This is a genomic window from Streptomyces sp. NPDC015130, from assembly GCF_043080005.1.
Classification (GTDB): Bacteria; Actinomycetota; Actinomycetes; order Streptomycetales; family Streptomycetaceae; genus Streptomyces.
This window is the reverse complement of the sequence record NZ_JBIBVC010000024.1, coordinates 50,096-90,921: the sequence shown is the minus strand read 5'-3', so window position 1 is coordinate 90,921 and position 40,826 is coordinate 50,096. Positions and strand designations below refer to the sequence as shown.

General features: G+C 70.2%; 46 protein-coding genes. 44 read left to right on the top strand and 2 right to left on the bottom strand.

The window, feature by feature from the left end; translation table 11 throughout:
* Nucleotides 1-127: 127 nt before the first annotated feature.
* The 13 genes from ACF08F_RS34960 to ACF08F_RS34900 all read left to right on the top strand — a co-directional run bounded on the left by ACF08F_RS34960 (nt 128) and on the right by ACF08F_RS34900 (nt 14,445).
* Nucleotides 128-661 (top strand): hypothetical protein, encoded by a 534-nt coding sequence (locus tag ACF08F_RS34960; RefSeq protein WP_392302575.1) that lies wholly within the window; start codon nt 128-130, stop codon nt 659-661.
* Nucleotides 662-879: 218 nt separating this feature from the next.
* Nucleotides 880-1,056 carry a hypothetical protein gene (locus ACF08F_RS34955; RefSeq protein WP_392302574.1) on the top strand — a complete coding sequence of 59 codons (177 nt, stop codon included), beginning with the start codon at nt 880-882 and terminating at the stop codon, nt 1,054-1,056.
* Nucleotides 1,057-1,071: 15 nt separating this feature from the next.
* Complete coding sequence (locus ACF08F_RS34950; protein WP_392302573.1) at nt 1,072-5,553, top strand: hypothetical protein; 4,482 nt, start codon at nt 1,072-1,074, stop codon at nt 5,551-5,553.
* A complete protein-coding gene (locus ACF08F_RS34945; RefSeq protein ID WP_392302572.1) occupies nt 5,550-6,452 on the top strand; it encodes a phage distal tail protein in 903 nt (300 codons plus the stop codon). Before ACF08F_RS34950 ends, ACF08F_RS34945 begins: the two co-directional genes overlap by 4 nt.
* Before the next feature lie 14 nt (nt 6,453-6,466).
* On the top strand, nt 6,467-7,402 hold the full coding sequence (locus ACF08F_RS34940; protein WP_392302571.1) for a hypothetical protein: 936 nt from the start codon (nt 6,467-6,469) through the stop codon (nt 7,400-7,402).
* Nucleotides 7,399-8,499 carry a hypothetical protein gene (locus tag ACF08F_RS34935; protein WP_392302570.1) on the top strand — a complete coding sequence of 367 codons (1,101 nt, stop codon included), beginning with the start codon at nt 7,399-7,401 and terminating at the stop codon, nt 8,497-8,499. The genes ACF08F_RS34940 and ACF08F_RS34935 overlap by 4 nt, the downstream gene beginning before the upstream one ends.
* Nucleotides 8,496-10,007 carry a hypothetical protein gene (locus tag ACF08F_RS34930; protein WP_392302569.1) on the top strand — a complete coding sequence of 504 codons (1,512 nt, stop codon included), beginning with the start codon at nt 8,496-8,498 and terminating at the stop codon, nt 10,005-10,007. Before ACF08F_RS34935 ends, ACF08F_RS34930 begins: the two co-directional genes overlap by 4 nt.
* A gap of 130 nt (nt 10,008-10,137) precedes the next feature.
* Nucleotides 10,138-11,610 (top strand): peptidoglycan-binding protein, encoded by a 1,473-nt coding sequence (locus tag ACF08F_RS34925; protein WP_392302568.1) that lies wholly within the window; start codon nt 10,138-10,140, stop codon nt 11,608-11,610.
* A gap of 41 nt (nt 11,611-11,651) precedes the next feature.
* Nucleotides 11,652-12,011 (top strand): hypothetical protein, encoded by a 360-nt coding sequence (locus ACF08F_RS34920; protein ID WP_392302567.1) that lies wholly within the window; start codon nt 11,652-11,654, stop codon nt 12,009-12,011.
* A gap of 38 nt (nt 12,012-12,049) precedes the next feature.
* Nucleotides 12,050-12,370: a hypothetical protein gene (locus tag ACF08F_RS34915; protein WP_392302566.1), complete on the top strand. Its 321-nt coding sequence runs from the start codon at nt 12,050-12,052 to the stop codon at nt 12,368-12,370.
* Nucleotides 12,367-13,146, top strand: coding sequence for a collagen-like protein (locus tag ACF08F_RS34910; protein ID WP_392302565.1), 780 nt, complete (start codon nt 12,367-12,369; stop codon nt 13,144-13,146). The genes ACF08F_RS34915 and ACF08F_RS34910 overlap by 4 nt, the downstream gene beginning before the upstream one ends.
* A gap of 9 nt (nt 13,147-13,155) precedes the next feature.
* Entirely contained in the window at nt 13,156-13,875 is a 720-nt protein-coding gene (locus ACF08F_RS34905) for a hypothetical protein (RefSeq protein ID WP_392302564.1), read from the top strand.
* Nucleotides 13,876-14,004: 129 nt separating this feature from the next.
* Nucleotides 14,005-14,445 carry a hypothetical protein gene (locus ACF08F_RS34900; protein WP_392302563.1) on the top strand — a complete coding sequence of 147 codons (441 nt, stop codon included), beginning with the start codon at nt 14,005-14,007 and terminating at the stop codon, nt 14,443-14,445.
* An 871-nt stretch (nt 14,446-15,316) separates the two neighbouring features.
* Here the strand turns inward: ACF08F_RS34900 and ACF08F_RS34895 are convergent.
* Nucleotides 15,317-15,541 (bottom strand): hypothetical protein, encoded by a 225-nt coding sequence (locus ACF08F_RS34895; protein WP_392302562.1) that lies wholly within the window; start codon nt 15,539-15,541, stop codon nt 15,317-15,319.
* A gap of 90 nt (nt 15,542-15,631) precedes the next feature.
* Between ACF08F_RS34895 and ACF08F_RS34890 the strand changes: the two genes are divergently transcribed.
* From ACF08F_RS34890 to ACF08F_RS34875, 4 genes are all read left to right on the top strand, one after another.
* On the top strand, nt 15,632-15,970 hold the full coding sequence (locus ACF08F_RS34890) for a DUF6221 family protein (protein WP_392302561.1): 339 nt from the start codon (nt 15,632-15,634) through the stop codon (nt 15,968-15,970).
* Nucleotides 15,967-17,007, top strand: coding sequence for a tyrosine-type recombinase/integrase (locus ACF08F_RS34885; protein ID WP_392302560.1), 1,041 nt, complete (start codon nt 15,967-15,969; stop codon nt 17,005-17,007). The genes ACF08F_RS34890 and ACF08F_RS34885 overlap by 4 nt, the downstream gene beginning before the upstream one ends.
* 72 nt (nt 17,008-17,079) lie before the next feature.
* Nucleotides 17,080-17,691 carry a GNAT family N-acetyltransferase gene (locus ACF08F_RS34880; protein ID WP_392302559.1) on the top strand — a complete coding sequence of 204 codons (612 nt, stop codon included), beginning with the start codon at nt 17,080-17,082 and terminating at the stop codon, nt 17,689-17,691.
* A 107-nt stretch (nt 17,692-17,798) separates the two neighbouring features.
* On the top strand, nt 17,799-18,827 hold the full coding sequence (locus tag ACF08F_RS34875) for a hypothetical protein (RefSeq protein ID WP_392302558.1): 1,029 nt from the start codon (nt 17,799-17,801) through the stop codon (nt 18,825-18,827).
* Between the two features lie 296 nt (nt 18,828-19,123).
* Here the strand turns inward: ACF08F_RS34875 and ACF08F_RS34870 are convergent, their stop codons facing one another.
* Complete coding sequence (locus tag ACF08F_RS34870) at nt 19,124-19,525, bottom strand: WYL domain-containing protein (RefSeq protein WP_392302557.1); 402 nt, start codon at nt 19,523-19,525, stop codon at nt 19,124-19,126.
* A 232-nt stretch (nt 19,526-19,757) separates the two neighbouring features.
* On the opposite strand from ACF08F_RS34870, the gene ACF08F_RS34865 reads away from it, so the two are divergent.
* The 27 genes from ACF08F_RS34865 (at nt 19,758) to ACF08F_RS34735 (ending at nt 40,813) form a co-directional block, all read left to right on the top strand.
* The gene (locus tag ACF08F_RS34865; RefSeq protein ID WP_392302556.1) at nt 19,758-20,246 is read left to right on the top strand and encodes a hypothetical protein; all 489 of its coding nucleotides are present in this window, start codon (nt 19,758-19,760) and stop codon (nt 20,244-20,246) included.
* Between the two features lie 80 nt (nt 20,247-20,326).
* Nucleotides 20,327-21,229 carry a Rad52/Rad22 family DNA repair protein gene (locus tag ACF08F_RS34860; RefSeq protein ID WP_392302555.1) on the top strand — a complete coding sequence of 301 codons (903 nt, stop codon included), beginning with the start codon at nt 20,327-20,329 and terminating at the stop codon, nt 21,227-21,229.
* Nucleotides 21,229-22,842 (top strand): DNA cytosine methyltransferase, encoded by a 1,614-nt coding sequence (locus ACF08F_RS34855; RefSeq protein WP_392302554.1) that lies wholly within the window; start codon nt 21,229-21,231, stop codon nt 22,840-22,842. The genes ACF08F_RS34860 and ACF08F_RS34855 overlap by 1 nt, the downstream gene beginning before the upstream one ends.
* Nucleotides 22,839-23,444: an HNH endonuclease gene (locus ACF08F_RS34850; RefSeq protein ID WP_392302553.1), complete on the top strand. Its 606-nt coding sequence runs from the start codon at nt 22,839-22,841 to the stop codon at nt 23,442-23,444. Before ACF08F_RS34855 ends, ACF08F_RS34850 begins: the two co-directional genes overlap by 4 nt.
* Before the next feature lie 62 nt (nt 23,445-23,506).
* Complete coding sequence (locus tag ACF08F_RS34845) at nt 23,507-23,779, top strand: hypothetical protein (RefSeq protein ID WP_392302552.1); 273 nt, start codon at nt 23,507-23,509, stop codon at nt 23,777-23,779.
* Nucleotides 23,776-24,630 carry a WhiB family transcriptional regulator gene (locus ACF08F_RS34840; RefSeq protein WP_392302551.1) on the top strand — a complete coding sequence of 285 codons (855 nt, stop codon included), beginning with the start codon at nt 23,776-23,778 and terminating at the stop codon, nt 24,628-24,630. The genes ACF08F_RS34845 and ACF08F_RS34840 overlap by 4 nt, the downstream gene beginning before the upstream one ends.
* Complete coding sequence (locus tag ACF08F_RS34835; RefSeq protein WP_392302550.1) at nt 24,627-25,004, top strand: hypothetical protein; 378 nt, start codon at nt 24,627-24,629, stop codon at nt 25,002-25,004. Before ACF08F_RS34840 ends, ACF08F_RS34835 begins: the two co-directional genes overlap by 4 nt.
* A complete protein-coding gene (locus tag ACF08F_RS34830; RefSeq protein ID WP_392302549.1) occupies nt 25,001-25,435 on the top strand; it encodes a hypothetical protein in 435 nt (144 codons plus the stop codon). The genes ACF08F_RS34835 and ACF08F_RS34830 overlap by 4 nt, the downstream gene beginning before the upstream one ends.
* A gap of 1,104 nt (nt 25,436-26,539) precedes the next feature.
* Nucleotides 26,540-27,829, top strand: coding sequence for an ArsR family transcriptional regulator (locus ACF08F_RS34825; protein WP_392302548.1), 1,290 nt, complete (start codon nt 26,540-26,542; stop codon nt 27,827-27,829).
* Between the two features lie 26 nt (nt 27,830-27,855).
* On the top strand, nt 27,856-28,665 hold the full coding sequence (locus ACF08F_RS34820) for a hypothetical protein (protein ID WP_392302547.1): 810 nt from the start codon (nt 27,856-27,858) through the stop codon (nt 28,663-28,665).
* A 154-nt stretch (nt 28,666-28,819) separates the two neighbouring features.
* Nucleotides 28,820-29,983 carry a ParA family protein gene (locus ACF08F_RS34815; RefSeq protein WP_392302546.1) on the top strand — a complete coding sequence of 388 codons (1,164 nt, stop codon included), beginning with the start codon at nt 28,820-28,822 and terminating at the stop codon, nt 29,981-29,983.
* Nucleotides 29,980-31,095, top strand: coding sequence for a ParB/RepB/Spo0J family partition protein (locus tag ACF08F_RS34810; protein ID WP_392302545.1), 1,116 nt, complete (start codon nt 29,980-29,982; stop codon nt 31,093-31,095). The genes ACF08F_RS34815 and ACF08F_RS34810 overlap by 4 nt, the downstream gene beginning before the upstream one ends.
* Nucleotides 31,096-31,543: 448 nt before the next feature.
* A complete protein-coding gene (locus ACF08F_RS34805; protein ID WP_392302544.1) occupies nt 31,544-31,834 on the top strand; it encodes a hypothetical protein in 291 nt (96 codons plus the stop codon).
* A 216-nt stretch (nt 31,835-32,050) separates the two neighbouring features.
* Nucleotides 32,051-32,596, top strand: coding sequence for a hypothetical protein (locus ACF08F_RS34800; RefSeq protein WP_392302543.1), 546 nt, complete (start codon nt 32,051-32,053; stop codon nt 32,594-32,596).
* 143 nt (nt 32,597-32,739) lie between these two features.
* Nucleotides 32,740-32,967 (top strand): hypothetical protein, encoded by a 228-nt coding sequence (locus tag ACF08F_RS34795; protein WP_392302542.1) that lies wholly within the window; start codon nt 32,740-32,742, stop codon nt 32,965-32,967.
* A 184-nt stretch (nt 32,968-33,151) separates the two neighbouring features.
* Nucleotides 33,152-33,496, top strand: coding sequence for a hypothetical protein (locus ACF08F_RS34790; RefSeq protein ID WP_392302541.1), 345 nt, complete (start codon nt 33,152-33,154; stop codon nt 33,494-33,496).
* Nucleotides 33,497-33,603: 107 nt separating this feature from the next.
* Complete coding sequence (locus tag ACF08F_RS34785; protein ID WP_392302540.1) at nt 33,604-34,041, top strand: hypothetical protein; 438 nt, start codon at nt 33,604-33,606, stop codon at nt 34,039-34,041.
* Nucleotides 34,042-34,102: 61 nt separating this feature from the next.
* A complete protein-coding gene (locus ACF08F_RS34780) occupies nt 34,103-34,366 on the top strand; it encodes a hypothetical protein (protein ID WP_392302539.1) in 264 nt (87 codons plus the stop codon).
* Nucleotides 34,363-34,968 (top strand): hypothetical protein, encoded by a 606-nt coding sequence (locus ACF08F_RS34775; RefSeq protein WP_392302538.1) that lies wholly within the window; start codon nt 34,363-34,365, stop codon nt 34,966-34,968. The genes ACF08F_RS34780 and ACF08F_RS34775 overlap by 4 nt, the downstream gene beginning before the upstream one ends.
* Before the next feature lie 155 nt (nt 34,969-35,123).
* Nucleotides 35,124-36,086 (top strand): DUF5131 family protein, encoded by a 963-nt coding sequence (locus ACF08F_RS34770; protein WP_392302537.1) that lies wholly within the window; start codon nt 35,124-35,126, stop codon nt 36,084-36,086.
* Nucleotides 36,083-36,817 (top strand): hypothetical protein, encoded by a 735-nt coding sequence (locus ACF08F_RS34765; protein WP_392302536.1) that lies wholly within the window; start codon nt 36,083-36,085, stop codon nt 36,815-36,817. Before ACF08F_RS34770 ends, ACF08F_RS34765 begins: the two co-directional genes overlap by 4 nt.
* Nucleotides 36,818-36,834: 17 nt before the next feature.
* Nucleotides 36,835-37,392: a hypothetical protein gene (locus ACF08F_RS34760; protein WP_392302535.1), complete on the top strand. Its 558-nt coding sequence runs from the start codon at nt 36,835-36,837 to the stop codon at nt 37,390-37,392.
* A gap of 27 nt (nt 37,393-37,419) precedes the next feature.
* Nucleotides 37,420-37,899: a WhiB family transcriptional regulator gene (locus ACF08F_RS34755; protein ID WP_392302534.1), complete on the top strand. Its 480-nt coding sequence runs from the start codon at nt 37,420-37,422 to the stop codon at nt 37,897-37,899.
* Nucleotides 37,900-38,063: 164 nt separating this feature from the next.
* The gene (locus tag ACF08F_RS34750) at nt 38,064-39,008 is read left to right on the top strand and encodes a hypothetical protein (protein ID WP_392302533.1); all 945 of its coding nucleotides are present in this window, start codon (nt 38,064-38,066) and stop codon (nt 39,006-39,008) included.
* 39 nt (nt 39,009-39,047) lie between these two features.
* Nucleotides 39,048-39,587 carry a single-stranded DNA-binding protein gene (locus ACF08F_RS34745; RefSeq protein WP_392302532.1) on the top strand — a complete coding sequence of 180 codons (540 nt, stop codon included), beginning with the start codon at nt 39,048-39,050 and terminating at the stop codon, nt 39,585-39,587.
* A gap of 137 nt (nt 39,588-39,724) precedes the next feature.
* Complete coding sequence (locus ACF08F_RS34740; RefSeq protein ID WP_392302531.1) at nt 39,725-40,225, top strand: hypothetical protein; 501 nt, start codon at nt 39,725-39,727, stop codon at nt 40,223-40,225.
* A gap of 216 nt (nt 40,226-40,441) precedes the next feature.
* On the top strand, nt 40,442-40,813 hold the full coding sequence (locus ACF08F_RS34735) for a hypothetical protein (protein ID WP_392302530.1): 372 nt from the start codon (nt 40,442-40,444) through the stop codon (nt 40,811-40,813).
* Nucleotides 40,814-40,826 lie beyond the last annotated feature (13 nt).

Genomic DNA, 40,826 nt, shown 5'->3' with positions numbered 1-40,826 from the left:
TCCCGGCCTCCCCGTAACCCGCGCGCCCGCCCCTCATGCCCCTGGCTGGGCCGCCCCGGAGCGTTCGGGAAGGGGCGCCCCGCGGGCGCCCGGCCAGGCCCCTCCCCCCTTCCCACCGGAGAACCCCATGCCGAAGACCACCGACACCACCACCACCCCGCCGCCGGCCGCCGTCGCCCGCGACCCGCACTGGGCCGCCAAGCTGGAACGGCTCCGCGCCCGAAAGCCGGCCACCCAGACGCTGACGATCTGCGACGACGCCACCGTCCGCCAGAACCTCGCCCAGGCCAAGACCGAGCACGACACCGCCGTGGCGTACGGCAACGAGGACTCCCAGAAGACCACCGCCCAAGCGCTCGAGGCCGCGCAGGCCGCATTCGACGAGGCGGCGATCGTCCTCACCTTCCAGGCCCTGCCCAGCCCCGCCTTCCAGGCACTGAAGGAAGCACACCCGCCGACGGAGAAGCAGGCCGAAGACGACCAGGCCATCAACCTCGACACCATCGGACCCGAGCTCGTCTCCCAGTCCTCTCTCGACGGACTCACCCCCGAGGACGCGGCCCACTTCCTCGAAAGCTGGGGCACCGGGGAAGCCACCCAGCTCTTCATGACCGCCTGGAACGTACAGAACCACGTCAGGTCTGACCTGGGAAAAGGCTGATCCATGACGAGCGTCTGCGCGCCGACCTTGAGCTATGCGACCGGTGGGGGATACCCCACTCGCAGTTCCTCGGCGGCGACGGCCGGTGGACCGCCCGCGACCGGGAGAAGGCCCGCGCCTACCTCGACTACCAGGCCAGCCTCTGCCCCTCCTGCCGCACCCGCTACGACGAGTGGGACCACGGCCACGACGGCGAGGAAGACGCCTACGAGGTCACCGTGCAGCGGTGCGTCGGCTGCCAGGTCATCGCCGACAAGCAGGACGAGCTCCAGCGTTCCGGCACCGACCCGCACGGCCTCAAGGTCGGGCTCCTGCCCGCCTCCGTGAAAGCCGCGCTCGACGCACAAAAGAGCCTGCTGCGGCGCAGGCGCCACGAAGACGACGAAGACGAGTAGAGGGAGGTGGCCCCGGTGGCCCAGTGGAACCTGTCGGTCGACCTCCGCGGCCGCGGCAGCCACCTCGCCCGCGCGCTCCGCGACAACGCCCGCAACGCCCGGGACCTCGCCGACGCCACCCGTACCGCACAGGGGGCGGTACGGGACCTGAACCGCGAGCGCCTCGGCGGGCTGATCGGCGGAACCAACCGGGCCGCCCGCCGCATGCGGGACCTCGCCCGCGAGATCGGTAACGTCGAACGCCGTCTCGACGGCCTCTCCAACGACATCCGTATCGCGATCCGCCTCGACGACCAGTCCGGCGAAGCAGTCCAGGCGCTGCGCGCCGTCGACCTGGCCGCGAACGACACCGCCCGGTCCCTGGCCGTCCTGCGGCGCCGTGCGCTGCGGACCGCGTCGGCGTTCGACCGCCTCGGCGACCGCGCCCGCGCCGCCGCCGGCGACGTCGAACTCCTCGGGCTGAGCGCCCGTACCGCGGAAGGCCACCTCGCGACGCTCGACGCGCGCGCCGCAGCCTTCACCAACACCAGCCGCGACCTCGGATCCGTCCTTGGCACCGTCAACGGCCACCTCGACCAGATTCAGGACCGGATGGCCGGCGCCAGCTCTGCGACCGCGTCCGCCGCCGCGTCGAAGAAGAACCTTCTGATCGTCGCCGGTCTCCTCGCGACCGCGCTCGCCCCGATCGCCTCCACCCTTGTGCCGATCGCCGCCGGCCTCACCGCTGCCGGTGTGGGCCTCGGCGTGTTCGGTGCCGCCATCGCAGGCCAGATCAAGGCCATGAGCGACGCGGCTGAGGCCCAGACGAAGTACGAGGACGCCGTCGCCGAGTACGGCGCCACCTCCACCGAAGCCGCCGAGGCCGACCTCGCCCGGGCCCGGATCCTGAAGAAGATGCCGCCCGCCACCCGGGAGGCCGCGGCCGCCTACGAGAACCTCACCGACGAGTACAAGGCGTGGTCCGACGGCCTCGCCGGCGACACCATGCCCGTGGCCATCAAGACCATGGGCCTGTTCTCCCAGTCTCTGGGCAAGGCCAGCCCCCTCGTCCGCGGCGTCGCCAACGAGACCTCCCACTTCCTTGACGTCCTCGCCGGCGGCATGCAGACCAGCGAGTTCGACAAGTTCATGGAGGACTTCACCACCTTCACCATCAGCACCCTGAGCAAGGCCACCACCGGCATCGTCCACTTCACCCGTGCCCTGAAGAGCGGCGACGGCGGCTCCGACGTCCGCGAGTTCCTCGACTACGCCCGCAAGGTCGCCCCGCAGGTCGCCGACACCCTGCGCGAACTGATCCGCGTCGTCGCGCGGGTCGGGGCCGCCGCAGCCGAGGCAGGCATCGGGATGCTCACCGTCGTCAACGCCCTCGCCCGCCTGGTCAACGCCATCCCCGTCGACACCCTCGCCCTGCTGCTGCAGCTCGCCTTCGCGTTCAAGGCCGTCCAGCTCGCGGGCGCCGGACTGGCCGCCGTCGCAGGCGTCCTCGCCGTGGTCACCGGTGCCATCAGCAGCTTCGTCCGGGCCGCCCGCTTCGGCGGCGTCGCCTCCGCCATCGCAGGCGTCACCCAGCAGCTGACCCGCATGCAGCGCCTCACCATCGGCCTCGGCGTCCTCGCCGGCGCCGCCCTCGCCATCAACGCCCTCGCCAAGGCCTCGCGCGGCGCGCCGCCGGACGTCGACCGCCTCACCACGAGCCTGAAAAACCTCGCCCTCAGCGGCAAGGCCACCGGCGAGCTCCACAAGACGTTCGGCGGCCTCGACAACCTCGTCACCAAGCTGCGCGAGTTCAGGAAGGAATCCAAGAAACTCGAGGAGATGGAAGAGGGCGGCGCCACAGGACTGGGCCGCGTCCCGCTCCTGGACGACTTCGGCGAGTGGCTCGGCGACAAGCTCCGCGACATCCGGGACGGCAAGGAGTCCGTCAACGCGCTCAAGGAAGACTTCGCCGCCCTCGACAAGTCCTTCGCCAACCTCGCGACCTCCGGCCAAGCCGACGTCGCCGCCGCCTCCTTCAACGCGATCACCGACGCGGCGAAGCGGCAGGGCGTCAGCCTTCAGGACGTCAAAGCCGTGATGCCCAGCTACCAGGCAGCGCTCGCCGACCTCAAGGCCGAGCAGCAGCTCGCCGCCGCCGGCATGGGCACCTTCGGCCGCCAGGCCCTGGACACCAAGGCCAAGCTGGACGCACAGAAAGTCAGCGCGGACGCCCTGCGGCAGTCCGTGCAGGCCCTCAACGACACCAACCGCGCAGCGCTCGGCGGCATGATCGGCTTCGAGCAGGCCATCGACGACGCCGCCGAAGCCGCGAAGAAGAACGCCGGCGCGCTCACCATGACCGGCGGCACGCTCGACCTGAACAGCCAGAAGGCCCGCGACGCCTCGACTGCCCTGCAGAACCTGGCCACCAAGACCGACGAGGCCGCGAACGCAGCTCGCACGGCCAACGCCCCCTGGTCCGAGGTCAACGCCATCTACGGCCGCGGCCGCAGCCAGATCATCGAACTCGGGCAGGCCATGGGACTGACCCGGCCCCAGGCCGAGCAGCTCGCCAAGTCACTCCTGACCATCCCGACAGAGGTCGCAACCAAGGTCCAGATGGACCGCGACGACGCGCTCGCCGGCCTCAACGAGGTCATCAAGAAGATCGAGGAGACCCCCGGCGCCAAGGAGGTCAAGGTCTCCGCGCTCACGTCGGAGGCCATGTCCCTCCTCGGCGACCTCGGCTACCGCACCGAGCGGCTCCCCAACGGCGAGATCTCGGTGAGCGCCCTCGTCGGCAACGCCCTGAGCGGCCTCGGGCAGGTCAAGGCGGCCCGCGACGCCCTGGAAGACCGCACCATCACCATCACCACCTACCGGCGCACCATCACCACCAACGAACTCGGCCGCCCCCAGCAGGGCGAGGGCAACGTGTCAAAGTTCGCCCACGGCGGCATCGCCCGCGCGGCGAACGGCCTGTTCGTCCCCGGCTACGCCCCGCGCCGCGACACCGTGCCCGCGATCCTCTCCCCGGGCGAAGGCGTCCTCGTCCCCGAGACCGTCCGCCAGCTCGGCGCGCTCTCCGGCCTGGGCGGCCCCGGCATCATCAAGGCCCTCAACGCCTGGGGCCGCTACGGCACCAGCATGCGGTTCGCCGAAGGCGGCACCGTCCCCGCCGTCCCCGGTGCTGGGGCGCCGCGCGCGTTCGCGTCCGGCGGTTTCGTCTACACCCCTACCGCCCCCAACACCCTGCGGCGCGACGTCGGCGCCGTCCAGGACCGGTACGGCGCCGCACACCAGCCCATCACCCGCGACGACTACAACAAGGCGCTACGGGCGCGCGCGAACGCCGTCGACCGGCTCCGTATCGCGGAGGCCAGGCTCCGCAGCGTCCGCAGCGACCGCCGCTCCTCACGCGCGGAGATCGAGGCCGCCGAGCGGCAGGTCGCCGTCTCCCGCCGCACCCTCACCACCGCCACCGAGGCCGCGACGAAGGCCGAGCAGCGCTACCGGCAGGTGTTCTCCCTCACCGACTGGTCCAAGACCCTCAAGGACGCCGTCAAGGCCAACAACGCCTGGGAAGCGAACCTCAAGAAGATCGCCTCCCGGGGCGGCGCGGACATCGTCGGCATGCTCCGCGACCTCGGAGAAGAAGGCGCCCAGATGGTCGCCGCCCTCGCCGGGGCCACCAAGAAGCAGTTCGACGAGATCGTGGCGAACCTGCGCAAGCTCGGCCCGACCGCCAAGGCCTCCCTCGCCGACTTCACCTCCCAGCTCAACAAGGCGAACAAGACCAACGGCGACTTCCAGAAAAACCTCGCCAAGCTCGCCGCCATGGGCTACGGCGACCTCGCCGGCATGCTCGCCGCCCAGGGCGACGACGCCGCCGTCAAGCTCGCGGCCGACGCCGTCAAGGACAAGGCGAAGGCCGACTCCGCGAACCGGGCGGCCAAGACCAACCAGGCCCAGCTCTCCCAGGACGAACTCGCCACCCTCCTGCAGATCATCGCCGCGGTGAGGACGTCCAAGACCGGCATCCACGACGTCGCCAACGTCACCGGCCTCGGCGAGGACGAGATCATCAACCTCGCCAACAAGGCGAACGCCCAGCTCAAGACCGCCCTCGGCACCCGCGCCACCCGGCTCCTCGCCGACCTGGCCCGCGCAAACAAGGGCCTCTCCTACGCCAACGGCGGCATCCGCGAAGGCATCTACGCAACCCGCGCCGGAGCCGTCACCTTCGCCGAACCCTCCACCGGCGGCGAAGCGTACGTGCCCCTCGGCTCCCACAAGCGGGCCCGCGCGCTGCCGGTCCTCGCCGAAGCCGCCCGCCGCCACGGTCTCGGCCTCGTCGACGCCCGCGCCGGACAGCAGGTCGTCGTCGTCCGCGAGGCAGGCGACACCTACAACGTGCCGATCCAGGCGACATACCCCGGCGCGAGCGCCGCAGAGATCCAGTCGACGTTCGAGCGGCAGGCCCGCCGGGCCCGCCGAGGGGGAGTGGCACACCGATGACCGACCCGACCCTCATCAACGGGCAGCTCGACCTCGCCGGCGTCGTCATCGGCGCCGACACCGACGTCCAGGTCCGCGACATCATCGGCCTCGGCCGGCCGCCCGTCCGCGACAACGACGCCGACCAGCCGTCCCTCGACGGCGCCTGGCCCGGCCCGGACTACTACGCCGCGCGCCCCGTGCAGATCGACGCCGCGATCCGTACCCCCGGCGACCGGGCCGCCGCTCTCGACGTCCTCGCCGCCCTCCAGCAGCCCGCCCACGCCGCGGCCGTACGCCTGACGGCGGGCACCACCCAGTCCCTGCGCATCGCCTGGCAGGGCCGCCCGACCAAGAGGCTTTTCGGCCGCCTGCGCCGCCTCGACCCCGACGTCACCCAGTCCAAGCACGGCTTCATCCCCCTCGACATCGAATTCCTTGCCACCGACCCGCTCTGGTACGCCGACACCGAGACCGTCGAAGAGATCCCCCTCGGTTGGCTCACCGGCGGCGGGTTCGCCGCCCCGGTCATCGCCCCCGTCTACGTCCAGGACGGCACCGTCGCCGCCGACCGGCCCGGCTGGGTCACCAACGCCGGCACCACCGACACATGGCCGATCATCCGGATCACCGGCCCGTGCACGCAGGTCACCGTCACCCACGTCCCCACCGGCCGCACCCTCCAGCTCCCCACCCTCGCCCTCACCGCCGGCCAGTGGGTCGACATCGACACCCGGCCCGGCTACCGCACCGTCACCCGCGAAACCGGCGGCAACGCCCTCTCCGCCCTCGCACCGGCCTCCCGAATCGACCAGTTCTCCCTGCCGCCCGGCCAGTCCGAGATGCGCTGGACCGCCTTCGACTCCACCAACACCGCCCGCCTGCGCCTGACCTGGCGCGACGCCTACACCGCCCTCTGAGGAGACACGCGACCATGGCCCTCTTCCCCGCGCCGATCCTCGTCAACGGCGCCACCCACCCCGCCGAGGTCTTCCGCATGCTCGTCCGCGACCTCAGCCTCGGCTCCGAAGGCATCACCCAGGGCGACGACCTCAAGGTCGCTCAACTGTCCACCCCCGGCGGCGGCGTCCAGATTGGCGACGGCTCCGGCATCGTCCGCGGCCGCGCCAACACCTTCCAAGGCAGCTACGCCGTCTGCAACGTCGGCGCCGCCACCGTCTCCATCGCCCCCACCGCCGGGTCGCCCCGCTCCGACCTCGTCATCATCCGCGTCGAAGACCCCCAGTACGAAGGCACCCTCGACCCGGCCGTCGACCCCGTCTGCTACTTCCAGGTCATCCCCAACGTCTCCAGCTCCGCCACCGCGATCCCCGACGGCCGCACCGGCATCCCCCTCGCCCGCATCGACATCCCCGCCTCCACCGCCACGATCACCAACGCGATGGTCAAAGACGTCCGGGGGATGGCCAACCCCCGCCGCGAAACCCGCCTGGCCACCCAGACCCCCGCCAGCGCCTCCACCGCCATCGGCGGCACCGCCAGCACCTACTCCTACTTCTCCACCGCGGCCGGCTGGAGCGTCGACGTCCCCTCCTGGGCCTCCGTCGCCCGCATCCGCTACGACATCGGCGGCCTGCGACTGTCCGCCGGCGCCGTCTACGGAGACATCTCCGCGACCTTCGGCGCCTCCCTCGTCGTCGAAGCCGTACAAGTCGACGACAATCAGTCGAACGTCCGCCGCTACACCCACATCATGGGCGACACCCTCACCATCCCCGCCGGCTACCGAGGCACCAGCCAGCTCCTGCGCGCCCGCGCCCGCTGCTTCCTCGGAAACACCGGCACGATGCTCGTCGACACCGCCTCCACCCTCATCGCCAACATCGAATTCCAAGAGTTCCCCAGGTGAGCGGCGACCGGCGGATCCTCACCCAGCACGTCCTCACGGGGGAGTGGCTCACCCACACCCTTCCTCTCCAGGACCTCGCCTACGGGCCCGACCTCAACGGGCCCGGAACCCTCACCGGAACCCTCACCCCCAAGCTCGCCCCGCAGTCCGTACGCCTCGTCGACCCCGGCACCACCTGCATCTACGTCGAGGAAGCCGGCCAGATCACGTGGGGCGGCCTCATCTGGGACGCCCGCCCCAAGGGCAACGTCCTCGCCATCGAGGCCGCCTCCTGGTCGTCCTACGCCCACCGCCGCCACGACCTCCACGGCAACCTGGGCGGCCGCGGCCCCTACACCTACGCCGACCGCACCAAGGTCATGCGCGACATCTGGGCCTACGCCCAGTCCGTCCTCGACGGCAACATCAACGTCCTCGTCGACTCCACCACCTCCAGCTCCACCGTCGGCACCCCCGCCGACCAGTACAAGATGAACGCCTGGGAGACACCGAACCTCGGCGAACGCTTCGACGAAATGGCCGACGGCGACGCCACCCCCGACTACACCTGCACCACCACCTGGAACAGCACAAAGACCGAGGTCGTGAAGCGGATCCGGATCGGCTGGCCCCGCCTTGGCGCCCGCCGCACCGACATCAGCTTCGCCACCGGCGTCAACGTGCTCGACGACCCCGAAATCGTCCTGGCCGGCGACGACTACGCCCAGGTCGTCATCGCCTCCGGCCAAGGCGACGGCTCCGCCAAACGCCGCCAGACCAGCGCGGTACGCGACGGCCGGCTTCGCCTGGAGCACGTCCTCGACCTGCCCGACATTAAGGCCAACGACGTCCTCGCCGCCCGCGCGGCCCGCGAACGCACCCGCCGCCAGAAACTGGGCACCGTCGCCGAGATCGTCGTCCGCGACCACCGCGCCGCGCCCCTCGGCTCCTGGCAGGTCGGCGACGACATCCACGTCCGCATCCACAACGCCTGGGCGTCCTACACCGGCTGGTGCCGCATCACCGGCTGGACCACCCGCCCCGACAGCCCCGGCGGCCCCCAGGCCACTGTCCAGCTCGCACCCGCAGACTCCTACCAGTACGGAGGCACCACGTGACCGACCTCGGCACCGAAATCGAGCGCATCAAGGCCCGCCTCGCCGCCGTCGAACGGTCCTCCCGCCTTGGCGCGGCCTCGATCGACGACACGGCCCTCGAAGTCCGCGACGACGCCGGAAGCCTGCGCGCCCTCGTCGGCCAGCAGGGCGACGGCACCACCGCCGTCAACGTCGTCAACGGACCCACCCCCGCCGAACCCACCGCACCGCTCGTCGCCTCCGTCATCGGCGGCGTCGCAGCCGAATGGGACGGCCAGCTCATCGGCGGCACCGGCGTGCCCCTGGACTTCGCCCGCGTCGAGGTCCACGCCGCAGCCTCCTCCGGGTTCACCCCGACCGCCGCCACCCTCGTCGGCACCATCGAGACCGCGCAGGGCGCCATCGTCGTCATACCGACCACCACCCCGGTCTACGTACGACTCCTCACCCGCACCACCTCCGGAACCGCATCCGCCCCCTCCACCCAGAACGGGCCGATCGCCCCCGCCATGATCGTCGCCGACGACGTCGCCGACGGCATCATCACCGGCACCAAGCTCGCCGCCGACGCCATCGACGGCAAGGTCATCACTGGCGCCACAGTCCGTACGGCGGCCACCGGGCGCCGCATCGAACTCACCCCGGACAACGTGATCGTCATCCGTAACGACGCTGGCGACGTCGTGGTGGAGATCGACCCTGACGGATACCGCCTGTACGACGCAGACGGAGAACTGATTGCCGAAATCCGTCTTACCGTCCCAGGACAGCCAGGAGGCTTCTGGACCCGCAACTTCGACTTCCCCCAGAACGTCGCCTCCTTCCTGAACGGCGGGCAGCTGCAGTTCCAGCCGGTCATCCCTGGCATCGTCGACGTCTCCGGCTCGGTCAGCTACAGCGCAGCACCCATGTCCGGCACTCCATACACGATGCTCACCCTGATGAGCGGGGAGATCGACTCAACGCTCGACGAAGGCGTGATCATCAACCTGCTCGCCGAACGCGGCTCCGCCCCCAAGCTCCAGATGAACGGCGACCTCGAGATCGCCTCACGCATCCGCGTCGGCGGCGTCGACCAGGGCAAGGGATTCAAGAAGTTCACGGCGATCCAGACCGACTCGGCGAGCACCACCACCGCTGAGATCGCGACGATCACCACGCCTTCCATCACCTTCGAGACCGGCCGCGCCTACCGAATCACCTACCACGGCCTGCTCCTCTCCACGGTCGCCAACGACATCGCCCGCTGCCGAGTCTGGCGCGGCTCCATCGGCGGCGCCGGAGTCTCCCTCGTCGACTCCATCAACACCCACCAGATCCCCGTCGCCAACCAGCACGTCCTGATGGACATGGCGCAGGACGTCATCAACACCACCGGCTCGAACATTTCGGCCGTGCTCATCGGCACCGTCCTCCGCAACGCCGGTACCGGAAACGTCAAGATCGTCGCCAACGCCTCCAACCCCGCATGGATCGAAGTCCAGGACATCGGCCTCGCCTCCGACTACCCACTGGCCCGCGCCGTCTGACGCCAGGCGGGGCAGGGGGAACGATTCCCCGCCCCGCCCCTACGCTGAACAGCAGGGCGACCCTCCGCCCCGCTTCCGCTCCATCCCCGAGGGACCGCACCACGCAGGTGCGAGAGACCAGACCACTGGCATGGGGACAAGGAGCACCCTTCCCGTGAACACCTTCCACGTCGCCGTCGACCACGTTGACCGCGACACCCACACCGCGTCCAGCACGTACCTCGGCACCGTCGACCAGGCACACGTCAACGAGGTCAGGGCCATCGCAGCGCTCGAGACCACCGAGCGGTGGGTCAAGGACCACCCTCGCCAGCCGGGCGCGTTCATGGTCCTGCGTGACGACGGCGACCTCGACGTGTACGTCCCCACCAACGCCCCGGCCGTACAGAAGCCGCCGACGGCCGTTGCCGCCCGCGCCGCCGCGGCGCCCCCGGCCACCGCGTACATCGACGGCGTCGTCCGCTTCGGCGACCAGTCCATCGGCGGCGCCATGGACACCCCGAACAATCCGCCCCGCGCGACTTGGCACACCACCGAGTCCCCGGCCGGCAAGTCGTACTTCTACTCCATCGCCGCCTACCTCATCCGCGTCGGCGCTGAGCCCCAGGTCATCTACGACCCCGCCTCCGACCTCCTCGGCCAGTTCGGCCCGCTCACCCAGTCCGGCCGCGCGCTGCGCAACGACGGCTCCCGCCGCACCAACCGCGAGGGCAAGGTCAACATCCAGGTCGAGGTCCTCGGCCGGGCCCGGGACCCGTGGACGAACGGTTTTGACCCCGCGAAGAAGCCGAACTACCGCAAGCTCATCGCCGCCATGCGCGCCCACGGCATCCCCGACGTCTGGCCGGCCGGAAAGCTCGCCGCGACCGCATCCAGCCCGACGAAGCGCGACCGCACCACCTGGCAGACCATGGGCGGCCACTACGGCCACTGCCAGGTCCCCGGAAACGACCACTGGGACCCGGGCGCCATCGACACCACGATCGTCCCCGGCAAGGCGCAGACCAGCGGCGGCAGCACTGGAGGAGGGACGGCGCCCAGCAAGCCGTCCACCGGCACCGGCACAACGTCCCCCGCCCGCTACCAGGCCACCATCAACGGCCTGGCGTACGGCTACGGCGCGAAGGGCGACCACGTCACCCGCGTCGGCAAGGCCCTCGTCGCCAAGGGCTTCGGCAAGCACTACACGTCCGGCCCCGGCCCGACCTGGTCCGACGCCGACACCCGCAACTACGCCGACTTCCAGAAGTCCCTCGGCCACAGCGGCAAGGCCGCCGACGGCGTGCCGGGGGAGGCCAGCCTGAAGAAGCTCCTCGGCACCCTCCCCAGCAAGCCGAAGCCCGCACAGCCCGCCAACGAGCCGTTCCCGGGCGCCGAGTTCTTCAGCCCCGGCCGCAGGTCCCCGATCATCACCGCGATGGGCCGCCGCCTCGTCGCCGAGGGCTGCTCCGCCTACTCCCAGGGCCCCGGCCCGAGCTGGACCAACGCCGACAAGGCCGCCTATGCGAAGTGGCAGCGCAAGCTCGGCTACACCGGCACGGCCGCCGACGGCATCCCCGGCAAGAAGTCCTGGGACGCCCTCAAGGTCCCCAAGCAGCTTTAACCAGCGTGCCACCCTCACCTCACCCCTCGAAGGAGCCCTTCGTGCGTACCCCGCTGTTCCTCGGCCGCGAGCCGGCCGCCTGGCTGTCCCTCTTCGCCATCGTCGTCAAGCTCATCTCGGCATTCGGCGTCCAGGTCTCCCCGGAGATGCAGGCCACCGTCAACGCTGTTGCGGCCGCCGGCATGGGCATCCTCATCGCCCTCGCCGTCCACGACGGCCTCGGCGCCGCCATCATCGGCTTCGCCCAGGCCGCGCTCGCCCTCGGTATCGGCCTCGGACTCGACTGGTCCGCCGACAAGCAGGCCGTCGTCATGACAGCGGTCACCATCGCCGTCGGCATGTGGGACCGCACGCAGGTCACCGCCAAGACCCCGCCCAAGCTGCCCCTGCCGACGGCCTGACCTCACCTCCCCCCACGCACATGGACTGGACCCCGTGAATGGACCCGACCACCGTCACGCTGGTGGGAGCCCTCGTGGCTTTCGCCGGCGTGCTGGCCACCGCCGTGGTGGCTTACGTGGGCAAGCGCGGGGAGCTGTCCCTAAGCAGCCTGAGCACGCTGACCGACGAGCTGCAGGAGGAACGCAGCAGCTTGAAGGAGGAGCGGGCGCTCCTGAAGGAAGAGAACGTCGAGCTCCGTGGCTCGCTCGTCTCCAAGGACGCGGCGCTGGCTGAGGCCGCCGCCGCGCGGGCCGCCGACCAGGCGGAGATCGCCCGCCTACGCCTGATCATCACCCGACTCGGAGGAGATTCCGGATGAGCCGCACCCAGCGGTTCCTCGCCGCCCGCTGGCGCGGCGTCGCCACCCTGTGTGCCCTCGTCGCGCTCTTCGGGATCGCCGCCGTCCTGTGGGCCAGGGTCGACAGCTCAGACCGTAGAGCCGCCGAGCTAGCCGTCGAGGCCGACCTGCGCGGTAACGCGGTGGCAACCCTGGCCACCGACGTCCGCAAGCTCCGCACACAGCTCAAGTCGGACGGCAAGACACCAGTCGCCCCCGACCCGACCGCCGCCGTAGACGACCTGCCCGACCGGTCCACCGTCCCTGTCCCGATCCCCGGCCCGAAGGGCGACAAGGGAGACAAGGGCGACCCCGGGACGAACGCCCCCTCACCCTCCCCGGGCCCCTCCGGGCCCACCGGCCGCCCGGGCACCGACGGAGCACCCGGACAGGACGGCGAGGACGGCGCAGACGGCAGCAACGGCATCGACGGCGCCACCGGTCCCGCCGGACCCTCGGGCCCGGCAGGACCGACCGGGCCCGCCGGCGCACCCGGAAAGGACGGCGCAGACGGCAGCAACGGCCAAGACGGTACGCCCGGACGAGACGGCACCGACGGCCGCCCACCCGCCGGCTGGACCTACACCGACCCACAAGGCGTCACCTACACCTGCGCCCCCGCCCCCGGATTCGACCCGGCCGCCCCCCGCTACACCTGCACCGCCCCCGCAGGACTGCCCGAAACCCCGCCCGGCGACCAGAAGCGCACCGTCCTACGCGAACTCGCCGCCCTCGCCCCCGACCGCCGCCGCTACTAGGAGACCACCGTGCCGTTCCCGCCCGGGATCCCCACCGTCCTCGTCACCTACGCAGCCGCCGCCCCTGCTGGCGGCGACCCGGCACGCGGCACCGTGGAGTTCGTCCCCGTCGCTCCCGCCATCGCCCTGCCCGAGCACGGCATCGTCTTCTCCGGCCGCGGCCTCTACACCCTCGACGACGCCGGCCGCCTCGTCGACACCGACGGCACCCCCGGCGTCCCCCTCCTGGCATGCGACATCCCCGGCGCCAACCCGGCCGAGTGGGTCTGGCAGGTGACCATCTCCCTCGAAGGCGCCGGCCCCCGCCGCTTCTACATCAGCCTCTCCGCAACCCAGACCGAAGTCGACCTCGGCGACGTCGACCAAGTCGCCCCCAGCCGGGCCTACTACGTCACCGTCCCAGGGCCCCGCGGCGAGCAGGGCCCGCCCGGACCGGAAGGACCACAGGGACCGCCCGCAACCGACGCCGAGACCCCGGCCGGGGCGCTCGAGAAGATCGCCGCGCACGCAGCGGCCGCCGACCCTCACGGAGACCGCGCGTGGGCTGGCGGTCAGTTCTACCCGCTGGCCCAGGGAAACGACCTGCTCTCACGGGTCGCGGCCATCGAAGCCGCCGGCGCCACCACGCCGCAGACCGTCGCTGGCTCACGATCTGACGGCACCGCGCTCACCAACCTGCTCACCACCCTCGCGGCCTTGGGCCTCATCACCGACGACACCACCGAGTAGGCCCTGAAGGGCACTTCGGCGCACGGTCCTTGTCCTACGAGTTCTCACACTAAATAAGGGAGTCGAGCTGCGATCATGGCTCCGCCCGCTTCCCACCCACCACGCTTCCAGCCCAGGTAGGGTCTCGTCATGGACGACGTACGCGGAACAGTCAGGGTGACGCTCTACGGTCCGGCCGAGACCTTCGACAAGGCTCTGGCCGCCCTCCACGCAGCCGGCATCACGGCGGAGCGAGACGACATCGAGCTCGCAGCACTCATCGCCCTCTTTCACGAAGGGACGTCCCGCCCTTCCGGTGAGTTCCTGGAACGATGCAAGGCCCGGGCGGGCGAGGCAGTCGCGGGCACGGGGTTCGTTGCCGACCGGGTGGGGATCTGGGAGAGCAACGCGGCCACGCGGATGCTCACCTTCAACCGGAACACGGGCGAGTACCTGGGCGAGTTCGTGGACACCGAGGCACCGCTCTACATGCGTAACGCGCAGCTCCATCGCCTGGCTCAGGAGAAGGGCATCAGCGTCAACGACATTGAGCTTCGGGACCCTGCGTATCTGACGCCACCCACGGAATGACGGGTGCTTCGCGGCAGGAGGCCGTTGTCAGCGGCCTCCTGTACGGTCGAGCGTCAACGTCAGTACTCCCCAAGGGGGCTCCGTGGTCTGGTGCTCGGCCGAAGCGATCGTTCTGACGCCTCAGGAAGTGGCGCACCTGGAAGAGCTCCCGGACGGAGCCTTTCAGGCGGAGCCGGAGTTGGAGTGCGTCCTGGAGGACGGCCACAACGGTGGCCATGTCGCGTTGGGGCAATCCCAGGATCACACTCAGACGGATCAGACGCATTGGTGGCTGCGGTGGACGGAGGCAGGCAGCCGAGAGTGGACTCACGAGGACATGTGCTCTGCGGAGCGCGGCGACAACTTCTGCCAACTGCCAGCGGAGCACCCGCTTTCACACCACTGGCTGTGAGCACTGACGACGCGGCAGAGCCGGATGTCGATGCCAAGCTCCGCTTGCGGCAGGCCATAGAGTCCGGGGCGTGACCGTTCACGTGACAACGCTTCCAGCCACCGTGCCACACGCAGTCCGGGACCAGATGCCATCGCGCGTGCGAGAGTTCGGCGATACGGGCCCGGGCGGCCGTCGCTTCACGTACGCCATCCAAGCCAGCGGGTCTCTCGTGATCTGGCGCGAGGACGCTTCCGGATTTGAGATCGAGACCGTGTTCGGGCCTTCCGCGTGGGAAGAGGTGGCGGGGAAAGTCCATAGGGAGGGCGTCTCGTAGGTCCGGCGTCGCCCCTTCCCGACCGCCTCTCTGTGCTTAGGATCGATCCAGGAGAAGTCGTTGATATCTCAACGGCTTCTCCTTTCTTGTGTCCTGACGGGCCTGTTCGGGGGCACTGATCCGTCACGCTCCAGATAATGTTCCCTCCGTGGAGCGAGCCAGCCTCAGTCTCCGTCGATCAGCTCCTGAAAGTCCTGGCAGTCGACTGCATGCCACTCGCGGACCAGGATCTCCCCTTCCACCACTACGACTTCAGCGTGCCACGGCAGGCAGTAGTGGCACGCGAAGATTTCGTACGCGGTGCCGTCGTCGGCGAAAGCTGCAAGGTCGACGGATCCGACTGGGGCGTCGAGGGTGGTCTTCGGCTTGCGCTCAGGAGTGTCAGTCACCCGTCGAGTATGTCGCGGCCAGGGGGATCATGGGGTCTGATGCGCGATAAGCTCACATATCGCTAGTCAGGATCCGATAGGGGAGACCCGTTGAGCACCGACCTGATCGCATTCCTTCGCGCCCGTCTCGACGAAGACGAGCAGGCCGCTCGCGCCGCCAATAGCGGCTGGTACAGCTACGACGCCGAGCAGGCCATCGCCTTCGTTCCTGTGGAGGACGCCCAGCACATCGCCCGCCACAGCCCCGCGCGGGTGTTGGCCGAGGTCGAAGCCAAGCGGCAGATCATCAAGCAGCACGAACGCTACGCCGCCGAGCGTCGCCGCATGATGGGCGGCTGGGACCCCCGGTCCGACGACTCGCCCATCCTGTCGGCCCTGGCCGCCGTGTACGCCGACCATTCGGACTATCAGCCGGATTGGCGTCCGTGAGCGCCCGTCTCCCGGCCTCCGTCGGCCACACCAAACGGCCTCTCCTGCCCGCCGAGTTCGACGACGACCTTCGCGCGCGGCTCGCGGCCCTGGATGCGGCCTCAGACGGCCACGCCGCCGAGCAACGCCCTGAGAACACCGTCCTCGCCTACCGAGCGGACTGGAAGACCTGGACGAAGTTCTGCGCCCAGCTCCAGGTCCCGCCCACCGCCGCTACCCGCGGCACACTGCGCGCCTTCGTCGACTACCTATGGAACCGGGAGAAGCGGGCCTACTCCACCATCGACCGAAAGCTCGCCGGGGTCACGGTCACCCTGCGACAGGATTACGGCGTCGTCATCGACCCCGACGACACCAAGGCCGCCCGGGAGATGCTGAAGGACTACCGACGCCAGGCCGAGGAGAACGAGGAGCCCGCACGCGGCCGCGGTAAGGCGCCAGCCATGCGGATCGACTCGCTGCGGCTGATCGTGGGGAAGTGCTCCGACGACATCTTCGGCGTGCGGGACCGCGCAATGCTGCTAATCGGGTTCGCCATCGCCGCGCGCCGGGCCGAGCTCGCCGGCTTGCGGCTGCGGAACGTCGTCGAGGACCCCGACGGGAACGGGTTGCTGGTGTCCGTGATGGTCTCCAAGACCGACCCGCGGACCGTCCCCGTGCCGTACGGGACGAACCCGGAGACCTGCCCCGTGCGGGCCTGGAAGGCGTGGGTCGCCCGCGCGCAGCTCACCGACCCGGAACGGCACGCCTTCCGCGCCATCCACGCCAGCGGCACCGTCCAGCCCAAGGGCATCACCCCGGCGAGGGTCGGCGACATCATCACCGCCGCCGGTGCTCGGGCCCGGATTCCCGTCCTGTTCACCGGCCACTCGGTCCGCTCCGGCATGGCCACCGAGGCGCGGCGGGCGAAGAAGGACCCGAAGGCGATCGCCCAGATCACGGGGCACAAGCCGAACAGCAAGGTTCTGCACGGGTACATGCAGATCGTTGACCGGTGGGGCGAGGACGACAACGCGCTGATCAACATCGGGCTGTGATCAACCCCACCTGCTGGAGGCGGCACAATGTGCTCCTGGGCCACCTGGCCGTCGTTCACGAGGGGGAGCCTCATGACCGTTCTTGAGCAGGGCATCACGCTGGACGTCTTCGTCACGGAGCGCGCGGAAGACGTCGACGACCTGTTGGGGATGTACACCAACTTCCTGCTGGAAGAGTTCGACCGGATCGGTGAGCTGGCGTTCGGCAACGCGGCCGCCGGGTATCTGCTCACCAGCTTCATTCGTTGCGACGACCACAACATTGGCTTCTTCTCCCTGGATCCTGCGGGGTACTCCGTGGAGCTGATCTACCTGAAGCCGGAGTACCGCGGCCGTGGGATCGCCACCCTCGTCCTCCAGCACCTGAAGCAGCACTGCCCCCAGCAGCTGGCCCTTAAGACACCGCTGTCGCCCGGCGGAGAGGCCCTTGCCGACAAGCTGGAACTGGGGCGAGCAGACAATCTGCCGCACGAGGAGGCCACGAACGAGGACGTTCTCCAGGTGATCAGGGCGGGCATCAAAGCGACGTGCAAGCACGGGAAGTCGGCGGGCAACCCGAGCAAGCCGTGTAAGCGCTGCTATCAGAAAACCCTCCGGCGCTACGCCGTCGAAGCCCTGAACAAGGTTGTGACGGAGACTCGGCAAGTGCTGGCTCTGCGAGCCGGAACGTCGAGCCGGCGGTGACGACCAGGTCGTATGCCGCAGTATCGGTGCGACAGCTCGCCGCTGTCGTTGAGCGGGTCGCACCGCGGGATCGGGAGCGGTGGAACGCGCGGGACCCTGTGCCGACGGTGGGTGGGATCCTGCTGCAGGTGTCGCGGCAGCGGGCCGACCAGCTGTGGATGGTCGTGGGAATGTGGGACCGGGCCGTCGTACGGGACGAGGTTCCGGACCGGGCCCGGCGGTCGGCGACGCAGCTCTTCACCAGGCCTGCGCTGCGTGCGTTCTGGGACCTTGCGGTCGCTGGCGAGCTGCGGGCGCGGGCGGAGGATGTGGGGAGGCCGCTGCCGTTGGCGACCCAGCGGATTGTGCGGGACGTCCTCGGGATCCTCGCCGATCTGGTCGTGCCCGACCGCGCGGTGCTGCTGCCGGTGGTGGATCAGCCGGAGCTGAAGGCGACGGTGCCGGCGCGGGACCGGGCGGCGCTGTATCGGGGTCTGGCGGACCTGGCGGCCGCGGGGCCCCTCGCGCGGGACGGGATCGGGATGTCTGGCGACGAGCGGGCCCGGGTGCTGGCGATGGTCGGGATCGTGCTTGACGCCGGGACGCGGTCGGGGGAGCTTGCCGCGCTCCGGCTGGACGACCTGTCGAAGGACCTGTCGGCGGTGGGTGTGCGGCGGCGACAGCAGCGGGCGCCGGCGGACCGGACGGACGAGATCGCCGCGCTGGCCGAGGTGCACCCGTCGGCGGTTCGGGAGATCCGGGCGGGGCGGCTGGAGCAGCGGTCGGAGGCGACACGGCAGCGGGTGCTGGCGGCGATGGACGAGCTGGAGCCGCTGCCAGAGGTGGAGTGGTACGCGCTGCGGGAGGGCACGCGGGTGGCGGTGCGGCAGTGGCTGGAGGCCCGCGAGCGGGTGGTGGAGGCGTTGCCGTTGGAGGGTGGCCGGTCCGCGTTGTGGGTGACGTTGCGCGCGTCGAAGTCCGGTCCGCCCGGGGTGACGCTGCTGCCGGGAGGTGTGCGGGTGGCGTACACAAAGGGCGTGACCGCGTTGAACCTGGTGATGGCTGGCCGGTACGGATGGTCTCCGCTGCCGACGCGGATGGAGCAGCTGCGGCGCGCGGTCGACGCGGAGCCGCTCCCCGCGGGGGTGAACCGGTAGCGCGCTGGCGAGGACCTGGGCTAAGCTGCGCGTGCGCAATATTTGTGAACTTTGAAGGCCACCAACCCGGTTCGGGGCGGTGGCCTTCGTCGTGTGCGGTCAGTGTGGGCCGTCGTATCCCCAGGTGCCGAGGTCATCTCCGGCGCAGTTGGGACAGCAGCACTGGCAGGTGCTCTGACGCTGGTTGCAGCGCCCCCAGGAGCAGTCCCCCTCAGCGCCAGCGCAGCGGTCGGAGACTTCGACGAAGTCGTACGGGCCGAAGGGGTCCTCGTCGTATGAACGAAGCACGGGGCCTCCTAGGCGACGGCCGCAAGGCGGCTCTGGGTAATCCGACGGTAGCGGGGGGCTTCGTCACGGCCGAGTTCGCGGGCGATGAGCTGGGCCGGGGTGCGGGCGGGGGTGCTGTGGCCGTCGACGGTGGTGGCCTCTTCGCGCTCCAGGATGGCGGGGATGCGGTGGAGGGTGTACGAGGCGATGCGGTCGAGGTCGAAGGAGCGGGCCACTTCCCGGAGGCGGCACATGGCGCGTACCTGGATGGCGCCCTTCTTGGTGGTGCGGATGTCGTAGGGCTCGATGGTGCGGACCGACTCGGTGCCCGTGCGGTCGATGTAGGTGATGGTGACGACGTGGCGGCGGGCAATCGCCTTGCACAGGTCTTCGCGGGTGACCTGGCTGGGCTGGCGGTTGGTGTGCTTCACGGTGTCCCCCGTCGTTGTGGTGTGCCCCCACTCTACTCATAACCCATTGCATTGCAAGAGATTATGAGTAGAGTGATTCCTGTCGGGCCGCACCGCGCAGTCCGACATCCCGAGAAGCCATAGCCCATGGCTTCTGCAATGGAAGATGGGAGACACTGGCATGGCCCACGCCGCCCCCACGCGCCCGCCGTCCCGCCCCCGGTACGGACAGGGCCCGCCGAAAGGACCCACCGTGTCCCGCCCCAGCATCGAGTCCGTCCGCGCCCACCTGATCGTCGCGTCCGAGAAGCTCCGCCCGACCGACCCGCTCATCGCCGACACGGTCGACGCCCTCCTCGCCCCCGGCGGCTGGCAGCTGCTGAAGCCCGCGGCCAGCACCGGCGCCGGGAACGTGTCGATCTCGATGAACCGATCGGTCCGGGACGCCCTGAAGGAGCGGCTGACCTCGAAGTCGCTGTCCGCCTACGCCAACGAGGCGTTCGAGAAGTTCCTGGCCGGCACGTACGTGCCTCCGGCGCCCGTGCGTGCCACCCGGAACTCCGGCGCGACGGCCGACACCGTCAACCTGAACGTCCGGACGGACGCCGAGCTGCTCCAGCAGGTGAAGGACGCGGCCGCCGAGCGGTCGGAAGAGTACGGCTGGACGATCACTCCCGCCCGGATCGCCGGCCCGTACCTGCTGGAGCAGCACAAGGTCAGCGGAACCGCTAAGGCGAAGTAGCCCGGCTGCGGTAGCGGGCCTGGACGCCGACAACCGGGCCCCTGCCGCTGCAGTACAGCCACAACCTCATAGGAGACCTCATGGCCCCGGCCACCGAGGCCCCCGCCAGCGTCACGGCGGAGGGCCCGACCTCGCACACCCAAAACCACGCCGCGCGGCTCAACGAGCAGCAGATCGGCTTCCTCCTCTCCGGCATCAACGCGAACCGCATCGGCCGCGACGGCAAGGGCTTCAGCCACGTCGAAGCGTGGGACATCCGCCGGCATCTGATCCGCGTGTTCGGGTTCGGTGGCTTCGACACCGACTTGCTGGGCATGGAGCTCGTCGCCCAGATCGACACTCCGCCGGACCGCCCGAACAGCAAGACCCGCTACACCGTGGTCTACCGGGTGGCGATCAAGCTGACGGTCAAGGTCGACGGTGTCGAACTCGGCCACTGGCACGGCGCCGCCATCGGAGACGCCACGAACCAGCCCTCGCTGGCCGATGCCCACGACCTGGCACTGAAGACGGCCGACTCGCAGGCCCTCAAGCGCGCCGCGGTGAACATGGGCGACCAGTTCGGCCTGTCGCTCTACAACAACGGGTCGTTGGACCCGGTGGTCAACCGTTCGCTGGCGTACATGAAGCCGGCCGAGGCACCGAAGCTTCCCGAGGACCCGCCCGTACAGCCGGAGCCCGGCAGCCAGCAGAACTCCGAGCCCACCGCGCCGCCCGCCGACGCCCACGCTTCGCCCGAGCCGGATGCCCCCCAGGGAAGCCAGGAGCTGTTCGACAAGCTCTGGGAGCAGACCCAACGCTGCTGGGAGAACCCGATCGCCCTCCTCCAGATCCACACCAAGGTCCTGGAGAGCAACCTCGGCCCCCGCAGGGTCCAAGGGCCTGACGGCACCTGGACAACCTTCGGCGACCTCTTGTCTGCCCGGACCGACGAGCTCAAGCACCAGAACCCTGACACGGCCACCGAGAGGAGCGCCGCCTGATGGCGTACCGAAACGACGACAACGCGCTGACGGTCATGGACTGGTTCTGCGGCGCTGGCGGCTCCTCCCAGGGGATGCACGCCGTCCCCGGAATCCGGGTCGAGCGGGCGGCGAACCACTGGGAGCGGGCGATCCAGTCCCACGAGGCGAACTTCCCCGACGCCTCTCACTACCGCGGCGACATCCGCGAGGCCCCGGTGTGGGCGTGGCCGGTGACCGACATCTTCTGGGCATCCCCGGAGTGCACGAACTGGTCCATTGCCAAGGGCAAGCGCCGCGACTTCGACAAGGCGATGCAGGGCGACCTGCTGGAGCTGTACGCCGAGCTGGAGGCCGGGAAGTTCCACCACGTCGGCGACGACGAGGACCCGCGCGAGCCGACCAGCGAGGAGGAGTCCCGGGCGCTGATGGAGGAGGTGCCGCTGTACCTGCGCGGCGTCATCGAGCGCGGCGGCCTGGTCAAAGCTGGCGTCGTGGAGAACGTCGTCGACGTGCGGCAGTGGACGGACTGGGACCGGTGGCTCGGCGAGCTCCACAAGATGGGCTACCGCACGCGGATCATCGCCCTGAACTCGATGCACGCCAACCCGCGCTCCGTACACGCTGCCCCGCAGTCGAGGGACCGCCTGTACGTCGCCTACTGGCACGAGTCGCTGGGCCGGACGCCGGACTGGGACAAGTGGCTGCGGCCGCGCGCCTGGTGCACGTCCTGCGACGCCAACGTCTCGGCGGTGCAGTGGTTCAAGCAGCCCGGCCGCGACATGGGCCGCTACCGGCAGCAATACCTCTACCGCTGCCCCAGCTGCCGCACGGTCGTCGAGCCCGAGGCGCTCCCCGCGCTCGCCGCGATCGACTGGTCCATCCCCGGACAGCGGATCGGCGACCGTACCAAGCCCCTCGCAGACAAGACCCTCGCCCGCATCAAGGCCGGACTGGAGAAGTTCTCGATGCCGTTGATGGTCCCAGCTGGCGGGACGTGGCGGACGGACGCCTCCTCCGTGCTGGAGCCGATGCCGACGAGGACAACCCGGGAGAACGACGGCCTGGCCGTGCCCCCGCTCCTCGTTCCGGTCGAGGGCCGGGACGGGAAGGAGGCGGCGTCCGCCCTCGGGCCGCTGCGTACCCAGACCGCCCGGAACGAGACCGGCCTCGCGTGGCTGCCGTTCATCGCCGAGCTCCGGGGCGGCGGCAGTGTCGCCCGACCGGTCACGGACGCCCTCGCCACGGTCACCGCGTCCGGCAACCACCACGGGCTCGTCGCCCCGGCCAGCGCCAGCGAGCACATGCTCATCCCCTACTACGACACCGGCGTCGCCCGGACCGTCGCCCAGCCGATGGGTGCCCTTTCGACCCGCGACCGGTACGCCCTTGTCCGGGGCGAGGTCAACCTCGACGACGTGCTCTTCCGAATGCTGGAGCCGCACGAGATCGGCCGCGCCATGAGCTTCGCGGACGACTACATCGTCCTCGGCTCCAAGCGCGAGAAAGTACGGCAACTGGGGAATGCCGTCACCCCGCCAGCCGCAGAGGTGATCGTTGCGGCACTGGTCGAGGCCATCACCGGCGAGGACATGGACCGCTACGCCGATCCGACCCTGGCCGTGGCCGCATGAGGGGCGTCAAGGGCAGCAGCCAGACGTGTTCCGTTGCGACCTGCGAACGCCGGATCCGCCGTAACGGTCTCTGCGAGATGCACGACAGTCGCCTTAAGCGCACCGGTACCACCGACGATCCACCGAAGAAGACGCTCGCCGACCGCTTCTGGGCAAAGGTCGACAGGCGTAGCCCGGGCGAGTGCTGGCCGTGGACCGCTGCGGTCAACGCGTACGGCTATGGAGTCATGCGCCCAGAGGGACGCCGTACCGGGCCGACCGTCAAGGCGCACAGGGTGTCGCTGATGCTCACCGGTGTCGACATCGAGGGCATGGTGATCCGGCACTCCTGTGACAACCCGCCTTGCGTCAACCCAGCACATCTGTCCGTCGGTACCAAGGCGGACAACTCTGCGGACATGGTCAGCCGGGACCGGCACGCCCGGGGCAGCCGCAGCGGAACCAGCAAGCTGACCGACGCAAAGATCATCGAGATACGCCAACGCGCGGCCGGCGGGGAACTGCACCGAGTCCTGGCTGAGGACTACGGCGTCAGCCGCTCCACAATCACGCAGATCGTCAACAGCAAGACCTGGCGCCACCTCACCGGCATCGCTCCCTAACCACCACCCGCACACCACGGCGGGGCCCACCCACACACCCACCGCCCACTGGAGGCCCCGCCGTGCCCCAGCCCGTCCTGCACACCCTCTGGGCGCTCGCCGGCGTCCTCGTCGGCTACGCCGCCAGCACCGCCTACCACCGGCGCCGAACCCGCGCCCGCGCGCTCAACGCCCGCCTGATCCGCGCCAGCGACGCCAACCACCTCAACACCCTCCGCGCCCGCCTCGCCAAGCAGCGGGCCGCCGACGAGGTCCTCACCGCCGCAACCGACACCGTCGACGCCGCCTACGCCCGCCTCATCCGCGACTCCCAGGAAGGGGGACCCACCCCGTGACCACCAGCCGTGCACTCACCGCCCTCACCGAACACCGCCACTACGCCTACCGCGGCTGCGCCCCCGACCCTGACCAGCCCACCCAGTCCGCCGCTGACCCCGACCTGCCGCTCGACGCCTGGGGCATCAGCACCATCGACGGCGGCCAGGAGCCGGGCGAACGCCTGGACCACCAGCGGCGCGCGATCGACATCTGCCACCGCTGCCCCGTCCTCGCCGCCTGCGCCGCGTACGCCAACACCGAGATCCCCGGCGGCGGCCTGGTCGAGCCGGACGGCATCTGGGGCGGGCAGAAGTCCCTGGAACGGCACCGGGCCCTCATCGACCGCCGCTCGGCCGTACCGGTCCCGGCAGAACCCGCGGCCCCGCCCGCCGGACGGCTCGAAGCGGCTGGCGCCCCGACGAAGCTCGCCGTGCTGCGGGCACTCGCCCGCGAGACCGACGCCGAGCTCGTCGCCTACCGCGCGGGCATGGACCTGCGCACGGCCAACTGGCACCGCGCCGCCCTGTGCACGCTCCTCGGCCTCGACAAAGAGACCGCGTCCCGCGACGACCTCCTCGCCGCCGCCATCCAGCACAAGATCCTCCCGGCCCGCACACGGATCGTCCCGGACGGCCGCTGGCCGATCGCCGCCGCCCCCACCACCGACGGCACCCGACAGCGCCGCCTCGCCCCCAGCCGCCCCATCCAGCTCGCCATCCCCGGCCTGCCCGACTACCCCCGCACCACCCCCACCCCGGCGCCCGCCCCTGCGGCCGCGCCCCGACGGCACCTCGCGCTCGTCACCCGCGCGGTACGGACCGTCCCGCTCCTCCTGCCCGTCCGCACCCTGGAGGCCCGAGCCGCATGACCACCCACCCCACCACCACGGCGGCGGCCGCCGCCGACCACGCCCTCGCCGAACGGGCCACCAGCCACGGCGAGTACCTCGCCGGCCTCATCAACGCTGCCGAACTCCACGTCGTCGGCCAACCCGAGAAACTGCCCGAGCTCCTCTTCCCCGACCTGGACCCGGCAGTCGTCGACCGCGTCTGGAAGCAGGCACTCGCCGTCGGCTACCGCCTCGGCCGGATCGTCGACCAGCCCCAGTGGGACGCCGCCGGACTCCGACGCCTCAAGGCCGCGCTCGCCGACGCCGGATACGCAGCCATGGCCACCCAGACCAGCCGGACCCTCGCCACCGTCCACCCCGCCGACACCGACCCCGCACGGCAGCACCCGTGACCCGGGGCCGCGGCCGCCCCGCGCAAATCACCCCCGAGGTATGGCAGCAGTTCCTCGACGAAGTCGCAGCCGGCTCCACCATCAAGGACGCCTCCGCCCTCGTCGGCTTCCACTACAACGTCCCCCCGCGACGAGCACAGACCGACAAGGCCTTCGCCGCGGCTCTAAGGAAAGCGAAATCCCGCGGACAACAAGTGCGGGATGCCCAGCGGGAGGAGCTTCCGCACGGGGAGTCCCGCTACAACCACCTCGGATGCCGGTGCGGCGACTGCCTTGCAGCCGCCACCGCCGCGCGCTCCGCACGTCGCGCCACCACCGCGCGCCGAGACACCCACGACGGCCAGGTCCTCGACCTCGACACCGGCCGGGAATCCCCCACTTCCTTTTTGCTGCCCCGTCCTTCTTCTCCGGCAGGCCGGGCCGCCGCATGAACGCCTTATTTAGTGTGAGTTCTCGTAGGACAACCGCGAGGATCCGCACGACTGTCCGATGACCTGGATATCTGATGACAAGTCGGCTCGTACGACACGGCCGAACGGATCCGGAAGGGAGCTGGCCGAGTGGCGAGCTCAACCGATAGGCTTCGCCTTGCGCCAGACGACCACTCAGATACGCGAGAGGCCGGACGGAGCCCCCAGACAGAGAGAAGGCCCCGCTGCAACCCCCGGTGCGCTAACACCGAGGAGCGGGGCCGGACCACACACACCAGCTTCGACACAAGTGAAAGCGTGGCCGCTATGCCGAAGAGTACCCGGGCACCCGGGCGAGCAACCAGTGGGACCCAGCGCACCGCCGTGAAGATCACACCGGCGACGAGCGCGGACCACGCCACGTCTACCTCGACCACCGCATGACGGGCCCGGGCCGAGCCGTCGTCATCACGGCCGCCCACACCTTCCCTGATCTCCCCGACAGCGAACTGTGCCCCTCCGCCTACACGGCGCCGGGCGCGGACTTCGGATCGCTGTGCAACGACGCCGACAACCACCAGGGCCACCACCGCGCCCTCGCTGTCGTCGCGGGTGCGTACCGGCGCTACGTCGTGTGGGCGCAGGACGGGACCGTGCTGCCCGACGAAGAGACTTCCCCCGCTGAACCGCAGGGGCAAACCACACCCAGTGAGGGAGAGCGATTGACGTAGCGACTTCCTAGGCGGGAGGTCCTGGGCCCCTTGGCGGGGGCACTTCCTCAACCGCCGGCCGCTTGGTGTTGGCGCACCGTGCGCGGCCCTCTTCCTACGGCTCGGATATGGCGTCCGAGCTAAGGCCCGAATCTCGGGACCCGTTTGGCGACGGGGCTCAAGCGTTCGAGCGACTTTCTGGTTCTTCCCGAACCCAGACCCACCAGAGCGGGCCTTTTGCTGTCCGCAGGTACAAAGCGAAAGCGAGTACATCTTGCAGCACGCGCAGCCGTCTTGTCAGCTTCCGCGCGCCCGTAAGGGCGATTCACGGCTTATTTCCACCCCGGCTGGTGGCACTCAGGGCCGCCAGGCCCCGGTTCTCGAGGCCCTCCGTGTCCCGGAGACCGAGCAGTGGTTGTCGACGACCACGGGCCGAATCGCGCCCGAGGCGTACTCGTGGATGCAGTCCGTGCACTGGGTCGGCGGCTCCGGCCTCTACACCCCGTCCCAGACGCACGGCCCGAAGTGGGGCCCGACGACCATCCTCATCGCGCAGGAGATCTCCGCGCTCGCCGAGTGCCGGCCGAGCATCGACTACCTCGCACGGAAGCTCGGCGTATCCCCGCGGACGGTGAAGTACCACCTGGCGATCCTCCGCGAGGCCGGGCTCCTCGTGTACCGGTCGAAGGGCACCCGCATCGCGGGCCGCGTCCGGCTGGCATCCGTCTACGAGCGAGTCATCCCCGTCCAGTTCGACGCCGCCCTCGGAATCCGCACGGTGCTGCGCGACGAAGCCGCCCCGGCGCACACGCGGGTCGCGGTAGGGATCGCGGAGGAGGGCCGGAAGGCCATCGGTGACCTCGCGAGGAAGGCCGCACGCAAGATCCGGCGTAAGCGGACAAAGCGGGGTGTGGACAAGTCTGTGGACCGCGGGGGGCGTTGCACCCCAATGCAGGTAGGTACCTCAGCTGGTTCTCCTACCGGTTCTCTCTCGCTTCCCTCTGAGGAAGAACTCGCAAGCGGGAAGAAGCCGTCCCCCACCCCCAAGCAGCAGAAGCCGACCGCCCGGAAGCTCAACACCGTCGGGCGCCGGTACCAGCTCGCCCGGGAGCTCGTCACCGAGGTGCCGTGGCTCGCGAACGCTGCAGTGCCCCGGATCGCCTGGGTGGCCCGCCACGTTGCGGACGCCGGCTGGACGGTCGACGAGGTCCGCGCCTTCCTGGCGCTCGCCGAAGCACCGTCCGCCCGCCGCCCCTCCGCGCTCCTCGCCCACCGTCTCAAGGGCGCCGTCCAGCTGTGGGCCACGGCCCAGCAGCGGGCGACCGCCGTGGAGGGCTGGCACCGCGCGGAGGAGACCGCGCGCAAGGCCCGCATCGCCGCCGTCCGGCAGCAGCGCGAGACCGACGCCGAGGTGCAGCTGCCGCAGAGCCGCGCCGCCCAGAACGCGCTCGCCGCCGCCGTGACCGCCGTCGAGGCGGCCGCCTTTGCTCCCGGTGAGGCAGTGGTCGTCGGCGCCGACGACGAGCAGCGCATTGAGGACCTGCCCCGCGACGTGGTTCTGTCCCTTCGGGCCGCCGCCCAGGCTGACCCGGGCCTCATCTTCGCCGCCCTCGACAGCGGCATGCCGGAGCGCGACGTCCGCCGCCTCTACACGAACTGGCTCGTCGATCAGACCCTCCGCAACACCCCCGCCCCCGCCTTCTGATCAACCCACCCCTGGAGGTGAACGCTATGACAGACCCCAGCACCACCGCGCACTCCGGCGCCGACCTCGCCCGCCAGGCCCTTGCCGCCTACAAGGCCGGCCGCCGCCCCGGCACCGGACCCGCCCAGCCCATCCGTCGCGCCCAGCGCCGCCGTACCGACGGCGGCGGCCGCGACCCGCAGACCTTCGCCACCGTTCTCGAGCGCCTCGGCACCGAACAGGGCTGGGCCGCCGGCGTCCGCGGCGGCAGCATCCTCGACCGGTTCACCGAGCTGTGCCCGCAGTTCGAGGGCCGCGTCATCGCAGTCGCGTGGCACGCCGACATCGGGCGCCTAGACCTGCGCCCCGGATCCCACGCCTACGCCGCCAACCTCCGCCTCCTCGGCCGCCAGCTCCGCCAGCAGATCAACACCAAGCTCGGCAGCAACACTGTGCAGGAGATCGGCATCCTGCCCGTAGCCTCCCTCGGCCCGTCGCCGAGAACCCCCGATCCCGTGCAGCCCGAACCGGCCCCCGCACCCGCGCGGACCCGAGAGACCGCCTCGGCCGGCTACCACCGGGCACTCGCCGCCCACCGTGAACACCGCGGCGAACCGGTCAACCTCACGGAGTTCGCCGACCGCGTCGAAGCCGCGCGCGCCCGCCAGGACGCCGCCCTCGTCGCCCGCCGGCTCCCGCCCGAGGAGCACGCCGAGTACCTGGCCCAGCTCGAACTCCAGCAGAGCAAGGCACCCGTCACCGGCATCGATGCCAGCATTCAGGCCGCGCGGCACTATGCCCGCACCGGACGGCCCGTCGGCGGTCGCCAGCCTCAGCAAGTGCTCGGCGCTGCCTGATCCGTATTACGCCGTAATACCGAGCCCTGCGCCCTGGGCGGCGACCCAGCAACAGCACCTCGTATTACGGCGTAATACCAAAGGGCCGACGCCAACACGCGCAATTCCGGCACCAAGTGCATCTTGAACCCCTCGGGGTCAGTAAGGTGACGCCATGGCATCTCCGAACCCCCCTAGCGACAGGGAGAAGGTGGCGTCCAAGCTGCCTCCTGCGCTGAAGCAAGAACTGAAGGTGCGCGCCGCCGAGCTGCAGCTCGACATCCAGGACGCCGTCACCTCCGCGATCCAGACCTGGCGCACGCAGCCCCCCGCAGCCAGCAGCGTCAACACCACCGGCGCCGACTCCTTCAGCACCTGGCTCCCCACCGGCCTGTACGACGCCTTCAAGGACACCTGCACCGAACGCAACGTGTCCTTCATCCAGGGTCTAGCCCAGGCCGTACGCCGATGGCTCGACGTCAACCCGTCCCCCGGTGACCGCCCCGAGGGCGGCATCCCGGAACGGAAGGTGGTCTGCAACCAGAAGGGTGGCGTCGGCAAGACCGCCATCTCCGCCGGGCTGGCCCAGGCCTACGCCGAGATGGGCAAGCGCGTCCTCCTCGTCGACTACGACCCCCAGGGACACCTCTCCGACCAACTCGGAATCGCCCAGACCCCTCCAGGCCACGACAGCCTCGTGGCGCACATGTGCGGAGAGGGCGACGGAGACCTCCGCGACCTCATCGTCACGGTCGACGACCCCCGGTTCGGGAAGCGCCTGGACGTCCTCCCCTCGTGCTTCGACGGCTTCCTCCTGGACGCCCGCGTCGGAGTGAAGTACGTACAGACCCGCGGATTCCAGAAGGAGAGCGCCCTCGAACTGGCCCTCGCCACCGTCGAGTCGTATTACGACGTAATCGTCGTCGACTGCCCGCCCAGCCTCGGCATCGCCATGGACGCCGCCCTGTACTACGGCCGACGCCGCCAAGGCGAACCCGCCGGCGTCTCCGGCGTCGTCATCCCCGTCCTAGCGGAAGACTCCTCGGCCACCGCCTACGGGATGCTCGCCGGACAGATAGAGGATCTCTGTAGCGACCTTCGCGTCGAGGTGGACTACCTCGGACTGGTCGTGAACCTCTACGACAGCCGCCGTGGCGCCATCGCCACCACATCCCTCGCGGAGTGGCGCAAGCTCGGCGACCCGCCTGTCCTTGCCGTCATCAACGACCTCAAGGAACAGCGTGAAGCGGTCCGAAAGAAGGCCCCGCTGCTCTCCTACGCCCCGTTCTGCGAGCAGTCGGAAGCCATGCGGGAGATTGCCAAGCGGGTGACGTCATGACCTCCAAAGCGGAAGCCCTTGGCCCCTCGGCATCGTTCGGGGCAGTCCGGAGCGCCCGAAGTCGCGAGTTCAACCGGGCCATGGGTATCGAGGCGGAGGAGGAGCAGCAGCCCATCACGCACCTGCCCGTCGAGGACATCAGCCTCAACCCCGACAACCCGCGCAGCGAGCTGGGAGACCTGACCGAGCTCGCGGGAAGCCTTCGCGACCACGGCCAGAAGACGGCCATCTCCATCATGGGCCGTGCCGCATACCTGGCAGCAAGCCCGGACAACGAAGGCGCCCTCGAGCCCGATACGCGCTACGTCGTAATCGAGGGAAACTCCCGCCTTGCCGCGGCGCGCGAGGCCGGCCTGAAGACCATCAAGGTCATGGTCGACGATGAGATGGGCAGCGACGCCAACCAACTCCTCGAGTCCGCGCTGGTCGCCAACGTGCACCGCCGAGACCTTGAGCATCTCGACGAAGCAAAAGCGCTTCAGCAGCTGCTTGCCGTACACAAGACGCAAGAGGCTCTCGCCGCCCGGCTACACCGATCCCAGGGGTGGGTCGCACAACGGCTGGCACTGCTGAACCTGACTCCCGAGCTGCAGCAGCGCCTGGTTGAAGGGTCGGAGTCTGTCGACCTTCTCCGACGGGTCGGGAATCAGCATCCCGAGAACCAGGAGAACCGGCTGGAAGAGCTGAAGAGAGAGCGGGAGGCAGTCCGCGCCGCCAAGGCGGCAGCCGCGCTTGCCAACAAGGCGGCTAAGGCGGCCAAGGTGGCCGAGGCGGCCAAGACCGCAGCTCCCGAGGCGGCCACCGACGACCAGCCACCCCACACGCCCCCGCCGTCCGAGACCGCTAGCTCGGCTCATTACGACGTAATAGTGGAGCGCGAGGAGCGAAGCTCGCACACCGCTGAACCGGAACTTCCGGCAGCCCGCCACGGTAAAGGCGGAACGGCGCCGGAAGTGGCGGCACCGTCCGGCGCGGCGAGCCCTCCCGTGCCGTGGCACGACGCGGCGGCTGTGGCGGACCTCATCATGGAGCAGATGCCCGTCGATCAGCAGCGGCGGCTGGTCATGCGCCTGCAGGCGCTTCAGTCGGCGCAGCGCATCGCCAAGACCTGACGGCTACCGCCTGGCGAGGCGGCTGGCTACAATCACCGTCATCTGACGGGCGTGCCCGTGAGGTCTCTGGGCCCCTGCAGGCCAACCAGACGTTGTCGGCAAAACTCCGTCCTGGCCCGCGGGGGCTTCTTCATGCCCCTCTACCGGCTGCATGCAGGTTCCGTACCGATTTCAGCCAAACGCGGGTCAATATGGCCCAGTGCATCCTAGTTTGGGGGGTGAGGGGGGTGTGAAAAGCAAACCAGATCCTCGCCACACGGCCAGAACGCATGCACAGTTACAGACCCGGGGTGTCAGGCAGTCTCCCCGGACCCGCGGCCCGGACAGGGAAGTCTCGGACCGAGGACCCTTCCCACACTGCCACCACGGAGCGGAGACGCCCCCGATGCCCTCAGCAGAGCACGCCCCCGCGCCCCCGGCCGGCCCGCCTGGCCCCGGCGCAGGATCCGTGATCCATCTAGCCGACCGCCGCCACCGTCGAGGCGTCCGAGCGACGCCGGCCCCCGATCCGGCACCGACCACGCCGGCCTTCGAAGCGGCCCTCACCATCCAGGCCATGTACCAGGCCTCCGGCCAGTCCCTCAACGACCCCGCCACCGCCGCCGCGTACCGGACCGCCCTCGAAGCAACCGTCCTCCTCGTCAACGGCGCCCACGCCCACAGCGTGATCGACGACGACGGGTGGAAACATCTTCGGGCCATGCTGAGCGACATGGCGCAGGCCCCGGACCTCGTCTAATCAGGGCATATGCCAAGAGGAATGCGACCCAACGGTCGGTTCTCGATCGCGGCGAGTTGATCGATCCGTACACAGCGCTGTCAACACGCACCCCACCTGTGCCACGATGAGGCGTCCGGAACCACCCGGAGTGAGCAACTCCGGCCCCGGGCGCGCGTCCCTGGCACACCGTCACGCACCCGCGCCCGAGAGGGCCGCACAGCGGACGGGGACAGCATGAGCAGTGGGGACACCCTCAACCCAGCGGAACGCCTCCGCCTCCTCCAGGACGAGTACCTGGTACCCGGCGCAGGTCAGCGCGCCGAACGCGTCAGCAAGTCCACCGAACCCGGCACACCGATCCGCCTGGCCGTCTTCGACCACATGCGCGAATCGGTCGGCGAAGTCGTCGCCCTCGCCGCGAGCATGCGCGAGAACCAGGCCCCCTCCACCGCGCCGCCGGCCAAGGCCGACAGCATCTACCGATGGCTCGTGGAAGAAACCGACCACCTGGACGCCGCGCGCCAGCAGGCCCGAGACGTCGTCATCTACCGCCAGGGCCTCGAGCACGCCATCGTCATGGGCGACTCCAAGGTGATCCGACGGCACTCCTGCCCGAACTGCGTGACCTGGGGCCTCATCTGGGACCGCGTCCACGAGGAAGTCGTCTGCCTCAACCGGCACTGCGCCGACGACGACGGCCAGCACACCACCTGGACGCTCAAGCAGCTCGCCGAGGACCACATCGCCCGCCGAAACAACCGGGCGGCGCGCGCAACCTAACGGCCCCCTCACGGGTCTAGCAGTCGTCCACCAGGACACCCTCACCACCTGACGGGCTTCCCGCCGTCCGGTGACCCGCACCAACCCGCATATCGGCCGCCGGAGCTGCGAACGACGGTCGCGCCGAGAACCCGGGAGCCCACGTGGCCATCAGCACCATCCAGCCGTACACGCGAAGCAGCGACCTGGTGACGTACAAGGAGGCGACGAAGCTCTTCGCCCAGACCGGGCATCCCGTCTCGGAGACCACCATCCGACGGTGGGTCAAGGAGCGGAAGCTGGACGCCCCGACGGTGTTCGGCATCGTGTACGTCTCGTACTCCGACCTTCTGGTCGCGCACGGCGACTGGGTCGCCCACACCGTGCCCTGACAGCCCCGCCCCTGCGGCATCCCAGCCAGCCCCGTTCCCCTCGTCCCAGGGGAGCGGGGCTTTCTGCTACCCCAACACGGCTATAATCTATTGCGCAGGCAATAGGTTATAGCTTACGGTGGTCAAGCCGACAACGCACCACCCCACCCGGGCGGTGCGGAGTAACTGACCCTGGAGCGCCGCCATGACCGTGCTCACCCACACCCGCCTCACCCCGCCGCTCGCCTACTACGACGGCCTCTACTCCTTCCAGCAGCAGGTCTTCGACACCTGCATGGAACACGCCGACAACGCCGCGGACGCCGTCACCTACAACCGGGCCATGGAGCTCGCGGCCCTCGCCATCGCCATCGACCTCCCCGCCAGCGGCAGCATCGCCAAGTGCGCCTGCGGCAACTGCGGATGCGACGCCATCTTCGACCCCGCCGCCCCCGGCCTCCGCGAAGTCGAGCCGTCCGGCCCGTACAACCTCCCCCGCTACCAGTGCGCCGCCTGCGCCGACAGCCACCCCGCACCCCACGAGGACTAACCCCCTCCAGCACCGGCCCGGCCGCCAGGTCGAGGACCCCACTCCCTCGCGGCCGGGCCGGACCAACCCCCGCAGAGACCCCACGCAGCACCCACCGGGAGACACCCATGTCCGAAACCGGCCTCATCCTGCGCACCGCCCAGCAGCTCCTCAACCACCACGGCCTCATCAACCCCGACCACCGCCACTTCGTCGACGAGCACGGCCGCCTCGACATCCCCGCCGCCGTCTTCCGCGCCGTCACCGGCAAGACCCCCGGCGCCTTCCTCGACAACCCCGACCACGCCCGCCTCCTCATCGAGACCAACGAGCCCACCATGGCCGCCCTCGCCTGGATCTCCCGCGTCCTGCCCACCGAACCGCCGGACTCCGGCAACGGCGACGACCTCATCGAGCACCTCGCCGGCTGGCTCGCCGCCACCGACCCCCACCTCGGCCACCGCCGCCCGGGCACCAGCGACGTCATCGGCCTCCTCGACCGCGCCGCACGCGCCGCCGACTCCACCGCCACCATCCCCCACCAGACCATCCCGGCCGCCGCCTGACCGCCGCCCCCCCGTGCCGGGGCCACCCAGCCCCGGCACCCCGCCCGAGAACGGAACCGCCATGAGCCTCATGACCCTGGCCACCACCATCACCGGCGGCCACGACCCCGCCTACTACGCCGGCCGCGCCGACGCCTACGACGAGCACACCACTGGCGCCACCCTCGACGAACTCACCACCCGCGCCGCACACATCACCGACCTGCACGACCCGATGTACGCCGCCGGATACACCGCCCGCGTCCTCGAGATCCGACACGAGAACGCCGCCCGCACCGCCACCGAAGCCGACATCGCCCACCACCTCCTGGCGCGTGCCGCATGACCAGCACCGACCCCCTCATCGTGTCCCGGTACGACGTCGCCATGGAGCCCGCGCCCGAGGACGAGCCGAACCTGATCATCGGCGCAGTAGCCGACGACGGACAGCCCGTGGCCCTCTTCCTCGACCCGGAAGCCCGCGACAAGGTCGCCCGCTGGCTCGCCCCCGACCTCTCCACCGAAGCCGACCGACTGCGAGCACAGGTAGCCGACCTCCAGCAGGAACGGCACACCACCAACGAGGCCCTGAGCGACGCAGCCCAGGCCCTGCGCGCCCACCGCGACGCCATCATCCCGACCGGCTCCGACCCCACCGACCACGTCGAGTACCAGGTCATCGGCGGCTGGGGCGTCGACGGAGCCGACAGCGCCGAGAAGGCCGTCGCCGCCGTTCACACGGCGCGCCGCGCCCACCCGTGGGACCGGGTCTACGCCCAGCAGCGCACCGTCCGCACCTGGGACGACGACTCCCAGTGGTACGGCCCCTGGACCGACGTCCCCGGCGCCGAACTCCCCCCGCTGCCCCGACAGCAGGAGGACCCGCACAACGGCCCGCTCGCCCGCCGCTACACCGACTGCCGCGACCTGCCCGAGATGACGGCATGACCCGCGCCTGGTGTCAGCTCGCCGCCACCACCGCCGCGTCCCTCGCGCTCCTCGCCCTCGGCCGCCACCTCTCCAAGACGGCCACCTGAACCCGCCGGGTCGGCGGTGACACGCCCCGCCGACCCGACGCCCAAGCCCCTCACAAGGAGCCCGCCATGGGTGACACCACCACCATCGAATGGACCGACCGCACCTGGAATCCGGTCAGCGGGTGCTCGAAGATCTCCGCCGGCTGTGACAACTGCTACGCCGAGACCATCGCCGAGCGCTTCCGCGGCACCGCCGCCTTCCCCCACGGATTCGACGTCCGCATCCGCGACGACAAGGTCAACGCTCCCCTCACCTGGCGCAAGCCCGCCAAGGTCTTCGTCAACTCCATGGGCGACCTCTTCCACGCCGAAGTGCCCCAGCTGTGGATCGCGAACATCGTCGCGGTCATGGCCGCCGCCCGCCGCCACACCTTCCAGCTCCTCACCAAGCGCCACGCCCGAATGCGGACCCTCCTCAACGACCCCAACTTCGTCGACCAGGTTCGTTCCATGGCCCACGGCAAGGGCCTCCCCGCCAACGACTGGACCTGGCCGCTCCCGAACCTGTGGCTTGGCGTCTCCGTCGAGAACCAGCCGTGGGCCGACATCCGGATCCCCGCCCTCCTCGACACCCCCGCGGCCATCCGCTGGATCAGCGCCGAACCCCTCCTCGGGCCCATCGACCTCAAGGAGGCCGTCCGCACCATGGGCAGCGAACGCGGCCACGGCCTTACCGCCTCGTACGTCCACGCCGGAGGCTGCTGCGACCGACAGCGCCACGGCATCAACTGGGTCGTCGCCGGAGGAGAGTCCGGCCGCGGCGCCCGCCCCGCACACCCCGACTGGTTCCGCAGCCTCCGCGACCAATGCGCCCAGGCCAACGTGCCCTTCCTGTTCAAGCAGTGGGGGGAGTACAAGCCCACCGGCTACCTCGTCATCGGCGGCACCACCAAGGGCGCCCTCCTCCTCGGCGACCCCGTCGACGACCTCGGACACCGCGTCGAGATCGCCCGCATCGGCAAAAAGGCCGCCGGCCGCGAGCTCGACGGACGCATCCACGACGACTACCCGGAGACGGAGAACCGGTGACCGACTGCCCCACCCCCGACAAGCACCGCTACGCCACCCGCGAAGGCGCCCAATCCGGCGCCCGCCGCTCCCTCATAGCCGTCGGGACCCTCTACCCCTACGCCTGCCCCTGCACCTGGTGGCACCTCACCAAGCACCGCCCCGAGGAACCCCTCAACCCTACCGACGCCGACCCCCTGCGCGTCCAGTACCTCCAGACCGTCCCCGACATCACCTTCCGCACCACCGTCGTCGAAGACGCCACCGGCAAAGCCCCGGCCACAGACCGACTCGCCCTCCGCCACCCCGCCAACCTCAAGCGCTGGCACAAGATCCTCGGCCAACTCATCCACGATGCCGAACAGCAACTCGCCGACCGCGCCGACACCACATCCCTCGCCGCACACGACTGGCGCCGCCGACACCTCGGCTACCGCACCTCCCTCCAGACCCGCCGAACCGAATGCCAGCAACTCCGCGCCGAAGCCCACATCAGCGCCACCGCCCAAGCCGAACGCGAAGCCGCCCACCTCGACAAAGCCAGGCAGACCGAACTCTGCCGAGCCGAACGTGAGGCCGCCCGCCTCAACAAGGCCAGCCAGAAGGAACTCCGCCGCCTCGCCGGCGATGCCGCCATCAAACGCCTCATGGCCGACCACCCCGACACCTGGGCCCGCTACCTCACCGAGGAATGCGACCGCATCGGCGTTGACCTCCCCGCCCGGTACCGCGACCTCCCTCAGACCGCCTGACCCCGCCAGGAGCACCCATGAACCCGCCCACCGTCATCGGCCTCGACACCAGCCTCACCGCCACCGGCATCGCCTCCAGCAACGGCTGGTGCCAGGTCGTCGGCTGGACCGACAAGAAGAACCCCATCACCCGGCTCCCCCACCCCGACCGCGCCCGCGCGCTCCAGGACGTTCGCACCTGCATCCTCGACACCATCGGCCGCCCCGACCTTGCCGTCATCGAGACCCCCGCCCTCTCCCGCGCAGGCGGAGGGGGACACGAGCGCGGCTGGCTCTGGTGGGAGATCTACAACGCCCTCACCGCCCGCGACATCCCCATCGGCCTCGTCTCCACCAATCAGCGCATGCTCTACGCCACCGGCAAGGGCACCGCCACCAAGAACCTCGTCGTCGACGCCGTCGCCCGCCGCTGGCCCGACTGGCCCACCAACGGCGACGACAACGCCGCGGACGCCGTCGTCCTCATGGCCGCCGGCTGCGACTGGCTCGGCCACCCCATCACCCCCATGCCCCAGGCCCACCGCGCCGCCATCACCAAGGCCACCTGGCCCGAGCCCACGGCTGCGGCCGCGTAACCCGAGCACCCCACCCCGGAGGAACCGATGACCACCGAAACCCGCCGCCCCATATCACCCGCCGCGTCGGCGCCTCTCGAGGGCCACTGGGCGGACTACCGAGCCTGCCGTGACGAGGACCCCGAGCTGTTCTTCCCCGTGGGCGACGGTTTGGCCGCCCGGGCCCAGACGGAGGCAGCCAAGCAGGTGTGCGGCCGCTGCCCGGTCCGAGTCCAGTGCCTCGAGGACGCCTTTGCCAAGGGCGACCAGTTCGGCGTGTTCGGTGGCCTGTCGAGCATGGAGCGCCGGAGGCTGCTCACGGTGCGGGGCCGCTCGATGCCGAATCGTCCATCGGTCGCGATGGGCCGCTGTGACGTGGAAGCCGACCGTGTGCGCCAGCTGCGGAGCCTCGGTGCGTCTGTGAAGTACACGGCGGCGGAGATCGGCGTCAGTCGGGACACGCTGACCCGCTGGCTGCAGATCGACAAGGCGCTGCAGACTGCGGCCGAGCAGGAGGTTGCGGTATGAGGGCCGGGTCGTCACTGGCACAGCGGGCCGCGCATGCACGGTGGCAGGCGCGGCGTCGGGAAGCGCAGAAGGCGGGCACATGGGACCCCTTCATGCCCGCAGAGCCGGTCCGAGCGCACGTTCGTCGGCTGCAGGCAGCCGGTATGCCGGTTCGTCCCCTATCGGTGCTGCTCGGGTACGGCCGTGACGGACTCGACTACCTCATGTACGGCGACAACGACCACAAGCCGGCGGAGAAGATCGAACGGGAACGAGGTGCGGCGGTCCTGGCCTACTGGCCCTCGCTGCCGGACTTCCCCAACCTCGCGCGGATCGACCCGACGGGTACACGGCGCCGAGTGCAGGCCCTGCAGATGCTCGGCTTCAACCATGCGTTCGTGGCTGGACGAGCGGGGGTTCCGTTCCGCGGGATGAGCCGTGCTCTGACGTCCGAGCGGGTGACAGCGCAGTTCGCGAGGGCGATCCTGCGGGCCTACAACGAGCTGTGGAATCAGAACCCGGAGGACCTCGGAATCCTGCCGTGGGTGGCCGACCGGACTCGGCGCGCGGCAGCCGTGGGCGGGTTCGTTGGGCCGCTGGCGTGGGACGACGACACGATCGACGACCCGGGCGCCGAGCCCCTGCTCGACGCTGGCGACGACACGGAAACGTACGACGAGGTTGCGGTCCGCCGGTACGCCGACGGGACCCGCATCAACCTCACCGCCTCTGAGCGTCTGGCCGCGATTGCGCTGTGCGTCTCCCGCGGGATGTCGTTCGCGGACATCGACCGGGAACACGGCCACGGGAGCAGCTTCACGTGCGTGTTCGTGGGGCGCATGCGGCGGGCTTACGAACGGGAGGGCCGGCCGTTTCCGGAGGCCCTCGTGCAGGACGGGTCCAGGGAGCTGGTGGGGAGCGAGGTGGTTGAGATCCGAACCCGGAGCTTCGAGGGGGAGACGGATCTTGAGCTCGGGATGGCGTTCGGGGTCCGGGCCCGGGTCATCGCTGAGGTATGCCGTGGTCGGACCTATCAGCAGTACGGCGGCCCGATCCGGGAGCCGAAGCAGGGGCCGACGCCGACCAGCAAGACCTTGTTCGCCGGGAAGACCGGCCAGCGCGCGGCATGACGCCGAACGTACTCAGAGACCAGACGAAGGAGCAGCAGCATGGCAGGCGAGACCGTGATCACCGTGGTCGGGAACCTCGTGGACGATCCCGAGCTCCGATTCACCCCGCAGGGTGCGGCGGTGGCGAAGTTCCGGGTCGCGTCGACACCGCGCGTGTTCGACCGGCAGACGAACGAGTGGAAGGACGGCGACAGCTTGTTCCTGACGTGCTCGGTGTGGCGGCAGGCCGCGGAGAACGTTGCTGAGTCGTTGGCGCGGGGGATGCGGGTGATCGTGCAGGGCCGGTTGAAGCAGCGGTCGTACGAGGACCGTGAGGGCGTGAAGCGCACGGTGTACGAGCTGGATGTCGACGAGCTGGGGCCGTGCCTGAAGTCGGCGACGGCGAAGGTGACGAAGGCCGGCGGCCGCGGCGGCCAGCAGGGGGGCGGTGGTGGCGGCTGGGGCGGGAGCGGCGGTGGTGGCCAGCAGGCTGCTCCTGCTGGTGACCCGTGGGCTGCGGGCGGTTCGTCCTCGGGCGGTGGCCGGCAGGGCGGTGGCGGTTCGTGGGGTGGGGGAGGGGATGACGAGCCTCCCTTCTGAGCAGCGTTGATGGGCCCGGTCCCGGGTGGGGCCGGGCCTTTCTGTTTCCCCGAGGCCGTATAACCTATTGCGCACGCAATAGGTTATGGCTTATGGTGGTCAAGCCGACAACGACCCAACAACCAGGGGGACGGACCATGCTCGACAACATCGGCTTCCACACCGACCGCGACTTCCACACCGAACTCGCCACCCTCCACACCGAGATCCGCGCCCTTACCGGCCAGTTCGAGATCGGGCTCTTCCCCTCCTGGGAGGCGCAGCAGAACGCCAGCAGCCGCCTCGCCAGCCTCCAGCACCAGGCCGGCGTCATCGCCCGCGAGGCCGCCGCCGCCGACGCCAACCAGACCCGCCTCGCCGAAGCCGTCCGCCTCGTCGGCGACCTCGACCTCGGCTTCATTGCCTACGTCGTCTTCGGCGCGGACGCCCTGCCCATGCAGCCCCGCTACGAAGTCCGCCTCATCGAGCGCCACGGGCGCGGCTACACCGTCCCTGGTACGACCCGACGTGACCTCACCGAGGACCAGATCGACGAGGTGACGCGCGAGCTGTACGCCGAGGTCCTCAAGCCCGGCGGTCACGCCCGCCTGTGGGGCCTGGACGGCCGCGACTACCGCGCCCTGGTCACCAAGTACTGACCCCACCCCAGACGGCTCCCCAACCCCCAGGGGAGCCCCGCCGCCCCCACACCCCCTGGGGGCGGCACCCCCGGGCAGGCACCCGGACACGCGGCCCGCACGGCCCCCTCCGTGCACCGACCCGCTTCCGACGAGTGCCACCCACCCCGGCCGCGCGCTCCGTACTCCCCTTCCGGGGCGCGCGGCCCACCACCCAGAGACCCCAAGGGAGTACCGATGCGCATTTCCCCCATGAACCTGAAGAGCGGGGACCACGTCATACTCGCCGGACGTCCCGAGACCGTCACCGCCGTTCAGGACGCGGGGGATTGGATGCACGTGTCCGTCACCGGGTGGGACGACGACCCGTACCTGGTTCGCCCCCACGACACCGTTGAGGTCCTGCACCGCCCGACTGGCATCAGCCCGCGACTGGACGAGTACGAGAACAACGTCCAGCACTTCTGGCGTCGGACGATCAACGGTGTCAGCTACCACTTCGTGCACGTCAAGGTGTCCCGCCACGGACACCCGTACATCGCCGTGACGCGCAGCGATGGCGTGCCCGTCCGCTGCACGTGCCGCCAGTCCGACTGCCCTTCGGTCTAACGCCTAACTCGCC

Bases quoted from the DNA above. Each gene is read 5' to 3' on its own strand.
- ACF08F_RS34945 (WP_392302572.1), top strand. From the start codon at position 5,550: ATGACCGACCCGACCCTCATCAACGGGCAGCTCGACCTCGCCGGCGTC.
- ACF08F_RS34925 (WP_392302568.1), top strand. From the start codon at position 10,138: ATGGGGACAAGGAGCACCCTTCCCGTGAACACCTTCCACGTCGCCGTC.
- ACF08F_RS34800 (WP_392302543.1), top strand. From the start codon at position 32,051: ATGAGCAGTGGGGACACCCTCAACCCAGCGGAACGCCTCCGCCTCCTC.
- ACF08F_RS34910 (WP_392302565.1), top strand. From the start codon at position 12,367: ATGAGCCGCACCCAGCGGTTCCTCGCCGCCCGCTGGCGCGGCGTCGCC.
- ACF08F_RS34735 (WP_392302530.1), top strand. From the start codon at position 40,442: ATGCGCATTTCCCCCATGAACCTGAAGAGCGGGGACCACGTCATACTC.
- ACF08F_RS34915 (WP_392302566.1), top strand. From the start codon at position 12,050: ATGGACCCGACCACCGTCACGCTGGTGGGAGCCCTCGTGGCTTTCGCC.
- ACF08F_RS34880 (WP_392302559.1), top strand. From the start codon at position 17,080: ATGACCGTTCTTGAGCAGGGCATCACGCTGGACGTCTTCGTCACGGAG.
- ACF08F_RS34835 (WP_392302550.1), top strand. From the start codon at position 24,627: ATGACCACCCACCCCACCACCACGGCGGCGGCCGCCGCCGACCACGCC.
- ACF08F_RS34790 (WP_392302541.1), top strand. From the start codon at position 33,152: ATGACCGTGCTCACCCACACCCGCCTCACCCCGCCGCTCGCCTACTAC.
- ACF08F_RS34815 (WP_392302546.1), top strand. From the start codon at position 28,820: ATGGCATCTCCGAACCCCCCTAGCGACAGGGAGAAGGTGGCGTCCAAG.
- ACF08F_RS34770 (WP_392302537.1), top strand. From the start codon at position 35,124: ATGGGTGACACCACCACCATCGAATGGACCGACCGCACCTGGAATCCG.
- ACF08F_RS34820 (WP_392302547.1), top strand. From the start codon at position 27,856: ATGACAGACCCCAGCACCACCGCGCACTCCGGCGCCGACCTCGCCCGC.
- ACF08F_RS34745 (WP_392302532.1), top strand. From the start codon at position 39,048: ATGGCAGGCGAGACCGTGATCACCGTGGTCGGGAACCTCGTGGACGAT.
- ACF08F_RS34760 (WP_392302535.1), top strand. From the start codon at position 36,835: ATGAACCCGCCCACCGTCATCGGCCTCGACACCAGCCTCACCGCCACC.
- ACF08F_RS34740 (WP_392302531.1), top strand. From the start codon at position 39,725: ATGCTCGACAACATCGGCTTCCACACCGACCGCGACTTCCACACCGAA.
- ACF08F_RS34775 (WP_392302538.1), top strand. From the start codon at position 34,363: ATGACCAGCACCGACCCCCTCATCGTGTCCCGGTACGACGTCGCCATG.
- ACF08F_RS34780 (WP_392302539.1), top strand. From the start codon at position 34,103: ATGAGCCTCATGACCCTGGCCACCACCATCACCGGCGGCCACGACCCC.
- ACF08F_RS34900 (WP_392302563.1), top strand. From the start codon at position 14,005: ATGGACGACGTACGCGGAACAGTCAGGGTGACGCTCTACGGTCCGGCC.
- ACF08F_RS34785 (WP_392302540.1), top strand. From the start codon at position 33,604: ATGTCCGAAACCGGCCTCATCCTGCGCACCGCCCAGCAGCTCCTCAAC.
- ACF08F_RS34960 (WP_392302575.1), top strand. From the start codon at position 128: ATGCCGAAGACCACCGACACCACCACCACCCCGCCGCCGGCCGCCGTC.
- ACF08F_RS34855 (WP_392302554.1), top strand. From the start codon at position 21,229: ATGGCGTACCGAAACGACGACAACGCGCTGACGGTCATGGACTGGTTC.
- ACF08F_RS34940 (WP_392302571.1), top strand. From the start codon at position 6,467: ATGGCCCTCTTCCCCGCGCCGATCCTCGTCAACGGCGCCACCCACCCC.
- ACF08F_RS34850 (WP_392302553.1), top strand. From the start codon at position 22,839: ATGAGGGGCGTCAAGGGCAGCAGCCAGACGTGTTCCGTTGCGACCTGC.
- ACF08F_RS34860 (WP_392302555.1), top strand. From the start codon at position 20,327: ATGGCCCCGGCCACCGAGGCCCCCGCCAGCGTCACGGCGGAGGGCCCG.
- ACF08F_RS34810 (WP_392302545.1), top strand. From the start codon at position 29,980: ATGACCTCCAAAGCGGAAGCCCTTGGCCCCTCGGCATCGTTCGGGGCA.
- ACF08F_RS34755 (WP_392302534.1), top strand. From the start codon at position 37,420: ATGACCACCGAAACCCGCCGCCCCATATCACCCGCCGCGTCGGCGCCT.